Source organism: Stieleria neptunia, assembly GCF_007754155.1.
Lineage (GTDB): Bacteria > Planctomycetota > Planctomycetia > Pirellulales > Pirellulaceae > Stieleria > Stieleria neptunia.
Genome location: NZ_CP037423.1, coordinates 10,898,619 through 10,956,289, shown reverse-complemented (window position 1 = coordinate 10,956,289; position 57,671 = coordinate 10,898,619). Strand labels below are relative to the sequence as shown.

The following is a 57,671-nucleotide window of genomic DNA, read 5'->3' as shown; positions in this document are numbered from 1 at the left end:
CAGGTGCATTATTGAAGTGGAGTCACCTTCCCATGGGGCATTGGTCGCTCTACATCTTGCGTCACCCTCCCTGGCAGGGAGGGTGACTTCAAGTCTTGCAACTTCAAGAAGGCACGAGTTCCAACGCCGGGGCAGACGACCGCTCACACCCGGCGAATGAACTCTTCGGCATACGAGCGGACTTCGCGACCGTTGAGGACATGGACCATCCGCAACTGTTGGACTTGTTCGTCGCTGAAGGAACTGAGCGGGACGTGGACGAGAGTTTTTTTGTAGTGCCGGGCCAGTTTTCGCCATCCGCCACCGGGCGGCAGGGCGCTGAGCAAAGCGACTTGGCGGCCGCCGGCGTGCATGCAAGCCGCGGCGATCAAGCGTTCTTCCAGCGTGCCCGCGAAATCAAGTCGCCGATCGCCCCAGATGTCGGCAATCATCACCGGCGGGTACAAGAACATCGCCCCGCCGTAGCGGCTGAGCCCGATGCCGGGGCCGACCATTTCATCGGCAAAGCTGGTGGCATAGAACGCCAACGTGGATTCATCCTTGTGTTCGGCGAACCACGTGGTCCGCCAAGGGTAATCGCGTGGATCCGAGGGTGAATCGAACAGCATGACACAGGCGTCCAGCGTGCCGCGGCTGGGCGGGATGACTTTGACGTAGATCTGACGATCGTACCAGTGACGTAGCGTGTCGCGGATGTCGATGCCGTCTTTGACGCTGGTGGTGAATTTTTCGGTGCGTGCCAAATCGTTTCCGATGATCGCCTTGGCCCGATCAAAGACACGGGTGCGAAAGTTTTCGATCCGTTCGTCTTCGGGTGGATAACTGCACTGGGTAAACGGATTCCATTGGTACTTCCAGCGGCTCTTTTCCGGTGACGAGGGTTTACGTTTCAGTTGCAAGGTCCGCCAACAGATCGGCGGCCCCGGCAATCGATTGACCATCGAGATCAGGTCACCGTCGGGCAGACGGGCCTGATCGATCCCCAACTTGACCTCGTCCAGTTCGGTAGGCGCCGAGTCGTCTTCGGACACATTGGCATAGGAATACTGGTTGGCCAACTGCGCGACGTGCAGCGCGTATTGATCGCCCATGATCTGCTGGGCCGCGGTGACGATCGTGATCAGATCGGGCGTCATCCGCCGCGACATCAACGAAAGGTTGCGGATGTACTGCAGGCACTTGGAAAGGTGCAGCGGCGTGATGCGTCGGGCGAACTGTTTTAATTCGGCTCGGTAGCTGATCCGCGCCGCAATCAACAGTTCTTTCACGCCATCAATTTGAAGATCCTCGTCTTCTTCCAGTTCGCTGCGGGCGCGCTCATACAACCCGGTGATGTAGGGCAATTCGCCGAACAGAAACATCAAGGTCCGCGGATCGATGGCGTACCGCCGCGGTTCCTGGACGGCATCATGTTGCGGAAAATCGAATTGGTCGGACGACTCGCTCTTGTCGGCCGGCCGAGCGGCAAAGGATTCGGTGTAGGCTTCGCGAATCCACGGCCAATTCAAAATGCTGGTCACGAACAAGATTCGGTCATAGCGTTTTTCCAGCTCGGCCAGCCGATACGCCATGTGCACGATCCGCGATCGTGTCTGGCGATCCGGCGGCCGCGGCAGACTGGGTAGCACCGCGGCGGCGAATCGCTCCGCGGCGACCTGGCGGACGGCAAACGGATCGGGCATGACCGAGGAAAACGGCAGAAACGGATCCGTTTCCAGATCCACATACGCCCGCGGAATGTGTTCCCCCATCGCGGCCCGGATGGCCATGATGACGGGTTGGCAGGGATCGATCGGAACGTAGCTGGCGGGATCGGAATCGGCGTCACCGCCATCGCAGCTCTCCCCGGCATCGGGGTCGTAGGGGGCAAAGCCTGACTCGAGATCCGGACGGGTAAAACCCGCACCGGGTTTTTGGATCACGATCGAGGGCCGTGGCAAATCCAAGATCGCCGCCTCGGTGCTCTCGCGAAACGATTCCGGCAACGGCACCGCCACGCAATCAAAATCCTGTTCCAACATCCAGCGACGCACCGTCAGCGCGAATTGGCCGCTGCCATGAATGACCGGCAAGACGGCAATCGATTCCCCCAGCCGAAGGAGTGCGGGCGGACTAAATTTGGGTTCACTTTCTAAGTTCATGAAATCAGGGCTTGCGGCCCCCTACCGCGACGCATATGCTTCCATCGCTCCAGGTTGCGAGCGAATTATCACCGCAACGATGGCACGGATTCGTGCCGCGGTATCGCAACTTGGTATTTTTGGCTTGCGATTGCTTGCCAGTTTAACAGTTATTTTTGGAAACGCAGGTGTTCATTCCCACCTGCGTTTTCTTTTTGCCGGTTGCGAACAGGTACGACGTCCTTTCTAGGTCGTCGTCGGGCGTCCAACGGACGACGGTCCGGAAGGGCCATCGTACTCGGGGAAGCGGTCGCCTTGAGCTGGCGGCTTTTCCGCTCCGCCCACACTCCGATAGCGGCGTTTCGCAGTTCGACGTATTCTAACCGCTGCGCGACTGTCACGGAGCGAAGCAATTTCCCCCTCCCGTCGCGGATGGATGATTCGGTTCTCGACCGCCAAAGACCTTCTCGGGCATTCCCCGTCGGCGCACCCCAACGCCGGCCGCTCGGCCCTTTCGGCGGAACGAGAAAGGCGGCCGAACGCATCGATCCGACGACCGCTGCTGCCTTGCGTTTCAGTCACCCGACAAGTCCTTTTCTCAACGAGGTGATAGCTGTGAGTAGGTGGAGACTTTGGTTTGCGATCTCGATCCTGGGATCGCTTTTTCTGCTCGGCCCGATGGGTGCCGCGCCGGCCCAGGAGGCGACGGAAACAACCGCGTCGCCGGCGGGCCTGACCGACGGACAAATCGAAGACGGGCCGCTGGCCGCCCACAATGCGTGGATGCTGATCTGCTGCGCGCTGGTTCTGTTCATGACCGCGCCGGGCCTGGCCATGTTCTACGGCGGCCTGGTCCGCCGCAAGAACGTGTTGAGCGTGATGATGCAGTGCATCTTCCTGATGGGACTGATGACGGTGATCTGGTCGATCTATGGCTATTCGCTCGCCTTCGGCGGCTCCGGCGGCTGGATCGGCAACACCGATTACCTGTTCATGAACGGGGTGCAACGGGAATGGAGTGAAGCCCTCGGCAAGCCGGTCACACCGATGGAAGGCAGCATTCCGCGGCTGACGCACATGCTGTTTCAAGGCATGTTCTTCATCATCACCCCCGCCCTGATCTGCGGGGCATTCGCCGAACGGATCAAATTCAGCGCGATGGTGATCTACTCGATCCTGTGGGGCACGCTGATCTATTGCCCACTTTGCCATTGGGTCTGGGACGGCGGACCGCTGGCCTATGGCGAAGGCAGCATCATGGGCGGCGCGCTCGATTTCGCCGGCGGCACCGTCGTTCATATCTCCAGCGGCGTGTCCGCGTTGGTCGCCGCGATCCTGATCGGACCGCGGATGGGATTCCCCAACGAACCCTTCCAGCCACACAACCTGACCTACACCGCGCTCGGTGCGGCGATGCTGTGGGTCGGCTGGTTCGGATTCAACGCCGGCAGCGAATTGCTGAGCGATGGGGTCACCAGCAGCGCGTTCGCGGTCACCCACTTTTCGGCCGCCGCCGGCGCATTCGCCTGGGCCATGACCGAGTGGATCGTGCTCGGCAAACCCACCGTCCTGGGCGCCAGCAGTGGTGCCGTTGCGGGATTGGTGTGCATCACACCGGCTGCAGGATTTGTCCAACCCATGCCGGCCCTGGTGATGGGGCTGGCCGCTGGGATCCTCTGCTATCTGGCGTGCAGCAAGCTGAAGCACACGCTGAAGTACGACGATGCACTCGATGCCTTTGGCGTCCACGGCGTCGGCGGAACACTCGGCGCCGTTTTGACGGGCGTGTTCGCCAGTCGCGCGTGCGTGGATGTTAGCGGAAACGGCACCAAGGTCGGGCTGCTCGAATCCGGCAGCCCCGCACTGCTGATCGGCCAGATCGTTGCGGTCCTGATCACGTTCGCCTTCGCAGCGATCGGAAGCCTGATCTTGCTCAAGCTGATCGACATCGTCATCGGGCTTCGCGTTCCGGCCGAGAGCGAGCAACGCGGACTGGACATCACCGATCACGGTGAAGAGGGCTATATGTTCGCGTAGGACCGACGACACGAAACAGCATGCCGATCGCGGCGGTGACCAACAGGGTCGCCGCCGCGATTTTTTGCGCCGTGCCCACGCCATCGCCGACTCCTGCAGCGACACCGTCGTGCGTCCCACCGACACCGAGTGACTCGGCCACGCTGCCCCACAAAAACGAACCGGTGGACATCGACAGTGCCAGCGCCGTCAAGTAACAACTCATCCCCCGCGCCCGCATCCGACTGGGCAACGTGATTTGTGCGGCCGTGTTCAGGGTCGTCAGTGTGACCATCCAGCCGCACCCCATCACCAACGTCGCGATCACCACCACCCAGCGCTGGGTCGAAGACGCTATCACCGCCAGTCCGCCAGCGAACACCAACATCGCCAGGGCGATGGTTGCGTCGCCGCCGAAACGCCGCTGCAACACGGGCAAGAAACGCGCCGCGATCAACGCCCCGCCACCGACACAGGTGACCAACACCCCAAACCCGTCGGCCCCCCAATCCAATCGCTGACGCGCCACCAACGGCAACAGCCCCCACAGCGCGCTGGCCGGTACGACAAACAAGCAGAGCCGAACCAAGACGTGTCGCATTTGGTGATTGCGGTAAACGTAACGCAGCCCCTGGTACAAGGATTTTCGATACGACAATCCACGCGACGATTCGCGGCCCTGACGCCGCCACATCAACAACACCACGATCACGCCGGCAAACGAGATCGCATTGAAGGAGAACGCGATCCAGGATCCCGCGATGGCGACCAACGCACCCGCGATCGCCGGACCGGCTGACCGAGCCAAATTAAAATTGATGCTGCCCAAGGCGATCGCGCGCGACAACTGCGGCCGTGGCACCAACTCGGGAATCGACGCCTGCCAGGTGGGGACGTGCAACGTCAGCCCCAACCCGATCAAGAACGTCAGTCCCAGCAACAGCCAGCTGGTCATCACGCCGGCCGCGGTCAACGCCGCCAAGCTCGCCGCGGTCAACAGCATCAGCACCTGGGTGGCCAACAACAATCGTCGTCGATCGACCCGATCAGCCAGCGCGCCGGCGGGAATCGCCAGCAACACGATCGGCGTCGCCATCGCCGTCCGCACGGCTGAGACCATTTGCGGCGAAGCGTCCAAGTCGGTCATCAACCAGCCCGCGCCGATTTCGTGCATCCACGTGCCGACGTTGGAAACGAACGACGCGATCCAAAACGAGCGATAGATAGGATTGCGCAGCGGCAACCAGGGCGAGCCGTTGTCATCACCGCCCCCGCCAAGACTCTGTCGCGCCCCACCCACGGTCGATCCGGAGTGCCGATCGCCCGGTCGGACAGCTTCAACCACCGGCGTCTGCGCCGACACCCCCGTCGCCTGATTGACGACCTGAGGATAGGGTTCGGAGAACTCGTTCGTTTCGTTTCGCACGTCTTCCATCACTACACCATCGCACCAGATCAAATTTCCGAACAGGGGCCCAAACAGGGGCCCGCCAACCGATAACCCCGCCGACCACTCCGATGACTGCTTACGACTGGATCCTTTTCGATTCCACCGGCACCCTGATGACCCCGGAACCCGAGCCGGCACGGGCGTATCACACCGCCGCCACCGCTCTGGGCGCCGCCACTGCTCTGGGCAGTGAACATGCGCTCGAAGAGGTGCGCCAGAATCTGAAAGCCGCCATGAAACGCCATTTTTTTGGCGACACCGTCGACCAACCGACCGACGAGACGGCCGAGCGACGGCGGTGGCAGCGGATCGTCACCGACACGCTTGGCAATCTGCCCGAGAGACATGCCAAACGCGTGTTCGATTCCCTCTGGAACCACTTCGCCTCGGCCGACACGTGGCGCTTGTACGAGGATGTCCTGGCCGTCCTCGAGCGTCTGAAATCCAAAGGCTACGCGATTGCGGTCGCCTCTAATTTCGACCTTCGCTTGCAGACCATCTTGGAAGGGATGGGAATCACGCATCATTTCGACGCCGTCTTGATCAGCAGCCAGCTCGGTTGGTCGAAACCCAGCACGCGGTTCTACGACGCAGCCGTCGGTCGCATCGGGATCACCGATCGGTCCAGGTTGCTGATGATCGGCGACACCAAACAAGGCGACGTGGACGCCGCCCGACAAGCCGGTCTGGATGCCCGGTTGCTGGTACGGGACCGCCCCGACGCGTTAGCGGAATTGACGAACGATTTGTAGGCCGTTGTCGATTGGCGCCCTGATGCATATCACGAAAGTGAAGTCGGCCTCCCGCGCAGAGGCCGTGCGGTTTTGAAGTCACCCTCCTGGCAGGAGGGTCGAGCGAAGCGAGGGGAGGTCGATCTTGAGGTTTAAGCGGCAGGGCGCGAGCCCTCCGGTTGCGCTTCAAAAACACCGGAGAGGCTCTCGCCCAATGCCATCTACTTTGGCTCGAAAGGTGTTAGCGGAACGGTGCAAGCGGGCTGTTGATTTAGTCGGGTTCTGCTGAGTTAATGGTGAGCCGCCGGCCGTAAGGCCTCGGGCAACGTCGCAGTGCCCGGCCGCTTACGCGTCGCGGCTCACAAATCCGACAGCCCGCGAGCCCTCCGGTGGCAGCTTGAAAACACCTTCAAACACCGGAGGGCTCGCGCCCTGCCGCTAACAAATGCTTACCACGCGCTCACTCCGTCGCTTCCTTGCGTGCCTTGGCCTCGTCCAGCCAAGACTTCAGCGCCGCCGTGTCGCCGCCGGCCAACAATGCTCGCAGCGATCCCAGCGCCTCGGAAAAGTGATCCAGTTGGTTCAGGATGGCTTCGCGATTGTGCACGCAGATGGCCGTCCACATCGTCGGGTCACCGGCCGCCACACGCGTCATGTCTCTCCATCCGCTGCCGACCAGCGGCAAGCACGCGTCGTCGACCAGGCTGGCCAATAGTGATGAAACCAGATGCGGAACATGACTGACCGCCGCCAATCGTTGGTCGTGTTGTTCGGGGGACATCGAGAGGATTTCGCCACCGGTCTGCAACCAAAACGCGGCAGCCCGATCCACCGCTGCGGCCGGCGTCTGATCGGCGGGCGTCATGATCACCAGCTTGCCTTCGAGTAACGTCGCAGTGGCGTTTTCGACGCCGGTCTTTTCCGAGCCCGCGATCGGATGGGCGGCCACAAATTTTCGGGCCAGCGACGGTGACTGCGCCGCGATCTCGGCAACGATCTGGGCCTTCGTGCTGCCGACGTCGGTGATCAACGCGTCGTCATCCAACACGTGATCGGCGGCAACGGCCAGTTCGACGATCTTGTCGACCGGCGACGCAACGACAACGACATCACTGCCGCGACATGCCGTCGCGATCTCCGTGAACCCCTCGTCGACCGCACCGGCCTCGATCGCCGCGCGACAACTGGATTCGCGTCGACTGTAGCCGACCACGTGAATCCCACGCCGCCGCAACGCCATGCCGACGCTGCCGCCGAGCAGCCCGACGCCGAGGATCGAAACGCGACGGAGCCACGCCGGTTTTTCAGGAAGCGTTTGCATCTCAGCCCAAATCCGGCAATTGATGGCCCATCTTGGATCGTTTCGTTTCCAGGTAATTCTTGTTGTGCTTGTTCACCGGCGTCACGATCGGCACTTGATCGACCAGTTTCAAATCGTAGCCGCGCAGATTGAACGCTTGCTGTTTCTTGGGGTTGTTGGTCAACAACCGAACTTCGCTGATGCCCAGGTCCTTCAAGATCTGCAATCCGACCCCGTAGTCACGCATATCGGCTTTGAACCCCAACGCGTGATTCGCTTCGACGGTGTCCATCCCTTGGTCTTGGAGCGCGTAGGCGCGGATTTTTTGGGCCAGCCCGATCCCACGGCCTTCTTGCGGCAGATAAACGAGTGCGCCGCGACCTTCGGCGGCAATCATTTCAAGGGCCATGTGTAATTGGTCGCCACAATCACAGCGCAGCGATGCGATCAGATCACCGGTGAAGCAACTGCTATGCATTCGAACCAGCGGCGGCGTTTGACCTTCGGCCTGCTGGGACAGATCCCCCAGCGTCAGCGCGATCGGTTCTTGGTCTTCGAAGTCGACCGAATAGACGATGATCTGAAACTCGCCGTACTTGGTCGGCAGCACCGCCTCGGCGGCGCGGTTGACCAGTTTTTCGCTGACGCGGCGATGGGCGATCAGTTGCTCGATGCTGATGATCTTGAGCGAGTTGGCTTTGGCGATCGCAATCAATTCATCACGTGTGGCGCGATCACCGGATTGGTTCAGGATTTCGCACAGCACCCCGGCGGGCTGCAATCCGGCCATCCGCGCCAGATCAACCGCCGCTTCGGTGTGCCCGGCGCGACGCAACACGCCTCCCTTTTTTGCGATCAACGGATACACATGCCCGGGGCGAACGAAGTCCTCGACCTTGCAATCCGGGGACGCGATCCGCAGAATCGTCTCGCTGCGTTCGGCGGCCGTGATCCCGGTCCGCGCGGTGGCGATGTCGATCGGGGTGACAAAGGCCGTGCGGAGCGGGGCGTTGTTGTCCGAAACGACCGGAGACAATTCCAATCGCTTGCCGACTTCGGGCAAGATCGAAACGCACAATTGGCCGCGACCGCCGAGCATGAAATTGATCGTCTCGGGTGTCGCCTTTTCGGCCGCACAAATGAAGTCGCCTTCATTTTCGCGATCTTCCGCATCGACGACGATCACGACTTCGCCTCGACGCACTGCCTCGACTGCCGCAGGGATGGAATCCAGGGAAAGGTCTTCGCCGGAAAGCGAATCGTTGAAGGGCATCGTGTGGCTTTTGGAGTTCGGTGGGACGGGTGGAGAAGCATGGGCCACCACCCCCTCGGGGAAATCGTGCGGGTTTCATCTTCACCCTCCGTTTCCAGGAGGGTCGAGCGCCGACGAGGGGAGGTTCCTGCGGTGGTCGCCCCGCTATTATACGCGGGAAGGCCAATTGCCCAATGTGCGGAACCCCACGATGAGACGACAGCGGATCGGAATGAGATCAATTTACGTTCTGGCAGGCGTTTGCTGTGTTTTTGCGGGCATTTGCGGCAGCCCGCTGCCGGCCTCTGGCGATGAACCGGCGAGCCGGCGATCGTTGTCGGTCGCTGCCGATGCGGCCCCGGAGCCTCCGGACGAGTCTGCGTTTGATGTCAAAAAGATCGCCAATCTGCGTTTTTGCGGCGAGGACGGTGACGAGGTGGGCAGCGCGGGCCGCTGTGACGTCTATCTGCCGCAAGCCAAAACGCCCTCCGAGACGGCATCGCAGCCGGCGGGCGATCGGCGCTGGCCGGTGGTGCTGGTCGTCCACGGGGGCGGCTGGGCGACCGGCGATAAATGGACGATGGAGCGTCATGCCCGGGATTTGGCGGGAAACGGTTTTGCCGCCGTCGCGATCAATTACCGGCACGCGCCGAGTTCAAAATTTCCCGATCAAGTCGACGATGTGCGGTCCGCACTGGTCTGGATCACCGAAAACGCCCCGACCTACGCTTGGGACACCGAACGTGTCGGTCTGTATGGCTATTCCGCCGGCGGCCACCTGGTTTCGCTGGTCGCCACGCTCGCCGATGAACCCTGGCAATCGGTTCGCCAGACCACGTCGTGGCCGCAGCAGGACGAACGTTGGAAAAAGTTGCCGTCGATCGGCGCCGTCTGCATCGGCGGCCCGCCGACCGACTTTCGAGACCTGCCGCCGGATAACACCTCGCTCGCATTTTTCTTAGGCGGTTCGCGACGCGAGCTGCCGAACGTGTACGCCGCCGCGTCGCCGATCTGTTTTACGTCGCCGAAAGACCCGCCGTTTCAAATCATCCACGGCGAAGCGGATTGGATCGTCCCGATCAACAACGCCAAAAATTTTCACCGAGCACTCGTCGATGCCGACGTCGAATCCTCGCTGCAAACCCTGCCCGGCAACGGCCATCTGTTCGCCTTCCTCAGCCCCAAGCTGACCGATTGGATGCTCGATTTTTTCAAGCAGCAATTGTCGAAGTAATGCATGCTGTGCATGCCGGTGTGGCTCCTGCCACACGCGGTCCGCGGCCGGGAGGCGGGAGCCTCCGAAGCAATGTGTCCCCAGGCGGAGCCTGGGAACAAGTGGAAGTGGGGTAAGCATCCTGCTTGCCACCCCCGCCGGCTCCGCCGGCGACCGTGTGAGGCGGAGCCCGGGAACGAGGAAAGGCCGGTCGCTTACGCGTCCCGCTGGGAGGCCGCGTCGATCGCGCGGGCGAGATCCTGGCGCAGGTCTTCAAACGATTCCAAGCCCACCGACAAACGGATCAGTCCGTCGGTGATGCCGAATCGGGCGCGATCGGCGGCGTCGTAGCTGGCGTGGGACATCGTCGCCGGTTGCTCGATCAACGATTCCACCGCACCCAGACTGACCGCCAAGTGAAACAGCTCGGTCGACTCGCAAACCGCCGCGGTTTCTTCAATGCCCGCATCCAACTCGAACGTCACCATCGCGCCGAATCCGCCGAGGAGTGTCTCGGCCGCCAATCCGTGTTGCGGGTGACTTTCCAAGCCCGGATACAGCACCAGGCGAACCTTCGGATGTTGCTCCAGCCACTGTGCTAACGCAAGCGCCGTTCTGGACTGTTCCCGAATCCGCAGATCCAACGTCTTCAGCCCGCGGCTGACCAGGAAACAGCTCAGCGGATCCAGCACCGCGCCGGTCGCGTTTTGAATGAAGTAGAGCCGATCCAACAGCTCTTGATCGGCCACCGCCAGCGTCCCGCCCAAACAGTCGCTGTGACCGCCCAGGTACTTGGTGGCCGAGTGCATGACGATGTCGATGCCGTGTTCCAGTGGTCGCACCAGCGCCGGCGTTCCGAAGGTGTTGTCGACGCCGATGATCACACCGCGCTGTTTCGCGATTGCCGCCAACGCCGGCAGGTCGGGGATCGTCAGCCGCGGGTTGCCGATCGTTTCCGCCCAAATCAATTTGGTCCGATCGTTCACCGCCGCCGCGACGGCGTCGGCGTCGGTCATGTCGACCAGCGTGACATCGATCCCGCTGCGGTTGCAGATCTTGTGCAGCAATCGGTACGCACCGCCGTACAGGTCACAGCCGGCGACGACGTGGTCGCCGGTTTCCAGCAACATCGTGACGCAGTGAATCGCAGCCATGCCACTGGAAAACGCCAACGCACCGACGCCCGATTCCAGCGACGCCAGTGTGCTTTGCAAATTGCTCCGCGTCGGGTTGCCGCTTCGCGAGTAATCGAACTGGCCCCACTCGCCCGCGCCGGGCTGGCGAAACGTGCTGGCCAAATGGATCGGCGGGACGACGGCACCGGTGGCCGGATCGATCTCATTGCCGACGTGAATCGCGCGGGTGCGAAAGGAGGTTTCGCCCGCCGACTTCTGGTGTCCGTCCTGATCGCTCATACCGACAGAGCCTGCTCCAGGTCGGCGATCAAGTCATCACCGTTTTCGATCCCGCAAGACATGCGGATCATGTTGTCATCGATCCCGAATCGCACGCGGTCTTCGGGCGTGCAATGAAAATAGCTCATCACCAACGGTTGTTCGATCAGCGATTCCACGCCGCCCAGACTCGGGGCGATCCGCGGGATCCGAGCCGCATCGACGATGTTGGCCGTCTGTTTCCAATCGGCGTCGCGAATCGTGAACGTGATCAACCCGCCAAAGCCACGCATCTGTGCCGCAGCGATCGCGTGCGTCGGATGGCTTTTCAGTCCCGGGTAATAAACACGCTCGACGCGCGGGTGCGATTCCAGGAACTCGGCGATGCGGAGCCCGTTTTCGTTTTGACGCCGCATCCGCAATTCAAACGTCTTCAACCCGCGTTCGAGCAGGTACAGATTGTGGGGCGAACTGATGTTGCCCAAGATGCCGCGCATGCTGCGAACGGCTTCCAATTGCTCGCTGCGTCCGCACAGCACGCCGGCCAGCAGATCGTTGTGCCCGCCCAGGTACTTGGTTGCCGAGTGCAATACGTAATCGACACCGTACTCGGTGGGATTCAAGTTGTAGGGCGTCGCCAGCGTCGCATCGATCAACGTTTCGACTTCGTTGGCTTTCCCGACGGCGGCAAATTTTTCCAGGTCGATGACCGACAGGTGTGGATTGGTCGGCGATTCGCTGACCAGCATTTTGGTGTTGCGGTTGATCGCCGCTTCCATCGCGTCGTAGTCACCGGTCGTCACCTGACGGGTGACCACGCCGAATCGCGACAGATGCTTGGCACAGAATTCGCGACTGCGGTGATAACACTGGTCGAAGAAAACAATTTCGTCGCCGGCGGACAGTTTGGTCATCAGCAACCCGACGATCGCCGACATGCCGCTGCCATAGACGATCGCTTCCTCGCACTTTTCCAGCGCGGCAATCTTGGCTTCGACGCTGCGTTCGTTGGGATTCCCGTAACGCCCGTATTCCTCACGCTGGTCTTCGCCGTTGACGAACCGAAGCAGATCATCGGTCGATTCAAACGTAAACGTGGCGGCGGTGTAGATCGGCGTCGCGATGCTGCCAGAATCTTTCTGGCGTTGTTCGCCCGCGTGAACGCATTGCGTCGACAGTCCGGCACGTCGTGTGGGCATCGTTCCCGGTTCCACCCTGGAATTCGCGGCGGGATCGTTCGCCGAAAGAGAAGCGTTGGCTTGGTCAGAAGGCGTGGTCGACGAAGGTGACGTGGCGTCACCGTTGGTGTGCTTTGTTTGCATGGCTCTTTAGCAGTAAGGCTGCAAGTGGCCGTAAATCCCATGAATTACGATTCGGTCGAAACATTCGACCGAAATGTCACTCCCCACAGACTAGCTGCACGGGATAGAATCGACAAGCGAAAACGTGTTGACGCGACGGCAGCTCGCCTCCTTGGGACCCATTTAGCGGCATGATCGGTTCATTTTCTCAGCCCTGGCCAAATCGCCACCGCAGCCCGGTGTACGGCTTCTTGGCGCCCAGAACGTTGGCGTTCAGAACGTTGGCGCACAGAACGCCGGCGTACCGAACACTGGTGTGGTGGGCGATGGTTGCCGCAGCTCACCAGTGGGGGGGCGGCGGTCTGGGAACCGGCGCGATCGGCCAGGAACCGGTTCCCCCGGCGGAAATCCGCAGCACCGCCGAGACGCCCGTCGCCGGCGATCCGGTCGGTGACGACTTGGCCGAACGCGTCGGCCGACTCGTCGATGGGCTCCGCAGCGACCAATTCGCCGTCCGCGAACTCGCCTCCGAACAACTGTTTCGCCTCGGCCCGGCCTGCTTGCCGATCCTCCGCGTGACCCGCCGCCAAAGCAACGACACCGAACAATCCGACCGCTTGGACCGGATCATCGATTCGCTAGCCAAACAGAGCCTGGAATCCCGCATCCGCTCGTTCCTGCAAGGCGGACCGTCGGAACTGGAGAATTGGCCCGAGCTGGAAAAGTGGTTCGGTGATTCCCCGCGCATCCGCGAGCTGTTTGTCGACCTGTATCGCGAACACCCCTACCTGGTCGATGCGCTCGGCGGCACCCCGCAACAATTGTCGATGGGACTCTCACGCGTCCGCCGGCGACTGATCGAACGCGGCGTCGGCCCCCGCGAAACCCCTCAGCGCGTCGACTTGATCGCGCTGCTGCTGCCGCTGACGGACCCCGATTTCACGGGCGGCGCACAATACGATCTGATCGTCGCGTCGTTGTTACAACTCTACCCCGCCAACGACTTCCGAAAGGATGCCATCTTCGGCGAACCCTTCATGCGAATGGTCGCCAAATGGATGTCACGCAGCGACATCAGTATCCGCGAACAGGTCCTCCGGCTGGCGCTGCAGTGGAAGATGGACATCGGTTTGACGCTGGCCTTGGAAACCCTGAAACAGAACCCGGACCCCATTTTGTTGTGCCGTTGCATGCAAACGATTTCGCGACAGGGGACCCGTGAGCATGCGGTCTTGCTGGCCGCCTACATCAACGACCCGACCGTCGTGTTCCAAAAACGCTACCTCGGCGTCCATGGCGGCGAAGTCCAGGTGGGCGATGTCGCGGCCGCCTCGATCGCACGGCTCAACTCCGTCCCGGTCACCGAGATCGGTTTCGCCGAACCCGCCGAACATCCGATTTTTGGAATCATCTACGAAGAGCTCGTGGTGCCGATGAAGCGGCCGGCGAAGTCCACCGACAGTGACGAGGAGACGGACCAAGGCGATGACGAAGACGGGGAGTCGGCGGACGACGAAACCCTGGACGAAAACGACCTGACACCGCTGCAGCCGGGCAACCTGACGCCCAGGGAGATCGCTCGTTTGATCGATCACGCCAAGCGACGGGAAGCCGCCCGAGTCGAAATCCGCCTCAAGGCGCTGGAGCTCGTCCCGGCCGCTCCGGCGGAAACGCCCCAAAAGAGCTGACGGCTGGGCCGATAACTGGGCCGGCGACGCTGCCGCTCTCCGATGGCGGAGGTTGTGCAGTTTTCTCAAAAGTCACCCTCCTGGAGGACGTCGATTCTGATTTGGCGACCGACTTCGTTTCTCTCCCTCTGGGGGTTCTTCCGCGAATTTAGTGGCTGCTCTCGGATGCTCGGGGAAGGTTTTTTGAGGGATGACTGCGATGTCCGATGGTTCTGTTCGGTCTGATGGCGAAGCCAGCTGTAGCGGAGACGGGCTCTGCGGAGGAGCAACCCGCCTAGGAATCACCTGGTCTGCGATGCGGCGAAGGTGCTTCGTGCCCTCCACCGGCCCGCGTCGCCGGAGGGGCGTTTGAACCGAGCGGTTGTCGTCCAACACCCATTCGGACATCGCAGCAATGCCTCAAAAAACCTGGGTCCTGAGTGATTAGCCATTAAAATCCACGAAGAACCCCCTCTGGGAAAGACGGCGTTTGCGCAGCAAGCAAACGCCAGAGAGGGCCGGCGGCTCGCGAAAGTTTTGACGGGTTGACGTTTTTGTGAGCCGCGCGCCGCGTCAGCGGCCGGGCACTGCGACGCTGCCCGAGGCCTTACGGCCAGCGGCTCACCATTGACTCAGCAGATCCCGACTAAATCGGCAGCCCGTTGACGACTTCCGCTACGATCAACTCCGACACTTCTACAATCGACGTCCCGTAGAAGGGTCGAGCGAATCGAGGGGAGGTCGAACGGTGAACCGCGGCGTCCACTCAACGACGTAGAAACTGCACCAGCTCGGCGGGGGCAGCACCTTGATGGACCGCTGCCTTGCCGTTATCACTCCGAAGCTGGAAGCTTCCGCCACTTTCCCGGACCTTTTTGTCGTGTCGATCCAGCAGACCATCACTTCGCTCCTCGGCCGCGACACCGACCCGGTCGCCGCCGGTTACCAGCTCCGCGAACTGGCCACCGGCGATGCCGCCTCCGCCGTCGCCATCCTGTCCCATCTCGCCGGCGCCCCGGACCGCCTGGCCGAATCGGACCCCGCCATCATCGGCGCCTTGTTGCGGGTCGTGCACACGCTGCTCGTGCAAGATCGATCCGAGGCGTCGCTGGAGATCATCGGCTCGCTGACGCCGGAGGTGATGGAGCAAATCGATCGATCGTTGCCGCCGGAAACCTCCAATCGCCACCTGCTGTTGCACCTGTTGACGATGGCCCGCTCGCGGGAGTCGCTGCAGGTGTTCGTCGAGATCTTGAAACAGCGACCGCCGGGCGATTGGATGGACGCGGCGCAGATGCTCAGCCCGCTGATGCAACACCACGATTGGCCGGTCGACGCCGTGTTCCCCGCCGCACTGCAATGCCTTTCCGAACCCGCGCTCGCCGCCTCGCTGCTGGATCTGGCCAACTACCTGACCCGTCACGGTCGTGTCACCGAGCACCCCGCCGCGGGTATGGTCGACACGCTGACCGCGCTGCTGGGACAGGTCTCCAGCCGACTCGGGTTCTTTGAAGACAACCCGCGGGCCTTCGGTGACGACGTCCCGACGGTTCAGAAGCGATTGGCCGAAGCGGTGGCGTTGGCGGTCGCGCTGTGCGATTCGCTGGCGCTGATCGGCGACGAATCGGCGACCGGAAAACTGAACCAAACCGTCTTGCTGCGACACCGACGGGTGCAGTGCGAAGCCGCCGGGGCGCTGGCCAAGCTGGGCGATGAAGAAGGCCGCAAGCGATTGATCGAACTCGCCGCTGACCCCGCCGCACGACTGCGGGCGATCGCCTACGCCGACGAACTGGACTTCGGAAACGAGATCGACGACGGCTACCGCACGCCCGACGCGACGGCGGAGGCGGAGATGGCGCTGTGGCTCAGCCAACCGCATCAGATGGGCGTGCCGCCGACCCATGTCGAAGTCGCGGCGTCGCGGCGGTTGCTGTGGCCCAGCTTCGATGACCCGGTCGACGTGACGTTGGTCCGATTCGAATACAACATGGGCGAACGGGGCTACAGCAACATCGGCATGACCGGTCCGGCGGTCTTCACCATGGCCTGCGACCTGGCGGACATGCCGATCGACGACATCTTTGCGATCTATGCCGGCTGGCACGCCGACCACGAAGACATCTTCTCGGTCCAGGCCGAAGCGATGAACGACGCCCAGCGGCGGGCGATGGAGACGTTCCAACAGCACCTGCAACACCTCGGCTATGAGGAACTCAAACCCGTGTTGCTGGGGTTATTCCTGGACGAGCGGGCCGGCGTGTTCACCGCCACCCGCGAAGGCACCGCGTGCGTCGTCATCACCGACGGATTAGAAACGATCGACCAAGCCACCGCCGGACGCACCCGCCCGTTGGGCGCCGAAGACCTGTTCAACCTCTACAAGGGCCGCAAGATGCTGCGGACGTTCAACCCGTAGGGCGACGCCAAGCGAAGCGTTCTTGTTAGCGGCAGGGCGCGAGCCCTCCGGTCTTTCACCGCTAAACAATGCTTCCCAGCGTTGCCAAATAGGGGTGGCAGGACTCGAACCCGCGACCAAGGAATTATGAGTTCCCTGCTCTAACCGACTGAGCTACACCCCCGGTGTCGGCCGCCGATTCTAGCCCAAATCCGAGCCCGTTCGAAGCCGTCGAGCCCCTTAATGGGCGGGGAATCCCTGACCAACAAATTTTTTGACCAGCGTCTTCTCCTCAGCAAACCCCATCGGGGACAGAGCACGCGTGCGACCAGTGAAATGTGTTCCGGAAGCGTGGAGCGGACGAGACAACCCACCGATGGCAGCGCGAACCCACGGATCATCTTATCGGCGGTCGTTGGCAACGGCATTCCGGCTCTTCCCAATCATTCTGCGCCGGATGATTCTGCCATCCATCGATCGGCACCGCAAAACAGTCGCCAGTGCTAATGCGTTGAGAGCTGACACTGACAGAGATCCCCCGCGGGCCTTTTCTTGAGAACGGGTTTGAGCAACTACTCTCGCCGGGATGGAGACACAACGGGCACTTGCGGCACGAGGGATTGCACCAGTTCGCCAATCCTTTCCCAATCGTCGTCTAGAAAATCCTGGATCGGGATTTCGAACATCGAGTGATCATGGGAAACAACCGCGACGGTTGTTTCGCCGATCCGAAGCTGCTTCACATCGCTCCATTGAACCACTTTTTCATGATCCCCGTGGCAAACATGCAGGCCAGTCGGGTGCATCCAGCCCCATTGGAATTCCTGTGGTTCCGGAGTCCCCGGCAGGACCTCACGGCGTACGGCCAACGCTTTCTCTAAGGCGACCCAGCAGAGCGCTCCGGCTATCGAGGCGGCGATCATCATCTCGCTCAGAAGCAGGATGAACGCGAGCGAACCGGCGATGAACGCCATCGCCCCCGGCCAGTAGAAGCTGAATGCCCCAGAATTCATCGCTGGATTCGAATTCCGATTGGGAATTGGAATCTCAAATCGCAATGCGTCGCTTGGCGCTTTGCTCCAATCAAGAATGCAGCGAAAAACCGGCTCGCTCTCATCGACCGCGCGAAACCGATTGATCTGCTCTCGCGCCGACTGAAAGTCATAACCATCAATGCACCGTGCGGGGATACCGATCAAGCCGGTCCTTGGATAACCTAGGTCGAATCGAATGCCGTTGCGATTGACGGTCACGCCGGAAAAGCTCGACCAGGTGTATTGGACTTTGGTGACATGCTTGTTGAATAGAAACAGCCCATTCGAATTGATTTCACCGCTCAAACCTCCAACCAGATTTGGCTGCATTCGGACCAGCCGTCTCGCGATCCGTGAGCGCGTCGTCGCCCAGAATGCCGCACCGCAAATCATGGCCAACATAGAAACGAACGCGAGTGCGGCGGCGGTAAAACGAATCGAGTTTTGGGCGGAAAGTCCAGCGAAAGCGAGCACGGCGAGAAATGGGGCGATGACCAGCACGCACAAGCCAAGCAGAACGAGGTTGATCCACGACACCGAAAGAAGTCGTGCAATGTCGTCCTCGGTGACTTCGCCGCTAAACTCGTATTGATCGGATACGGCGGATTCGAAATCGGAAGACGGTGGTCGGTATGGATTTTCGAGCATTATCGCCGCCCAAACGCCTTCGCTGGCCCACAAAATCAAGGTTGAGTCGCGATTGTATCAGCTGAAAGGTCCGACAGGTTTGTCAGCGTCGGCAAGATCGCGAACGCTGATTTGCTTTGGGTTTCACCCGCCGAACATTGAACGGCGACTATCCGTTCTCCTGGCGTTCGTCTGCAAGTTCGGATCTGATGAACTCTTCGATCGGTTCATAGTATTCCTCGACCGACCGGATGTAGGTCTCCAGTCGCATTTGTGCAGGGCGTGCGGTGACGTAATTCGCCGGCTCGATCCAGACCCAGACGTTCAACCAGAGCAGCATCAAGACGCTCACTGCGATCAGCAATTGACCGACACTCTGTGCGAAATTGAAGCTCCAAACCAACCGGATTGCAAACCATCTGGAAGAGCATTCGACAGACACGGAATTCGACAGAGAGTTGGCGGCCCTCCGCCTTCAACCAGCGCAAGGGGGCACCCTGATCGTATGATTCAGGTTGTGCGGGCAATCGACTCGGCAACTGGTCGGCCAAGCCCGGGACCTTCGTTGCAATAAACCGCTACGCAACTAGTCTTCCGGATCTAGTATTCGACTTCGAAGTCAAACCAAGTAGGACACCATGGCGATTTGCGAACACTGTCACGCCGGAGTTGAGATTCCTGAAGGGAGAGCGTGGATCGACTGCGGATCGTGTGGTCGGGTGGCATTTGGATTCAGTGAGCGAGAGTATTCGGCGGAGCGACGGGTACGAGAGGCCAAGGGTCCAAAGAGTCTTGAGGGGCGTGCCTTGACTGCTGCGAAAGACCTTCGCAAATGGTTGAGAGCCACGACACCTCCGGGCTTCAGTTGGGTGCGGATGTGGGGGACGTGCAGCAGCGCTGTCGGCTTCAAGTTCGAAGATGATGGCAGTGTCTTGCTTTACAATCCCAACAACCCCAACCTCGGCCGTCCATCACTTACTCGTCGAGAAGTCACCATTGGTGCAACCGTGATGAGGCGACGCAAAGCTCGAGAGCTTCGTTTCACCGAAAGCGTGCTCGGGCAGCCTCAGGGATTAATTCAATTTAAGGACTACACCTTGGAGGGCTAATCAACTGAGCAACCCTCCCGGTTGTTGGCGACCGCCTTGGGACGTCGCGTCTTTTACTGCAGGATTTGGCAACCCATTTCGTTTCTCTCCCTCTGGGAGAGACGGCGTTTGCGCAGCAAGCAAACGCCAGAGAGGGCCGGCGTTGCAAATGACTTGGGACCTTGCGCTGCAATCAAATCCGTCACTGAGACAATGGACGTCCCCTGGCGAACCGAGCCGAGTGATCCTTGTTGCACAACGCATGAACGAGCGGGCATTCTGCGCCGCGCCGTCGCCGCCTGCCGGCAATCTGTCCATGCTGAACGCAACGCTCCAGGCAACCCTCTAACTTCCCGCGATGTCCCCGGCTATAGGTCAGCGAAACACGCGCAGCACGATACGTTGAGTTGGCCCCGGTGTCTTGCCCATCGTTCGTTGTCCAGTCGAGCAACAAAGACTGACAACTGAGGTCGCGGAGGTTGCATCGCCCGAAGCGAATTTGAAACGCAGCTAATTGGCGGAGGTCGTGAACTTCTCCGCAGGTTACACTCACCACCGAGATCCGCTTCCGGTGCCCGATTTCCACTCGGTGGCCGGCCTACCTCTATACTGGCTCCCTTCTCCCCCTTCGATGAAAGCGAGCACCACTCGCTCTCGCCGCGGGGGAGAAGGGAGCCAGAATGAAGGAGTGCGATCGCACCGAACAGAGAAAACGCGATTTCTTCGCGCAGTCGGTTACATCGACCGAAGTTGTGACGCGGCGGATCGAACTCGCTTCAGTGTCCGAGTAATTCAGGCACCGAAGCGTCGAAATGACCTTAACCAGCATGCTCCGGTGGCCGACTTCGGAGCGTCGTTTGAATCGCACACGCTGATGTTGGATTCATCGCCTCGCCCACAGCGAGTTCGTCTCAATTCTTTCCGCCGGCCTACGCTTTGATCGCTTCGATTTGCTTGGTGGCGATGCCGACGGGGCGGTCGATCGGAATACCGGCGCAGGAGAGCAGCGTGGTGAGCAAGTCGCCTTGATTGCCTTTCACGTCAGGCAGATAACGCCCCGTCTTTAACGAGCCGCCTCCGCCGCCCGCGACGATGAAGGGCAGGTTTTCCCGGCTGTGTTTGTCGCCGTCTTCCAGGCCTGAACCCCACATCATGATGCAATTGTCGAGCAGCGTTCCATCGGCTTCTTTTAGAGAATGCATCTTTTTCACCATGTGTGCGAACTGTTCGATGTTGAACGCGACAATCTTCGCGACCTTGTCCATCTTCGTCTTGTCGCCGCGGTGGTGCGTCTGCGAATGGTGCTGGTCGCTAAACCCGAGCTCTGGATAATTCGCGCCGTTGGGCCGCGAACCGACGTAAGTCGAGACGCGAGTCATGTCGGTTTGGAAGGCCAAGACGTTCAGGTCGCACATGACTTGCATGTACTCGCTGCGTTTGTCGCCGTCGGGAATCTTGATCTCGATGGGCGGTGAATCAGCGCCCCTGTGATCGCGACGCAGGCCGGCCTTTTCCATCGCGGCCTGCTTTTGCCGTTGCTCGATCGCAGCGATGCGACGCTCGACCGACCGGACACTATCCAGGTACTCGTCCAATTTGCGTTGGTCGGACGAAGGCAATTTGCGACGCAGATCTCGAGCGCCACCGAGGACCAGATCCAACATGTTGCGGTCCAGCGGGCTGGCCGCGCCGGAAACGGCAGCACTGCCTGAACCTTTCTGATTGAACAAGCGGGCGAGCACGTTTCGCGGGTTCGTTTCTGCGGGCACGACTTGGGTCGGCGAACGGTAGCTGCAGTGCGAGTAATAGCCTTCGTTCAGCCCCGCTTGATTCTCTTTCCAGTTTTGCGGCATGGTCGCCAGTTCCAGCGACGGCAATGGCGTCATCGCTCCGACGTAATTCGCTGCGATTTGATCTGCTGAAATCGCGATATTGATTTCGCTACGTTTCGCCGGATCCGGCAGTGTCGCGGTGAGCCACGTCGAAAGCTCCAGCGCGTGCGGTGCTCCGTTGAAAGGGGCCGTGGGCACGCCAGAGATTCCCTTCATCATCAAGCACTGGTCCAGCACTGGCTTGAGCGATTCGACCGCCGGAGGCGGTGAATCAAGAAAACTCTCCGCATCGGTCGGCCAGAATTCGTCCATGATCACGCCGTGCGGCATGTACATGAACCCCAGTCGGACGGGAGGCTTGTACGTTTGGGCAGCCTTGGCTTCTTGCCAACCCATGACATCGAGCAGCGGCAGTGCGAGCGCCGCGCCCAGACCGCGCAAGCAGGTTCTGCGATCAATCATTCCAGATCTGATCATCGTTCTATCTCTCATCTTCGATTCGGCGATGGGTGAAGGGATAACTTGTCACAACTTCGCTGATCAGCGTTTGCATTCGGTAGTCGTCGTCGGCGACGCGCTGAGTCATTTCGTCCACAACGATTTCGTCGTAGCCTTCGAGGGAGCGACACAGGGCATAGGCCAACATTTTTTCGGCCAGGTTCCGAGCGAAGTCGTCGAGCCGCCCGCTGACCATGGCTTTCAATTCCGCGGGCGTCGAAAACCGACTGCCGTCCGGCAGCACGCCGGAAGCGTCGATCGTGGCGCCGTTGTCGTCGGAGTCTCGCCAGCGTCCGATCGCATCGAAATTTTCGAGTCCGAATCCGATCGGATCGAGCAAACGATGGCAATTGGCACAGACAGGATCGCTCCGGTGCAATTCGGTAAGCTCTCGCATGGTCAAGCTCTCGGCCGCTGTCTCGTCCTGCTCTTTCAAGGCAGGCACATCCGGTGGAGCGGGCGGAACGTGCTCACCAAGAACTTGTTCCAGCACCCAGACGCCGCGATTGACCGGACTGGTTCGGTTGGGAAATGACGTCGCCGCAAGCACGGCCGGCATGGCTAGGATTCCGCCGCGGTTTTGATTCGTCAGAGTGATTTTCTGCATCTCTTGGCCGGTGATGTCGTCCATCGAATACACTTCAGCCAATGGCTGGTTCACGAAGGTGAAGTCGCAATCAATGAAGGCCGCCACGCTTAAGTTTCCCCGCGTGACATCCTCGAACAGCAAGCGTGCTTCGTCGTACATCGCACTGCGCAGGGCCTCGTTCATCTGCGGGAACTTGTCCTGATCAAACGTGCGGTCGCGCCAATCATCCAAGCCCAACCATTGGGCACCGAAACCATCGAACAGCGCGCGTGATTTTGGCGATGCGAGCAGACGGGTGACCTGTCCCCGCAAGACACCATGCTCTTGCAACTTGCCCTCCGAAGCCAAACGCATCAGTTCGGCGTCCGGCATTGTTGCCCAAAGGAAATACGACAGTCGCGATGCGAGTTGGTAGTCGTCCACCCGCACGATTTTGGCGTCACGGTCAGGTTGCTCAGCCGGGGTGATAAACAGGAATTGCGGCGATACCAAAGTTGCTTTGACCATCAAGCGGAGAGCGTCTTCAACGCCTAACTTGTTCGTCCGCCCCAGCTCATACACACTGTTCAACGTGGCAATCTCCTGCTCGGACGCGGGACGTCGATACATGGTCCGTGCCAGCGATTCAGCGATCTTGGCTGTCGCGAGAGCCTTGCGGTTGCTGGGGTCAATCTTCTGGCCGATCAACCGATAAAGCACCTCGCTGGAAGGCATTTCACCGACGGGCCAAACCTGATCCAGCACTTTGTCGGCGATCGCTAGGTACTGTTCCAGTTGCAGCGGCGAAAGCGAATTCAAGTAGCCTTCACCGCTCACCTCGTCAGGCAACGCCGCCGCGATCTCGGGATCCACCCCAAACAAGTCTTGCAGCGTGTTGCCATATTCTGACTTGGTCAGCCGTCGAATGATAAACGGGCCTGGGTCTTTGGGGCTCAAGAATTTGATCTTCTTTTGCCACTGGACGAACATTTGCCGCTGTTCGTCAGAGGGTTGGTCCAATCCTTCCGGCGGCATGTCATGCGCTTTCACACGCGCCGCCGCTCGTTTCCATTGCTCGGTGAACGCAGGGTGAGCCGGAGTGTTTAAGGCTGGGGAAAAGTTTACCCCCGCTTCGGTAGGCCGACTGTTCTGGTGGCAATCGATGCAGTAAGTCTTGATAAAGCGCGTGACATCTTTTCGAAACAGCTTTTCAACTTCAGCCTTCCGAGACGCATGTTCGTCATCGAGCGTGTCTTGCGCAGGCGTGCTGTTTGTTGGGCAGGCTGAAAGCAGCACCGCCAGGAAACCCTGCAACCAGAAAGCTGCAAAGCGGGATTGGTTGTAATCGGTCGTCATCATGGCTTGGGCAGGGGGGAGAGCCGTGGAGGGACGTTCATGATACACGGTCGGCGATTGCTCCGGGGGAAATCGAGAAGGATTTCAAAGCCAGTGATCCGGTCACGCCAGCCCCGCCCGATCGGTCTCTTGGATCACATCCCATGCCAGACCGGGTGGGGTCCGGGGAAGTTCCCGGACATCGAACCGATTCGAAAATCTTTTTAATAAAATGTGCGTCCCCTTACTGTCGTGCCCTAGGAAAGGATCTTTGGACGACGTCCTTTTACGCAACGCCGCACAGAGTCGCGCGGGCGACGGCCCGGAAGGGCCATCGTACATTGATCTGGCTCCGCCGAATGCTGCGACACTAGGATTGCGGCGACGTCTGGCTTGCGAATTCAAACCTGCGTTTGCGAGCCCTTTGCCCCTGAGTTTCACGCCATCTCCGCATCGTTTCATGAAGATCTCCCTGGCATTTTCCGGCGGTGGCGTCCGTGCGACGGTGTTTCACCTCGGTGTCCTGGCTCGACTGGCGCGACAGGATTTGCTGGGCAACGTGGAAATCGTCTCCAGCGTTTCCGGGGGCAGTTTGGCTGCCGGGCTGGTGATCGCATCGGCCGGCTACCGTTGGCCGACCAGCGAAGAATACCTGCATGAGGTCGTGCCGCGATGCCTTGCGCTGCTGACGACGCAAAACGTGCAACGGATGTACGTCCTGAACTCGCTGCTGTTTCCGTGGCGACTGGCGACCGGTCGAGCGTCGGTGCTGGGCGACGCGTTGGAAAGCAAATGGGGCATCAAGGGATCGCTTGCCGATTTGCCCGTCTCGCCACGCTGGCTCATCAATGCGACCTGCTATCAGACCGGCAAGAACTGGCGTTTCCAACGTGACTTGATGGGCGACTATCAAACCAAGTACGTCACGGATCCCGATTTCCGTCTTTCGCACGCGCTGGCCGCTTCGGCCGCCGTCCCCGGCTTGATCGGCCCGCTGCGTCTGCCATCGCGTCGACACCGGTGGAGCGAGTTTCGTGATGGCGATTGGCACAGAATCTCGCCAAAGTACCAACACCTCCACCTTTGGGACGGCGGCGTGTACGACAACTTGGGCGTCGAGTCGCTGTTCAAACCCGGCGAAGGCCTGTGCGAGGGCACCGATTTCCTGATCGTGTGCGACGCTTCTCGCCCACTTGCAAGTGAGACTCGACAATCACGCTGGCGGCCCGGCTACTTGAAGGCATCGATGCGGCTGGTCGACATCGCGACCGACCAGGTTCGCAGTCTGCGGACCAGAATGTTGATGGAGTACTTTATCCAGAACCCGGGAAAGGGCACCTATCTGCGTCTGGGGTTGGCGACGAAGAAGGTGTACGCACGCCATCCCGGCGCAGGCAAACCCGCCTTGACGGACGACGAAGTCAGCCGGGTCGCGCAGATCGAAACCACACTCCGTCGGCTCACCCACAGCGAGTTCAGCCTGCTGTTCCGCCACGGCTATGAAGTCGCCGATGCAACGCTGTCCACCTACGGCAGCGAAGCCCTCGGCCGAGTCCCCAGCAATCAGGTGCTCTTCAGAGCCGCGTGAACTTCGCACTGCCGTCGAACGATCGAACTTTCAAAGATCGAGCGATCACGTGAAACAGATTCTTTTGTTACAGTTGTTTCAGGAAACGTAATCCGAATTGCCCGTAATCTTGGCCGTCCACGTCACCATCGCCGTCGTGATCGAAAGATGCATTGAATGACGAGTCCCCGATCTGCTGTAAAAACGTTAATCCAAATCGCCCGTAGTCTTGGCTGTCCACGTCCCTGTCGCTGTCACTGTCTCCAAACATCCTGAAGAATTCGTCGATTGCGTCTCCGCCACCCGAGCCATCGCTGTCACCGTCCAGCGAATTACTGGCAAGGTCACGGACATGACTGTCTTTGACCGTCAGGACATAAATCCCATCCAGGAGTGATCCGCTAGCATCGGTAAGCGGCCCGCTAAATGTCAACTCTGCGGTTGTCATTCCGGACAGTGGCGAGATCGATGCAGAGACAGCGACGGGCGTTCCTGATTCAGAACGTACTTCGAAAGCATCGGCATCGATTTCCACTTCAGAGTCAAACGTGACCACAATGTTGCGCACGACGCTCGATTGTCCTTGTCCGACTTGAATTGATTCCAGCTGAGGCGCGTCATGATCCACCGTGTAGACCTCGTTGACGATGGGGTCGGTCGCAAGCAAGGGGTGTGCAGAGGCGTCCTCAATGTCCTGACCGACAGCCAAGTTGATTCCGACCTCACCGTTGAAGGTTTCCAGGTCACCACCCGCGACGATCGCTTCAAAGACGATCTCTCCCGTTCCTTGAACGGCTAGCACCTGCGTGATTCCGGCCGTACTTCCACCCGCAACCACAAAATCAGTTGGATCAACTTGGAGAACCTGCTCGCTGAAGATCATTCTGAAACGCAGTTCATCCGCATTGGTCAACTGCGTCGTCGGCTGGTGCCGCGTCACGGATTCGAATACCAACTCGGGACCACCGGTGATTTTTAACACTTCCGCCGCGATCCCTTCCGCTTGGTTTCCGACGTTATCCGTTGACTCGATCTGAATCGTGATGACTCCATTTTGAAGTTCGGTTCCTGAGAGATCGACAGTCATCGATCCATTGCTGTTCACATTGGTGGTGACGAAATGGCTTCCGTCTCCAAACGTCACGACGGCTGTCGCGTCTTGGTCAAGTCCTGATACCAGGATTGGAAATACCTTGATATTTGCCGAGTTGAGATACGCCTCGGAGGCGATGACTTGGAGATCATCTAGTTGGTCTGCGTCAGCATCATAGGTGATGACAACGTCATTGTTTGCGGTCCCACCAACGTAATCGAGATCAAATTGCGTTCCCGCAATGGACCGATGACCGCTTGATGGATGAACCAACGTGGTTGTGAACTCTCCAACGACGGGGTCGGTGCCATCATTGTCAAGAATCACAAACGAGTCCCCATGAGAAGGATTGAGACCCGTGGTGTCGAGGGTAAGTGAGCCGTCGAGTGAGATCGTTCCATTGACAACGATCTGATCAGCGTTTTCCACACTGGGAATTCGCAGTGTGACTGCCGCAGTGGGTTCCATCACGACCGAGGGAACCGTGAAATGCATCTTTCCGACGAGGGCATCGGAGAGTCTGAGCGTATCTCCGTCACCGGCAACGACGGTCAGTGCTTCCGTCGGAGCGGTGAAGTCGACCGATTCACTTTCTTGCGAATCAATTCGATGCGTCCTTCCCGATATCAAACTGCCCCCAAGTTCGATCACTTCTGAGCTTGGGTGGGTGAAGTCAAAGATCCGTGTTTCGGCAAGAGCCGAGTCGGAGATCGGCTCCAGTCCGGAATAGGTGATCGATGCTCCGGACTCGATCATGATCGAACCGTCGGACGAGTTGACAAAGGTATGGCTGATGAGACTGTGAAGCGTTGCGGCACCGTCATCAATCTCCAGCGAGTCATTTCCACCGACGCCGCCTTCGAATTGAATCTGAAATCCGCTGGGCAGATTGGCTAAATCGACGCGCAACGTATCGTCGGCGTGGTCACGTCCGGTGAATTCGAGCGGTGTGATGAATCCCTGCGGATCGCGAGGGAGCGTGATCTCGTTCGTGGTCCCGGAGACGAACACGTGTAGCAGGCCATCGCTGCCGACCTGCAACGTGATTTCTCCGTCAGTGATTCCAAAGTCATCTGGTTCCAGGAGCAACGTAGACGGACCGACTTGGAGAGAGCCAAACGCTTGATCTAGAAAACCGTACATTTTGTTGCCCGAGCTTGCAACAAAACTTGCGCCAAACGGGAGGGTCTGGTACGACTGTGGTCGAAAAGTGTTGCCGATCCATCTCAGGGAGTTGGTCTGACCATCGCTGGCGTTGAAAAAGATCTTGTCTTCTGTTGTATGGAGCGTCGTGCCTGCGTGGATCGAATTTTCCGTCCCTGGATTGATGTCGATTATGTTGATCGAGGCTGCCGGGTCGCGCGCATCGATCCAGCCCAATTCATCACCATACGGTTCTGTCGACGTTTTGAAATAGAGCCGGTTCCCTAAGACCGCGACAGACTCAGGGCCTACGAACGATGCAACCGATCCACCGTTTCCATCGGAAACCACACCGGTGGATCCATCCCAAGGGTCAATGACATGGGGAACTGGATCTGAAAGGCGAGTGTCTATCCAGTGCAATCCACTCGCAGTCGGCCAATCCCCAGACGACGAGTAGGCCGCAGCATTGAAAAAAAGTTTTTCGTCAATCGTTTCGTAGCCGAAATACAACCCTGCATCCGAGCCGACGGAGCCTTCGTACAGGTCAAGTGTGTGGAAATCCGTCTCATCCGATGTGGTATCCACCCACCTCAGTTCCACTCCGTCTTTCTCGCTCTTTGCGGTGAAGTAGAGTTTCTCACCAACGGCAATGATTCGTCTTTCATTCAGCCAACTGTAGTTTGAAGATTCTCCAGGATTTGATCCTCGTACACCGGGGTTCACGTCATACGTGTGGACGGTGGGATCAAGTAGCGATGTGTCGATCCAACGCAGTTCGTCTCCATAGACAGGATCGGTGGCGTTGAAGAATAGCTTGTCGTCGATCTGCAGCCATCCTGTCCACTTTGCAGGAGCAGAAGAACCCGACCCCGGGTTGAGATCGAGAATCTGTAATGTCGGCGTACTGAGCGCGGTGTCGATCCAGCCTAGCTCCACTCCAAGCGAGGGAGAATAGACTTGGAAAAAGAGTTTGCTGTCAACTTGTTTATACGTTGCCTCTCCATTCAGGTACAGTTGTGCGTCAGTATCAAGTGTTTGAACTGTGAACTCGTCAAGTGACGTGTCGATCCAATGCAATTTTAAGGGCCCCGACTCGTCACGGGCGGAGAAGTAAAGCTTCGTTCCGACGGCAACCATTTCGGCGTTGGTCGTCCCTTCCATCCCTGGCATCATGTCAATGATGTGCACGTCGGGATTTTCCTCGGTGGTGTCTAGCCACCGCAACTCATCGCCGTGACGCGAGTCGTATGCAAAAAAGAAAAGCTTTTCCTCGATCCGGGTGACACCCCGAATACTGCTGGAATGATGGGAACTAAACCCATCAAGTGTTTGAAGCGTAGGAGATTCAAGTGACGCATCAATCCAACGCAATTCCATGCCGTGTACCGGATCGAAGGCAGCAAAAAACAGCTTGTCTCCGTTCTGGTCTTCAACGCCCCACAGCTCGAGTGAAGGATAACTGGTTGAGTAGATCGAGCCCTGAGCGATATCGAGCGTGTGCACGCTTGGCGTGGCAACGGAGAAATCGATCCAGGACAGTTCAGTAATTGTACGATTGACGCCCTGGCTGGCAGGGAAAAACAGTTTGTCGTTGATTAGCGTTGAGAGCGCCGTGTGCCAGTTCGGATTGAGATCTAGCGTATGAAGAACAGGCGTCTCCAAGGAACTGTAGATCCAATGTAGCGATTTAGGTGTCTGTAGGTCCGTTTGAGCGACGAAAACCAGTTTTCCATCAACATGCCTGAAGTCGTGGGGAAAGGAGCTATCGGAACCAACGTTGACATCAATTGCGTGGACAACCGGAGTCTCCAGTGCTGTGTCGATCCAAAACACTTCGTGCCCGAGTAGTGGGTCCGACGCATTGAAGTAGAGCTTACTTCCGATCGAGATGAATCCGGCTTCTCCCGCTGAACCGTTAATCGGGGCGAGATCGCCGGTGACGGTATTGACGACTGGATCCGGCGAAGTGGTGTCAATCCATCTCAAGGCATCACTGACAGCGTTGGGGTGAGATGAGTCGCCTATAAAATAGAGTTTGTCTCCAATGAGCTGAAGATCTCCGATTCTGGAGGACGAGGACCCTTGATAGAGATCGATGGAGTGGACCGTTGGTGAGTCGGATGCCAGGTCAACCCAGCGCAATTCGACTCCTTGATCGAAGCCTCCTGAGGTAAAGTACACTCGGTCTCCAGAACGAACGAATCCCGTTTGTGCTCCTGGGGCGTCGGTTGTGCTGATACCGGGGCCAAACTCAACAACGCTTACCTGCGGTGAGATGGATGTTGTGTCAAACCAATGAAGGAAGTGTCCGTTTTCGTCTGTTGTAACAAAGAAGAGCTCATTACCGACGACTTCTAAACCGACTAGCACATTGATGATGGAACTCGCTGCTCCGGGAACGAGATCCAGTGTTGAAACGGCTAGCGTCGGGTCCGTCAAGTCGAACCAGCGGATCTCCGTGCCGGCGATGTGGTCGTCCGCAATGAAATAAATATTCGTGCCGACTGCGGTCAAATTTCTCGGGTTCGAACCGAGGGGTCCGGGGACAACATCCACTACGGTGTTTTCAAAAGTGCCTGTGTCCAAGACCTGCAGCTCATGTCCGCTCGCATCGCTGATCGCATCAACGATCAGCTTGCCACCAACAGCAACATGGCTGCCGGGAGTAAAATCTCGGTACACGGGATAGGTCTCCATCTGACCGATTCCATTGGAGCCGTTGACGGTCGGTTGGTAGCCGTCCTCCAATCGCCCCACTGCTGATCCCGTCCCATTCGCAATCGATGTCGCACCCGTGAAGTCTTTCCCGATGGAGTTTCCTGCGATGGTGTTCGCGGAGGCTTCGGACGGTGAGAGCCAGATGCCGTTCCGCCCATTGCCCGCGATCACGTTGCGTTCGGCTTCGTCGGCGATGCCGTCGCCGTCTGTCCCGATCAAATTCTCAGCAGCACCGAGCCAAAGTCGAATCCCTTCAAAAGCATTGGGAATCGGCTGCAATCCAGCAGCGTTGGTTCCAATCAGATTTCCTGCAACCACGTTGTTCTCGACGGTCAAGCCACCGCCTTGAATGGATACCCCGGTAAAGGCGTTTCCAGAGATGACATTTCGCTCCAGCGCATCGGAGATCCCATCACCATCGGTGCCGATGTGGTTGTCGTGCGTTCCGTAGACAAGCAGTATCCCTCCCCCCTGATTTCCCAAAGCCGCATTGCCTGTCGCATCCGTGCCGATCCGATTGCCGGCAACAAAGTTGTATGCCGTGTTGGGACCCGACAATTGAATTCCGTCGATCGCGTTTCCTGAAATCAGGTTTCCTTCAACACCATCACCAATGCCATCGCCATTGGTGCCAATGAAGTTCAGGGTCGCACCATAGGCGACTTGTACGCCCGAGTCTCCATTGGGAATCGCTGCGTCGCCTGCGAGATTCGTCCCGATGTAATTTCCTGCGATGACAACACCCGCTGATCCACCAAGACGCACCCCATGGAGCAGGTTTCCGGAAATCAAGTTCTTCTCACTAAGGTCACCGACTCCATCGCCGTCGGTGCCGATGCGGTTGTGATCGGAACCATCACCCACAAAAATTCCGAACATTGTATTTCCGACTGCGCTGCCGCCGGTCGCGTCGGTGCCAATGTGGTTGCCGGCAATGGTGTTGCCAATGGAATTGCTGACGATGGAGATTCCCGATGCACCATTTCCGGAAATCACGTTCGTACTGTGAAGACCATTTCCACCGATGATGTTGTTCGAGGTGCTGTCAGACAACAACACACCTGACAAGGAGTTCGGAAGCGCGATCGTGCCGGACGGTGAGACGCCAATCAAGTTGCCGGCGATCAAATTGCCTTGCGTTCCCGAATCGCCAACAGCGATTCCCTGCTCACCATTGCCTGAAATGACATTGCCTTCGCTTTGGTCATTCGTACCATCATCGTTCGTTCCGATGATGTTCTCTGAGGCGCCCTCGCGGATCGAAATCCCGTCAAGTCTGTTTGGAATCGCATTGGTTCCGGAAGCATTCGTACCGATGAAGTTTCCGACAATCGTATTGAACGAGGTGCCCTCTCTGCTGATCGTGATGCCTCGCATGTTGTTTCCCGAGATAACATTGCGGTCTGCGGCAGTCACCCCTCCAATCAGATTGTCTTTCGCAGTGTTGTTAAGGCGGATACCGTCGCCGCCATTGGGCATGGCGAATCGGCCCGTTGCGTCGGTTCCGATATAGTTCCCCGCAAACCGATTGGAATGGCCTGCACCGACAGCGATCCCATTGCTCGAGAAACTATGGATATTTAGCCCGACGATTTCGTTTCCATGAGATCTTACAATCAGGAACCCCGGTCCAGACCCAGATGAGGAGCCATCAATGACAACCTCCGGCCCAAACGGATTCGAATCGCCTCCGAAAACGGATTGGCTGCGACCATCAATTTTGACAGAAGCATTGGCGTTGTTCAGCGTGGGAAGCGGGCTGAGAGGAGTGATGACGAACGCGTCGGGCTGGGCATCACCACCAGCCAAATGTGAATCCACATCGACGTAGTTTGCGTCGGAGGTTGGGATTTCAAATTGGATCGTGACCGGGGCGGTGGCGACGTTCGCTTGTTCGATCGCGGCGCGTAGCGAGCCCGGGCCACTATCGGCTGTATTGACGACTGACAATGCTGACAGTAAATCGCGCCGCTCAAGGGTTTCAACGAGGGGGCGGCGAACTCGCTGTTTTGCGGGTCTTCGGGGCTTTTTCATCGGTGCGACAGGTCGGGTACGCGGAACAAATGCGATCTCGTACCAATCACTGCGAGTGCCGCATCGGTTTGCGACGCACCAAATCAATCTTTTTTGCGACTTCTGCCGAGGCCGACACGCCCCCTAATTTGAGGTGGATGTTTCAGGTCTCCAGCAGCGAAACGTTCCGTCAAGCGAGACGGAATACAGCGAGTCACCATCGGCAGAAAACTGCAAATCGGTCACCCGTTCGTCGTGCCCAGTGAGGCTCGCCTGGAACTCGCCTGTGACGGCATCACAGAGCAGAATGTCACAGCCGTCTCCTCCCACCGCCAGTGTTTGTCCGTCGGACGAAACCGCAACGGCATGGAGGCGATCGACACCAAGATGCACTGCGCTTCGCGGCGCGAACGCTGAAATGTCAAAGATGCCCAACGAGCAATCGCGGGAGACGCTAAAAAGTCGTTTTCCATCGGCGGAAAATGCGAGGTCGGTGACTCTCCCTTGATGCGGCTGCCAGCGTCCCAGCAAGTGATGGTCCTTGTCCCAAAGAGCGGCTTCACCGTTTTCAGCTCCGCTGGCAATCATCCCTGAATCGACATGGACCGCGAGGGCTGTGACGGTTGCATCGTGAGCTCGAAATGTGTGCCGAAGCTTTCCAGCGCGCGAGTCCAAAACGGCAATCTCTCCTTTTCCCAGCCCGGCGACTGCTCTGTCACGAGCCCTGTCGCATGCCAGGCACTGAATCGAATGCTTTGAATTGAGGATGGAAACCCAATCAGACTGCCCTGGGCTTGATCGGAGCAATTGGCGACGTTTTCCCGTTGCGATATCAAGTGTGCCATCGGGGTGCCAGCAGATGCCCAGGCAGGGCCCGTCGATCCCATAAAATCTGCGAACGATGGCACCAGTTGCCGTGTCGATTTCAAGTTGAAAGTCGCCTGCAACGATTGCCCGATTGTTCTGTTCGTTGACACTGACGTGCAAGGGGCGAGGAAGGTCGCTTGCGATCACTGTTCCCAGTGGCTCTGAGCTCATTCTGCAATGCTGCACGAAACCATCTTCAAAGCCGAGAGCGTAGGCGTCCTGGGAATGGGCGCATTGAAGGCAACTTGCATTATGATCAACAAATCGCGTCCACTTCGTGCTCCAATCGGAAGCCGCATGTCGACCAAGAACCCGCCGTCGGCTAACGCAAATCAGCCACTGACGATCAGCCGAAAAACCAATTCGATCAAACCGTTCTCCATTTTCTTCATCTACCAAAACAGCTTGCTGTGAGTTGAGATCAAAGATTCGAAATTCACCACGTGGCCCACCCAATGCAAGACGGCTAAGATCTGCGGAGATGGAACCATCGTTAAAGGTTCGTGACTGAGGTTTCAGTAAGCTTTGGTAGTTGTCATCGCCCAGATTCCAGGCAACGGCCTCTCCGTTTTGACTCACAGCGATCATCCTGTTTGCGTCTGCGTCGATTGCTGCAAGCAACACTCTCTTAAACGGCGCAACATACAGCCCTTGGTGGTCGTTTAACCCAGAATCCCAAACCGAGATCCGGTTGCCGTCGCCCCTGGCATAAACCAGCGTTCCATTTGGCGAGAACGATGCGTCAACGGTGTCTCTGAACCCTGTGCTTTGCTCCGCAAGCGTTTGCCCGCTCGCGAGATCAAGGAGGCTCAACCCACCGGAGGTTGTAACCAGCAGCACTTCGCCATCCGGACTTGTCGAACATCCTCGCACGTTTTGCGGACCAAATCTTCGTTGCCAAATCCGATTCCCCGATTCAAGATCCCACCCATGCACGATTCCCGAAACATCGGCAGTGACGAGTTTGCTGTTGTCAGCTGAGTAAGCAAGTTCCCTGACTGCATTGGCATGGGCCTTGAACTCATTGACCACACGCTTGGTTCGGTGTGTTTGCACCCTTGCTGCAAAGCCCGAAAACGGCAGCTCCTGTGCTGTTGCGGCGTCATCCAGCCAGCCACGTACAAGGTCGGGTGATGCCTGCCAGTTTCGGTCGGCGTTGGCAAGAACTTGATTGAACGCGGACCGACGCCTCAACGCCAATTCGTCACTCAATAAGCGACGTGCCTGCTCCGATCGCTTCCAAAATACAAATGCGGTGAGTCCTCCAAGAGAAAATGCCAGAAACACGGCGCAGGCAAGCGTGGTCGAGATCCAATATTTACGAGCAAACCTCCACGACGACTCCAACGCAGACTGCGACCTCGCGCCTACCGCGTCACCGTTTTTAAATCGCCCCAAATCAGCTAAAAGCATCTCAACACTTTGGTAACGATGCCTGGGATCTTTCCGAAGGCACTTGTGGACGATGGAGGCCAAGTCACGTGGGCAATTCGGCGCCCTTTTTCTTAGATCAACCAACTCTCCGTTTAGCACCGCATTGGCAGCGTCAGCAATCGACTCCATTGGTCGCGTGTAGGGAAGCATCCCTGAGATCAACTCATAGAGCACAACGCCCAGGCTATAAATGTCACTACGAGTGTCCTGTGCGACATCGTTTTCAAGCTGTTCAGGGCTCACGTAGCCCGGTGTTCCGATTCCATAGAGCGAATGGACTGTGTCGGTGGCCTTGACGAGTTTCGCAATCCCAAAATCCAAAATCCTTGGTCGGCCATCCTCGGTTGTCAGAATATTAGAAGGCTTTAGGTCTCGGTGGATGACTCCGGCTTGATGGGCGCTGCCAAGCGCCTCGCACACTTCGACAAACAGGTCCACACGGTCAGCGATTGAAAAACCCTGTTTCGTTGCGTAGTCGATTAGACTTGGCCCCGGAAGGTATTCCATCACAAAGTAGGGCAAAGACCGCCCGGCGTCGGATGTGCGACCGGCAAAATACAGCTTTGCAACACCCGGATGATTGAGCCTGGCAAGGACCTCAATCTCTTGCCGAAATGCGTTCTCGGCAGATCCCGGATTTCCACTACGGTGCAGAACCTTAACCGCTACATCACGAGACGTACCGTGCTGCCTGCCACGAAACACATCGCACAAAATCCCACGAGAAATCACTTCTGTGATTCGAACGGGACCGATATTTTCAGGACGTGACTCTTCATTGGTGATATCTGTGTCAATGAAAATTGAAACCCGTTCGAGCTCACCGATACGCTGTTCAATAAAGGGGGTCAGCTTGGGATCGTCACAGAGTTCAAAGACTGAGAGCTTGGACTTGTCCGTTCCGCCTGCCTCCCACGCATCGAGAGCATCCTCAACCGCTTCTCGCTCATCAGCTGAAAGAGCGTCCCAATCCAAACTTGCCCCATGATGGGTCATTGCAGCATGCCGGCTACGTCGGCCTGGCCACGGTAGGCCTTTGCCACTTCAATTCTCGCCTTTCGCCACCTTCGCTGTACCGAACGAACAGAGATTCCCAGCATTGTAGCAACCGCTTCCACCGAAAGTCCTGAGTACCACAAAAGATCAAACATGTCGCGGTCTTCGCCCTTGAGTTCACCGACGAGCAAATGGAACTCGCCCCAGTCCTCTAGCGTGATTTCACCTGCAGTACCTGCATCATGTACGGCAAGGTTTTCGTACAAGCTCTTGTTTCCATAGTGGGTTTCGTGATTGCGGTTCAATCCATGGGGGCCGGAAAATGAACGGGCCAAGTCAATCAGCATCCTGCGAACTTGCAAACCTGCCAGTCGTCGGAAATGTAGCTCTGACTCAAGCGGTGTTGACTCAAGTGAGCGAATCAGTCGCACAAGTGAAAGTTGCACAACATCATCGGTCTCCTCCCACCGTTTGATTGACGGATAACGCCGAAGCATTTGGCTTGCGTTTTTGCGAAGCGACGCGTAGTACTGCTCGATAAGCTCTTCTAAAGGTGGCACAGCAAAGTAGCTTCAAGAATACAAATCGAAAATCAGGTGCCACACAGAGTTTTGTTCGTTCCTGTGGCTCACATGTCCACCAGTATACTTCAGCTTTTCGGCAAACCAAGCAGCTGAAGGCATTGCAAAATGCGGTGATTTGCTTAGCGATACCAGAGCTCTCAACCCTGCACCTACAACGGTTCTGGTGTACGGTTACAGTTGATCGTCGGGATTTCGGTTTGCGGAAAGGCAACAGGATGCGGTCCGATTGGTGGATCAGCCGGTGACGGAGTTCGGAGTGGGGCGAGTTGTTTCAACAGGGTGCGCAGATCGCGCGCGTGCTGGTCGGTGAATCGGACGTTCACGCGTTCATCACCGAGTTCGAGTGGGATTTGATTCTCTGTCGTTTTCAGAATCCTCGCACAAAATACTTCCATCGCCTTTGCATCCGCCTTGACGAATTCCTTGTACTTCGCGGCTGCGACCGGAGAGAGGGCCAGATAGGCGGCGCGATGTTCTTTGCCCAAACCACTAAACATTTCGACGGCTTCAAAATAGTGGTCACCGTTCCGTTTTCGGAACGGCATGACCTGTTGAGTGATCTGGCAATACATCTGTTCCGAATCGTCGGTGTATTGGCGTCTCAGCCAAGTGCGCATTTCCATGCCGCTCTTGGAAACACGGACCGTCCTGGTTTTGGATTCGAACTGTTTTTCTGGGGCAGCGGCAACCTCCTCCATCACCCTTTCCTCGCGTCGTTGCGGGTTCGATGAAGGGCGATCTGGAAAGTGTTCGCGGGACCTTGATCGCTGCTGCGATTCTCTCCAATGCTGAAACCCATCCGGATCCTGTTGAATCAATTTCAGGTCATCGGCGGTCACACCAAACGGTCTTAGCAACTCTGCCGCACGCTCGCTCGCGTCGTGCTCCGACTGGCGGAACCCGAGCAGGTCGATCAGTTTTTTGTGTGGCGTAAAGCCAGACGGCAGGTCGTCAAACGCGACTTCCGTGGGACGCCGTAACGTCCCCTCGGAGGTCGGCAGCCAGGCGCTTTCTTGGAGCGTTTTCACCAAACGGGAGTTGAAATACCGAACCTGTTCGGTGCGGTAGTACCACCGATGCTCTCCTTCCCATCCGCGGCCGTTTCCGTCCGCATACAAACGCTCGAGCAGATTCCAAAGCGAGAGGGATCGTGCCAAGGCCAGCTGGGGACCCGCGTTCTGAATTTGCATCAGAGCGTGTTGCAGCCCATCGAGATCAAAATCGACGAGCGTTTCTTCCCGAGTCGACTTTTGACCGCCCCTGAGTTCGGCAAGCTGTTCATCGGATAAGTCTGGAGTCAATGGACGGATCCGGGGAAGCGAAGCGATACGCAGCTTCGCTAGCCCCGGCTCGACGCGCGGGGCGACGTCCGACGTTAGGAAGCGTGCCTGATCATTCCCCGCAAAATAGGCCAGCAATTCGGGCGATCGCTGATAAATCGCGGCCGGTCGCTCCAGGCCGGTCCTTCCATGCACGTCTTCAGCGAGCAGAAACGGGGTCTCTTGAAGTCGCCTCTGGAGACGGTTCCATTTTTCCACCGACATGGAATCGGTGTGTTGGAGCGATGCAACAATCTGCGACACGTCTTCCCAGTATGAATCGATGTCAACCGGATTCGTGTCGACGGCATCGTCGTATTTGGGCAGGATGCCAAAGAGGACTTCATCCGTCAAATCCGGTTCGGTGAGCCCTAACCGCTGGAGGAACTCGGTCGCGAACGGGTCACTGGCGATCGACCGTTTCACCACTGGAAACGTATTGCATCGTTCGCTCGGAAGGTATGCCAGGGGTGACAGGTGTTCGTCAAACGGCGCCACATGACGGCCACAGTCCAATCGAATCAACCGCCTGTTTCTCAATTCACCGGGACGTCCACCGCCGCGCTGCGACCAGAGTGATTCGCGGTGCAGCAGAAACTGATACAGCCGAATCATCCATGCATCTTCTTGGGCCTGAAGAAATTCGTCGGTCAGCAGTTCCCCAATACGATTGGCCCGAAACTCCTCGACGCCAAGCTCTTCAACCAGGAATCGCCTCAACACGGGCGTTTTGTTTGCGGTGATGTCTCCGCTGAGCCATTTGGCCGAACGTGAATCGACGGCAAGCCGCGAATCGGCGGTAAGCTCCGAAAGCTGTGACGCATCGATCAGGTCACGAACGTCATCGGAGCCGGCGAGGCGCGCTACGGCGCCTTCGATGAATGAACCGTCGTCCGCCGGCAACAGCGGTTGAGTGCCGAGAACCAGCTTTGTGGCGTCAAAGAGGGGCGCAAACAGAGATCCTTCGGGAAAAGCAGACTGCTGGATCGGCAAGGATTGCAACAGTTCCGCTGTCAGCAGCTCGAGGGCGCGAAGTTCCGGCAGAGTATCGGCGAGCAGTTGTGACGTTTCGTCGGCAAGGTGACGGTTCCATTGGTCTGCCTCTTGGACGTTGTCGCGCGCCGGGTTGGTGCGGAATGGCCCCTGAATGATGCAGCCGACTTGCAAACGTCGTTCGGTGGGAAACGAAACATACAACGGCGGCGAGGAAAGCGGCTCGACGCGTGGACGACCGCCGTCGGTATCACGTTCAAGCTTGAATGCGATTTGCACGCGGTTTTGACCGTCCGCGTCGGAACGCACGACGGGCCGCTGAAAGACCAACCAATGTTCTTGCGAACTCGAGTCCTCAGACGCACGAGAGACCGACACCCAGGCGTGAGTCCCCCTGTCGTCGATCGTACGAAAGAGTGAAACCGATGGCCGATTCGCGATCCGGAATTCAACACGGTGAAGATGATTGAGGAACAACAAATTTCGAGGGATCAGCGATATCAGTTCCTCGCCGATTTCCTGTTGCGCCGTCGCCGCGTCGATCTCGGCGTCAAACGGTAGGACAAAGCTCGTCGGGCAACCAGGCAGATGAGGCTCGGGAGCGATCGGGCGGGGACGAACATAGTGCTCAATTCGAAAGTGCTCTTCACCGGAATGCACTTGGGGCGTCCGAGTGTAGTTGTAGACCGACTTGAACCCGATGCCGAACTTGCCGATCTTGCTGAGATTCGAGACTTTCGTGCTGTTGCAAACGGCGCTGATTCCGATGACATCCTGTTCGGCAAACAGGCGACCGTCGTGCCGGCAGATGAAGGCGCCGGAATCGACTTCGAACAGAACTTGCTTCGCTTCCGCATCGTCCGCGTTTTGAAGTAGCTCGTAGATGAAGTGTGTCCGTTTGTTGTACAGCGCGCGGAGGATCTCCAGATGCGCCGTTTCCTCACCGAACTTCCGGAGATTCTCTCGACAAATTCGATCGTAATCGACTGGCATCATTGGCCCCCGTTGACGATCACGGTGCCGCGGGCGACCAGTCGTGTCACGATATCGGCACGCCCAGCCATTTGTTCGAGTTCCGCGGATCGACGCTGGTAGGCGGCCTCGGCATTTTCCAACTGTTTGCGTCGCATCCGCCGAATTTTTTCATCCTTGGCCATCTTCAGTTGTGCGAGACACACTTCGGAGGCGGCTTGGTGGCTTGCATCGAGGCTTTCTTTTTGGAAGGAAACGATGCGTGCCATTTGGTCGCAATGCTCTTTCCTGGATTCGGCCCACAAGCGGTAATGGCGATCTTCAAGCTCGCGAAGCTCACCATCATCCAGAATCGTTTCGGCCGAACGACTTGCGTCGGACGCCGTCTCGAGCCAGCGAAGGAGTTCCGCCGTGACGTCGTCATCCTTGGCGATCGGAATCAGACGAAGGTCCTGGTGCAATCCGTCGTACTTCCACTCGTAGATGACAAACGGATAGGAGCCGGGCGGGATCTCGGTACTGGCGACTTCGCAGACGACCACCGGCTCGCGCAGCACATCGTTGATGTAGGCAGAAGCTTGTCGCACCAGCGGATGCTGCGGGGTGATCAGCGTGGCATCAGGTGCCTCTGCGGCGCACTCCGATCGAAACGCGATTGCCAGACGCTGGTCACTGTCCTTGAGCCAATGTTTCCATCGTCGAAAACTCTCGGCCCGGTCGGCGGGCAGACGAAAAAAGTCTTCGAGCAACAGTTGCCGCGCCTCACGTGACAGCCTCAACGTCTTGAGATCGGTTCCTCCTGAAATGAACTCGTGACTTCCTCCCACGCGATCTTCCAAGTATTCCGTGACCAGGTTTTGAAGCGCCGCGGGCTCCAGCCAGAAACTGGTGGCGTCGTCCACATCGGTGTTGGAAACCTGTAGCCCGAGGAGATCGAACTGTTTTTCTTCCAGTTCTTGTTTCTCTTGAAGCAGGCGGATCTCATTGTCGGCCAATTGTTGCAACTGTTCTCTCCGCTCCTCTTCGGTCAACTGCTGGTTCTCGGCAATGTCGTGAAGCGTTCGCGTGATCTTGCCGAGTATTTCTTCTCCGGCACCGATTTCACGTTCGAAGACACCGATGCGTTTGAGACAACGCTGGTAGATTTCGGCGTCGACGGTCCCCGGCGTAATGAGGTTGTAGATCGAGACACATTCGCTTTGCTGTCCGCGTCGATCGATTCGACCGATACGCTGCTCGATTCGCATCGGGTTCCACGGCAGGTCATAATTGACGATGCAATCGCAGAATTGATAGTCCAGGCCCTCGCATCCCACCTCGGAGAACAAGAGCACGTCGAGCGCTTCGCTTGCTTCACAGGGCAACTTGAATCGCTGCCGCATTTGCACTCGATCTTCGTCCGGTGTTCCGCCGTGGACGACGCCCACGCGAAGTCCTTGGCGACTGAGTTGTTCGTGTAAATACGTGAGCGTGTGACGGAACGCGCTGAACACCATGACGCGGTAATTGGGCAACTGCTTTCGTTCCAGTAAGATCTCTAGCAGACTGTGAAGTTTCGCATCGGTGTGATCCAGATTGCTCGCGTCCTGGATGACCTGCCGAACCTGATCTTCGATCTGCTCGATTGCACGGTGGTCGATCGACTCGATGTCTTCGTCCAATCCGTCTTGCCGCAATTCCTCGAATCGCCGCTTGAGAATATCTTCGAGCAATGGAACGAGTCCGAACAGGGAGCTTGCCGCCTGTCGACGAATCGTCGTCATCATGAACTTGACGCTGGTATTGCCGTGCAAGCTTTGCAGAATCTTTGACTGGAGGTCGAGAACCCTGTCGTGAAGACGACGCTGAGATTCGGTAAACTCCGCTTCGATCGTTTCCGGGCGACGGATCGTGAACGTCCCGATGTCGCGGCGGCGCGTCCTGTTGATGATTCCTGAAAAGGAATGCAACCCTTCGAGTTGTTTGATGGACCGAACACGGTCTTCGTCACTCGCATCACATCGGTTGAGCGTTGCCTTGACGGCCGAAAAAATCGGATTGCGAGCCAGCATGCTGCGGCCCCAAGGCGTTTCTCCCGCCTCGGCGATCGCGTCGAGTGCATCCGATCGCCAATTTTCACAGCAGCCGCGCAGGGCTCCGATGGCGCGATTGAGATGTGCATTCGGCGCCGCCATGTGTTCAAAACTGGGGCGATCGACAATCAGGTCGGGCCTCAGCAGGTGCAGCAATTCGTAAAGGTCGCCGGATTCCATTTCCAGGGGTGTTGCGGTGAGAAACACCACTGCGTCGGCTTGATCGCAAAAGTACTTGACGGCCTGATGCTTCAACGTGGAAGGGTTCCGGACATGATGAGCTTCATCGACGATCACCAGGTCGAAACGCGGCGGAGGGTCCAACTGTTCCAATCCGGGCCGGCCGAGTCGTTGGCCTTTGGCGGTCCCGGAAAGCAGGGCTTCGTCCAACAACGAATAAGGCAGAATCGTCTTGGAGTGTTGCGAGGGCCACTCACCTTCGCGTGCGAATTCGTCGATACAGTGACGCAGTTCCTTCCCGTCAAGCTGGGTAAAGCGCTCGTCGAATCGCTGCATTTCCGCTTGCCATTTCTTTTCCACAATCAGCGGCTTGGGACAAATGATCAAGACCGAATTGAGGTCTCGTCGGGACTGCATCTCCTTGAGAATCAACCCGGCTTCGATCGTCTTTCCGACTCCGACACCGTCGGCGATCAAGAGTCGCGGACGATCCGACCGAATGAATTTTAGGACCGGTCGGAATTGATAGGGAATGCTCTCGATTTTCGCCGAGTGGAGGGAATACAGTGTCGACGCACTGGGATGCTCAATCTGAAGGGAACTGAGGTAGGCGTTAAAGCGTTCGACCGGGATCCGTTGCGAAACCGGCTTGGAATCCACCGCACGCTGCAGTTGCGATTCGTAGTACGTTTTCGGAGCCCCCTCCATGAAGACGACATATTGCGCCTCAGCAGCCCCCGTCATTGCATTCATGACGACCCCCGTGATGTCGGGCTGAGACTTGGCGGTGACGGCGTCGCCGAGCTGAAATCCGGTGGTGAAAGCGGAAGATGTATCTGACACTCAAGGTTCCCCTGATTCGTTGGCTCCCATTCAAAACAGGGTGCCGCACGACTCGGGTGGCGGACTCCCCCGCCCAACACTAGGTGTCCGGTTCAGGCAGTCCAATTCGAGTGAAGTTGAAACCGGACTCAACGCCTCTCGCTGGAAGGGTTGCAGCGATTGGAACGCCAGAGCCTGGTCTTCTGGAAAGGAAGGCAGAAAAAGGGTGCGACAAAAACGAGACCCGATCGTTGCCCACCGGTCTCAAATTCCAGCGACCGACTTTTTCCTACCTTTCATTTGGTTTTTTGGATGAACCGGGCCAGTTCTTTCATGTCGATGGCCGCGTCGCCGTCTTGATCGACCAGGCTGAGCTTTTGGGGCGAAAGCGGGCTGTCGCGGTTGGCGCCGCTGGCGACCAGTTCCGCCTTGGAAAGCTTGCGGTCGCCGTTGGAATCGTTTCTGGCGATCAAGATCGATGCACGCTTGGCGGCTTCGTCGTCAAACCCAAGGCGTTGGCGTTGTTTGGCCAAGTAGGTTTCCATCTCCAACAGGGACAGATTTCCGTCACCGTTCTCGTCGGGGCTGCCGAGGTCCAAATCGCTGTCAGCTTGACGAAACCGATCCGCTGACACCAAGCCGTCGCCGTCCTGATCGGCCCTGCGAATCACGTTGCGGGCGAGCAGTTGATCCGAGGGTGTCATGCCCATCCGCATGCGGCGATCGGCCAAGTATTCGGCCAGCTCCGAGACCGACAACGATTCGCTGTCGTTTCGATCGAACTTCATCGTTGCCGCATCCAACCCCACCGTTTCAAGTTCGTCGCCGCCCAGCTGACGATCCCCGTTGGCATCGCCCTGGTTGATCAGCGACATCGCGCCGCCTTGGTCACAACCCTTGACGCCCAGTTCGTCGCGAAACTTGCGCTCGAACGCCAATCCGCGAATCAGTTCCTCCGGAGAAAGTTCGTCGTCGGAATTTCGGTCGTAGCTGTCGATCTGGTCCGAAAACGTGTTGTCCTCTAATTCCCGCAGCTGCAATTTGCCGTCTCGGTTGCTGTCGTAACGCTTGGTGTAACGGTCGGCCAGGATCGAATCCATCTGAACGATGCCTGCGTTTTCACGTTCGGTTGCCAGCTTGAGCGTGACTTCGACATGCTGCAGGTCGCCGCTGCGATTGAGATCAAACGGACGGATCTCTTCGCTGGTCCACTTGAGCCGCTCGCACTCGGACTTGCTGAGCGCCCCGTCGTCATCCAAATCATGTCGGGCGAACAGTTTGGCAGTCGCGGTCAAGTCCATTTCCAATAGTTTGATGGACAGCGGATCGGCCGGCTCGGATCGCGTGCCGTCGTCTTGTGCAACGAGCGACGGCGTGGCATCCAACCCGGCAACGCAGGCAAGAAGAACGAGCAGCCATGCCGAAGAACGATTGGATCGGCAGCAGTGGGAGAGGATCAGGGTCGGCATGTCAGAACGGCTCCGCGTGGTCGACTGAAGAATTCTGGAAAGAACGAAGCAACGAACGGAAAATGAGTGGGATAGGCTTCCAGCCTGTCGATGCTGTCATGACAGGCTGGAAGCCCAGGGCTGTAAGGGTATCCTGCTAGGTCAATCCTAGCAGTTTCGCGGTCGAAACATGAGACGAGGCTACATTCCTTGATCGGTGCGGCTTTTTCTTCTTCGGGCCGCGGACCGATTTTCTGTACTCCTTTAGGTCGATCGTCCGAGCGATCTTCTTCAGCATCGCGACGAGGCCTTTGATTGTCGTCGGAATCAATTCTGCCCACTCGTCCTCGGTGATCGCAATCAACATCCCTTCGGTTTTATCGGAGACATTTTTTGAGACGTGAAAGTGGCTGATCGCTTCCACCTCTGATTCGTCATGGGTCGCAAACAAAGCCGCAAAGATGGTTTGTCGAAGATTGAACGCGAGCAGCGACATACAAAACAGGAACGTTGCTGCTTTGGGATGACCGACACCTGATTTCTCGCAAGTGAGCGTCATCTGTAAAATATTGAACGCGGTTTCTTCTTCCCAGCGATGCCGGTAAACCTCTGCCACGTCCTTAGCCGAAACTGTGGCGGGAAGATTCGTCAACACGTGAATCTCTTCGTCGCCATCTCGCGTTGGCGAGTCCAATATGACAGTGATTCGGCGAACCACCATGGCATCTTCGGCAGCAGATAGTTTCAACGCTTGTTCGTAGACTACGCCTGTGCTGCTGCGGCCAATGCGTTTGCGTTTTCCCAGTAAAACGCCTTTCAAACGCCCGTGCTGGCGGATCACGAAGAAGCTTTTGGATTGAGCGAGTTTGTTGAGGAATGGGACGATGCAATAATGCCGGTCCGCAATTACGACATCATTCGGCTGGATATCATCCACGATCCGATCGCAACACGTCGACTCTTGCGCGTGGCCGTCAAGCAGCACGTACGCGCGGTCAAACACCTGTCGCTGTAGGTCAAACCTCGCGACTAGTTTACCCGGCAACGGTGCACCCTTGACGTCTCGAAGGTCTTTCAATCTTTTGTCAGACTTCGCCAAGACATTCCCATCAATACTCAAGCAACGATAACCTGGAAGCAATTCCCAGGGTGTGAACCCCATCGCGTCTTGCATTTGGATAGTCCGCTTTGCCGCGTGCGAAACGAGCGACTCACTTACCGCTGGTTCTATGCCTCTGGTTTTGGCATAGAATGACTGTCGAGAAACGTCGAGATTCTCTTTGTGCTCCTTGTAGGCTTGATTGAAATTCTCGCTGAAATTCAAGGCCACGTCAGCGACCGTCATCGCCACTGCCTGGAATGTGGCGAGGTACTCATACTGCTTTTCTCGATTGTTATCGAAAACCAGTTGCAAATCGCTCCCGATAAAGTCCTGCGTGAGCGCCCTGGTCATGACAGCAAATGGTGCCTTGGTTACAAACCGATCAAAAACTTTCGATGACATCGCGAACCTCCGTGTAGCGTAAAACACGGGAATACACAAAAATCGCGGTCACGCGATACCCTTACAGCCCTGGGCTGGAAGCCTATCCCACTTGAAGAGATCGGATACTTCGATTCCGCCCGTTGCCAAGTATAACCGCCATGGCGGATCAAACGTTGGCTTAACGACACTCGCCAGTGCGTGGTAAACACTGGGGATCCATCTTCTGGAGGTCATGCACAACTTTCGCATTTGACCGAGCATTTGTTTATGGCCGTTGGCCAATCCCTCTCGTTTACGTTTGCGGACCTTGGGCGATGCCCAAGGCTACGGCTGTAAACGGCCGTTGGCCGAAAGCACCCACTCCCGCCAGATCTGACACGCAAAAGTTGTGGAGACACCAATGCCCCCTTTGAGAGTCCAGTGAAGCGAGGAGCAGGTTTGCTTTGCTGCTTGGGACACGCCCAACAATCGCAACATGAACGCCGCGATTGAGCGTTCGACCTCCCCTCGCTGCGCTCGACCCTCCTGCCAGGAGGGTGACATTAAAAACTGCAGAATTATCTCGCGAAGGCAACTAGGTTTGATCGGTCACACGCCTTCGATTGACGCTCCATCGATGGTCCATTAGTGTGAATTCTGAGCAGCTGCTTGCAACCGACCGCCACGCCGGTGCAGCTGCACGGTCAGATACAAAAATGGCAGATCCAAAAATGGAACTCAACTTATGAACACACGTATAACATTCGTCGCTGCCTTGTTGCTGCTGCCCCTGGGGATCGCTGCCCAGGAACCCGACTCTGAAACCGGCACCGCCAACCGGGTGATCGTCGTCAGCGGCACGGGGGAAGTCAACGGCGTGCCCGATGTCGCCGCGATCAACGTCGGCGTCGTGGTCGAGTCGGAAAGCGCGAAAGCGGCATTGGCTGCAAACAACGAACAGATGGAGCGGCTGCTGGAGAAACTCAAGCAGCTTGGCATCGCGGAAAAAGACATCCAGACCAGCAGCTTCAACGTCTCGCCCCGCTACCAACGCATGCGCAATCCCGGCGGGGAACCGCCCAAGATCGACGGTTATCAAGTGTCCAACCAGGTCCACATCCGGGTGCGAAAGATTGAATCGTTGGGCGGCGTGCTCGATCAAGTCGTCACGGCCGGCGCGAACCAAATCAACGGAATCAGCTTCTCGATCGCCGAGTCGGAAACCTTAATGGACGAAGCCCGCAACAAAGCCATCCGTGACGCCAAGCGAAAGGCCGGCTTGATGGCCAAGGAAGCGGGCGTCACGCTCGGTCGGTTGGTTGCAATCCGCGACCACTCCGGCGGCGGTCAGCCCGCGCCGATGCGTTTCATGGCGATGGCCGAAGCGCGTTCGTCGGTGCCCGTTCAAACCGGCGAACAAACGCTCTCGGCACAGGTTCAACTGACGTTCAAGTTTGAATGAACGACTCCAACCCCTACCGACCGACACCAATCGTCAACCCGGACGACTTGCGTGATTTGCAAACGCCGTTTCTGAAACGTCCGGCCAGGTTTGCGTCGGCACGAGCCAGATTCCTGACATCCCTTGGGCTCCTTGTCGCCGGATTGATGATTCAGGTTGTCACCGGTCCCTACGGGTTTTGGATGTGGTGGTGTTGCTACCTCGCATGCATGATCTGCTTGATCTGGGCGATGTTTGCGACGGTTGCGGACTGAATCTCAACGCAGCCTCAACGGAATACTAGCTTGCCATGAGGGAGACGAGAGCGATGACCGAAAAGGTTGCCATTGTGACGGGAGCAAGTCGGGGGATTGGTGCCGCGACAGCAACACTTCTCGGCCGGAACGGGTATCGCGTTGCGGTCAATTACCGCCAGCGATCGGATGCGGCCGATTCCGTCGTGGCGCAGATCGTTGCCGGCGGAGGCGATGCGTTCGCAGTCCAGGCGGACGTTTCCGACGAGAATCAGATCAAACGACTTTTTGCTTCGGTCGACGATCGCTGGGGACGACTCGATGCGCTCGTCAACAACGCTGGAATACTGCAGCCTCAAACACCGGTGCAATCGATCACGGCAGAACGATTGAATCGAATTCTTGCCGTCAATGTGTTCGGCCCCTTTCTCTGCTGTCGCGAAGCGCTCCAGCGAATGAAAACCGGCGGCAACATTGTCAACGTGTCCTCGATCGCCTCGCGCACGGGATCACCCCACGAATATGTCGACTACGCCGCTTCCAAAGGGGCGATCGATTCGCTGACGATCGGCTTGGCCAAGGAGGTCGCCGGTCGAGGGATCCGGGTCAACGCGGTCCGGCCGGGGATCATCGAGACGGAGATCCATGCCGACGGTGGAGAACCGGGGCGAGCCCAACGCATCGGTGCCACGCTTCCGCTGGGGCGCGCCGGTCGATCGGAAGACGTGGCTGAAGCGATCCTCTGGCTCCTGTCGGATCGCTCCAGTTTCACCACCGGCCAGTTCATCGACGTGGCCGGCGGGATTGCACCAAGTTAAGAAGTCACCCTCCCGTGTGGAGGTCGTGCGGTTTACAAAGCAACCCTCCTGGCAGGAGGGTCGAGCGAAGCGAGGGGAGGTCGAACGGTGAATCGCGAATTTACCTCACCTGCAAGAGTCGCGCCCCAAGCAGCACAGAGAACCCTCTCCTCGCTACGCTCGACTCTCCCAGAGGGGGTTCTTCGCGGATTTTTGGTGGGAGCTCTCGAATACTCGGGGAAGGTTTTTTGAGGGATGACTGCGATGTCCGATGGTTCTGTTCGGTAGGATGGCGAAGCCAGGTGAAGCGGAGGCGGGCTCTGCTCTCAAGGAACTTCCTACCCAGCTAGTTCATTGGGGACCACTCGCAGGTTGAGTGCAGCTGCCCGTTTCGCCAGGTTTTGCATTGCTCGCTTCTTGTATTGCTGTTCGTAATAGTCGTTGCCGACATCGACATATTCCCTCCCGTACTTCAGCATCCCATAAACTATTTTCGCGAGCTTGTGGGCCGTCGCCGTGATCGCTTTGGGTGAACCAAGACGGGAACGGATCCTGCGAAAGAACGCTCCTAAGGCGCAGTTTGATCGTGCCAGGGACGCGGCGGCTGTTCGAAGTGCGGCGGCGGCTCGGTTCGCACTTGTACGTGTTTTACCACTGAGCAATTTCCCACCTGTCTTCTTACTGCCCGGACATAGGCAAAGCCAAGAAGTGAAATGCTTCTCTGTTGCCCACCTACTCATGTCGGTACCGATTTCAGAAATCAGTGTGATTGCGGATTGACCGCTAATCCCATCAATGGTCGTCATGTCGACGCCCAGCACCCGGTAGAGCTGATTGCGCATATCGAACCGGGGGCTATTGCTTCCAGCTTTAGGAGCCTTCAGCTTCGGCAGAATCTCACCGTCACTTCGGTCGGAAAATGTACCCAAATGTTCTTCAAGCTTGGAATCGACTTCCGACAGTTTGGAACCGTAAAAACGGTACAGTTCCAGAGCCTGCTTTAACGCAAATACATGTTCTTCACGCCAATTGCCTTCCAGAGCTTTCGCGATCGTCGACTCGTCATTTTTGCACCTTGGATCGCGAAGTTTTGCGAGTAGGTGAGGGTCTCGACTGCCCGCAACAATGGCATCCAAAATGGCAAGGCCAGTGGTGCCAGTGGTGCCGGTGATGTCCGAAATGACGTGATGGAGCTGGACATTCATTTCCATCATCGCCTTCTGCATCCGTTGGATATGCTCGCTCGCGTTGGCGACGAGCATGGCTCGTTGCCGCATGTAAGAACGCAGAACACAAATTGCCGCACTCTTCCAACCAATCTGCGAGCGACGCCAGATCGGATGTAAAGGTGCCGAAGCAGCGAACGTGTGATGAGTCGCGATCGGAGGGCACGGCAACATAGTGCTGGGTCGAACCAATATCGATGCCGGCAGCGTTCAAGTTGATTGTGTCAAGTGATTGTGGAACGGGTGCGTTGTCAATCGGAAACCCACCACGTGATCGACGCTTAGGTTTCCCAGAGGATTTCTTCTTGGCCATGGCGGAACTCCGAAAGGTGACTTCAACGGAAAAACGCGGCAGGCGCGGGAGTAGGGCTCTGTTATTCTCTCAAACGGGGTCAACGCCGTGAGGCGAGCCACCAATGTCATTTTCAAGCAAACTCCCGGGACCAGGCTGAGAAGCGGGCACGAAGCACCACGTAGAGAACGGCCTCCACGACCCGCCGCGTATCCGACATGATAATCCTCACACCCAGTTCCTCGGAATCATTTGGTCACTTGTGGCCTGCGGCGGCTGAGGGGCAACCCGCCAAGGAATCACCTGGTCTGCGATGCACCGAAGGTGCTTCGTGCCCTCCGCCGGCCCCCGTGTCGGCGGAGGGGCATTTGAACCGAGCGTTTGTCCTCGCTCTCCCCATTCGGACATCGCAGCAATGCCTCGAAAAACCTGGGTCCTGAGCGATTAGCCACCAAAATCCACGAAGAACCCCCAGAGGGAGAGTGATGAATACCTTTTGAAATCAACGACTTAAAAAACTGCACAACCTCTGCCAGGGAGGGTGACTTCGGTTGTCGAGATTGATAGCTGGCAGAAGGATGATGGAGCGCGAACCCTGGCGGCGATCGTCTTGCTAGCAGTCACAGGGCCTTTCTCGGGGCGTTTGGGTTTCGGCGGTTGGTCTGGTGGGCTGGGAGGGGTAAATTGCGGGCATGGATGCCACAGCAAAAACATTACCGACGATTCGCCAACTGCCCCCCAATCTGATCAACCAAATCGCCGCCGGCGAGGTGATCGAGCGGCCGGCGTCGGTGGTCAAGGAATTGCTGGAAAACAGCGTCGACGCCGGGGCGACTCGGATCGAAGTGTCGATCGTCGGCGGCGGGACCGAGATGATCCGCATCAGCGACAATGGTTGCGGGATGACGGCCGATCAATTGCCGCTGGCGTTGGCCAGTCACGCGACCAGCAAGCTGCCGACCGACGAAGACTTGTTCCATGTTTCCACGCTCGGTTTCCGCGGCGAAGCGTTGGCGTCGATCGGCAGCGTGTCACAACTGACCATCCGCAGCCGCACCGACAGCGACGACGCGGGAAACGAAATCCAGGTTCGCGGAGGCGTGATCGAGCCGCCACAGCCGTGTGGTTGCCCGGTCGGAACGGTGATGGAAGTCCGCAACCTGTTCTTCAACACGCCGGTCCGGCATCGGTTTTTGAAAACCGCGCAGACCGAAAAGGGGCACATCGTCGAAGCCTTCACGCGGATCGCGCTGGCCAATTCGCACATCCACTTTGTGCTCAACAACAACGACAAACCGCTCTACGACTTGCCGGTGACGGAGCGATGGAGCGAGCGGATTGCGGCGTTCTTCGGCGGCGAAATCGCCGACTCGTTGATCCCGATCAACAGCGACGACTCCCAGATCCATGTCCAAGGTTATGTCTGCGATCCGTCGGTCAGCCGCGGCAATTCGCGGATGCAGTACCTGTTTCTCAACAGCCGACACATTCGCGACCGTTCGCTGCAGCACGCCCTGGGCGAGGCCTATCGTGGGCTGTTGATGGTCGGGCGACACCCGGTTTGTTTCCTGCGGATGTCGATGCCGCCGGAATTGATCGACGTCAACGTGCACCCGACGAAATTGGAAGTCCGGTTCACCGACGGCGGCCGAGTGTACAGCCGATTGCTCCAGACGCTACGGCACCACTTCCTGACCACCGATATGACGCAGCGGGTCGGCCCCGCGCCGGTTGCCGACGACGCGGATCTGACGCCGGCACCGCGCAGTGAACTGGGGATGCCGGTGCGGGCCGAACAGGCGCATCGTCAATCGGTGATCGAATGGGCGCGGACCGGAAACAGCCCCTCCGACGTGTTCGTCTCGCCGGCCCGCGGGGACGATTCCGGCGGCGGCTCGGCGGCCGCGACGGCACCCGCCCCGGGCGTCGCGACGCGTACGATTCCCTCGTTCGGTTCGGTCCCCAGCTTTCAACCGTTCCCCGGCGGCGGATCGCCACCGATGCCCCACGACACCGCTGCGACGCCGACGACCGATTCGGTGAGCGACGAAAACGTGGCCCCCTGGGACGGCCCGCAATCCGCATCGCCGGACGATTCCGGCATCGATCACCCCGCCGTTTGCCATCTCGGATTTCAAGTCCACAACCGTTACCTGGTCACGCAAGACGAAAAGGGCATGGTCGTGATCGACCAGCACGCCCTGCACGAACGCGTGTTGTACGAGCGGGTCAAAAGCAAGGTACTCGAGAGCGGTCAAACACTCGAGTCGCAAGGGTTGCTGGTCCCCGAACCGGTCTCGATGACGCCGGCCGAACGCACCGCCGTGCTGGACCACCAGGAAACCCTGGCGCAGATCGGGATGGAAATCGAAGAATTCGGCGGCGATACGATTGTGATTCGATCGTACCCGGCGATGCTCAAGAACAAGCCGCCGGCGGACATGCTACGAACCCTGATGGAATCGGTGCTCGGCGGCGGCGAAAAACCCGAGCCGATCGAATTGCTGAATCATCTGCTCTCGACGATAGCTTGCAAGGCGGCCGTCAAAGCGGGCGATCCGCTGCGGCCCGAAGAAATCCAAGCCCTGCTGGAACAGCGTGACTTGTACAACGACACCCATCACTGTCCACACGGCCGGCCGACGGCGTTGTTTTTCAGCCGTGACGAGCTGGACCGCATGTTCGGGCGACTCGGACCGCGGGCCCGGACGTCGAAGTGACGGGGGGCTCGGGAGACGGCAAATCGGCCGCATTTCTGCTGGGCTAACCGAGTCCCTGCGGGTGCGCTAGAATGATGGCGTCCATTATCTTCATTGGCGAGCGTGATGCAGAACGAACCGACCATCATCCTGTCCGGAACCGACCCCGATCTTCCACGCAAATTGCCCTCCGGAATACGCCGTTATTCCGGGCTCCGCGAAATCGCCCGGGGGGGCAACGGCGTTCTCAGTGCGGCCTTCGACCCCGTCACCGGACGGACCGTGGCGATCAAGATGCTGCACAGCGACCACCGGAATATCCCCAACGAGAAACGGCGGCTGCTCCGCGAGGCTCGCGTCACCGCCCAGCTGCAGCACCCCAACACGGTCCCGGTCTACGAAATCGGCAACGACTTGGTGCACGGCATCTATTTCACCATGAAATTGATTTCGGGGATCAATCTGTTTGAGATCCTCAAGCAAATTGCCCGCGGCGATGAACAAATCGCCAAACGTTATCCCCAGGTTCGCCGGATCTCGGCACTCTCGGACGCCTGCCTGGCCTTGGCTTATGCCCACGCACGCGGCGTGATTCATCGCGACGTCAAACCCGAAAATATCTGGCTGGGCAATTTCGGCGAAGTCTATCTGTTGGATTGGGGGACCGCCAAGGTTTGGGGGTCGATGGATGACCAAACGGTCACCCGCTACGACGCGTCCAAGCTGCAAAAGGAAGAAGACGAACAGCAGTTGCTGACGCTGACCGGCGGCGGGCAACGACCCGGCACACCGCTGTACATGTCGCCGGAACAAATCCAGGGCACTCGGACGATCGACGAACGCAGCGACATCTTTAATGCCGGTGTCTGCATGTACGAATTGCTGGCGATCCGTGAACCGTTTCGGGGCGCCAACATCGACCAGACGTTTCGCAACATCATCTCCGGCGAGGTGCCACCACCGAGCGAGAAGTCACCGGAACGAAAGATCCCCAAGGCGGCAGACGAAATCGTCATGCGGGCGATTCAAAAGAAGCCGCAGCAACGATTCCAAACCATGCGCGAGATGGTCGATGCCATTGAAGCAGTGCTTCCCCAGCTGGACCAAGGCTGATCTGACTCAATGTGTGGAATCACCGGAGCGGTATGGCAAAGCGAGTCTCTTCGCGTCGATCCGTCGCTGCTGAAGCAGATGACCGACGCGATCGCCCATCGCGGCCCCGACGATGACGGCGCTTGGATCGACAACGATCAACGCGACGGCCAAGGACGACACTACGGCGTCGCACTCGGATTTCGCCGGCTGTCGATTATCGATGTCGAGGGGGCCGCACAGCCGATGTCCAACGAGGACGGCGGCGTGCGAATGGTTTTCAACGGCGAGATCTACAACTTCAAAGCACTCCGCCATCGGCTCGAAGGCAGCGGCCATCAGTTCGCCACCGATGGCGACGGCGAATCGGTGTTGCACCTGTATGAAGACATCGGTACGGATTGTTTCGCCGAACTCAACGGCATGTTCGCGATCGCGATTTGGGACACACGCCGCAGCCGACTCGTACTGGCGCGAGATCGGATCGGACAAAAGCCACTGTACTATGCCCTGGTCGGCGATCGACTGGTCTTCGGCAGCGAACTGAAATGCTTGGCAGCCGTCCCCGGCGTCTGCAACGAAATCGATCCCGCGGCGATCGATGAGTTTTTGACGTATCAGTATGTCCCGCACCCTGGAACGATCTGGAAAGGCGTTCGAAAACTGCCGCCGGGCCATGTGGCGATTTTTGAAAAAGGCAAACTGGTCGTTCAACCGTACTGGGATTTCGATCCCACGGTGGAAGTGCCGCGATCCAAGGGCGAAGCGGTTGAGCGGCTGCGCGAGTTGCTGGCCGATTCGGTCCGACTGCGGTTGCAAAGCGACGTGCCGCTGGGATCGTTCTTGTCCGGCGGGATCGATTCGTCCTTGATCACCGCGCTCGCACAGCGTCAACAAGGCGAGATGCCGATCCGCACCTTCAGCATCGGATTCCCGATCGCCGACTTTGACGAAACCGGCTACGCGGCCCAAGTCGCCGAGCACCTGGGGACCAACCACCAGCGATTCGAAGTCCAGCCCAACGGCGTGGACATCATCGACAAATTGGTTTGGCACTATGACGAACCCTTCGGCGACTCGTCCGCCGTGCCGACTTGGTACCTGTCCGAACTGACACGCCGCGAAGTCACGGTGGCGTTATCCGGTGACGGGGGCGACGAACTGTTCGCCGGCTACGATCGCTACCGGGCGCTGTGGTTGAGCGTGCGATTGCGGAGGATGTTTCCGATTCATAAAACACCCGGCATCGGGCTGATTCAACGATTCCCCGACAACAATAAACAGTATTCGATCACCCGCCGCGCCAAGCGTTTTTTGGAAGCGATCGGCCAGCCCGAAGCACGACGTTATTTGAATTGGCTGCAGATCTTTCCCGAACGCATGCGGGCCGAGTTGTACACCGACGAGTTTGTCGAGCGGTTGCCGGGCGAAGACCCGTTCGAGTTCCTCGACGCGATCTGGAACCGCAGCGAGGGGCGCGACGTCGTGACCCGGGCGTCGACGACCGACATGCTGTCCTATCTGCCCTGCGACCTGTGCACCAAAGTCGACATCGCGTCGATGGCCCATTCATTGGAGGTGCGACAGCCGATGCTGGACCATCGCGTCGTCGAATTCGCCGCGTCGCTGCCGGTGCATCTAAAATTCCGCGGGCGGCGCGGCAAACTGCTGCTCCAAGACGCGTTCGGATCGATGATCCCGAAGTCGATCTTTACCCGCAAGAAGATGGGGTTTGGGATCCCGATCGGTGCCTGGTTCCGAAAGGAACTCAAGCCGATGGTCCACGACACCCTGCTGGCCGACGACGCGCGGATCGCACCGTACTTCCGCCGCGAGGTCGTCGAACGACTGGTCGGACAACACGAACGCATGGAAAACAACCACGGCTACCGGTTGTGGAACCTGTTGATCCTGGAAAAATGGCTGCGGCAATGGGCGGGTTAGTCCGCAGACGACCGACCTGATTTTCGCTGCGTGTCTATTGAAGCCGCACGGGTTGCTGGTTACAAACCCCTGACCACAACAATGATGGGGGCATGAACCGCAAGGCTGGCAGTTGATGAACGATAAACTTACGACGCGGGACATCAACACAAGAGCATCACCTGAGAGTCACGACAAACCGCTGGACGCCCCGCCCCCATGGGATTCGTCCCCCTGGGACTTTCGCCTGCTGTTCGATCATTCGCCGGCCGGAGTGTACGTGGTCCAGAAGGGACAGATCTGTTACGCCAATCCTGCGATGGGCGAATTGCTCGGCTGCAGTCCTGCGTTGATCATCGACCAGCCACTGCTCAGTTTCGTCCACCCCGATGATCGCCCGGCGGTCGAGTCGCAGCGCCGATGGCGATCCGAAGACACGAAGACCGCCCCCTTTCTGACCCGCATCGTCCAAGCCAATGGAACCATCACAGCCGTCGAGGTGATGGAGTCGCTTCTGAACGATCCATCACCCTTGAACCCTCCGGACGATTGCGTGCGTGTCGGCGTGATGATCGATGTCACCGCGCGCCGCACGGTCGACGTGGAGATTCAGGAGCGACTGCATTTTGAACAGCTACTGGCTGATCTTTCTGCCGGATTTGTCAATCTTCCGTGCGATCAAATTGATAGCCGGATCGACACGAGCCTACGGTCGCTGGTGGAATTCCTGGGTAACGATCGCAGTACATTTGTCGAGTTTGGTGACGATGAGGATCATGTGGTGATCTCCCATTCGTACGCCGTGCCGGATTGCCAGCCGTTTCCGATCGGGCCATTCGCCGTCTCGCATTTGCCTTGGTTTATCAACGAGTTCCGCAGTGGCAAGAACGTCTTTCTCCGTTCGATCCCGCAGGATCTTCCTGCCGCAGCGGCCAAGGAGCGGGCGCATTGCCTGGAGGAGGGAATCCAATCGAATGTTGCGATCCCGATCAAGGCGGGCGGCGAACGACTGGGCGGACTGACATTCGCATTCGTCCGCAAGCGGTGCGAGTGGCCTCGCGACATCCTCTCGCGACTGGGCTTGATCGGAGAAGTGTTCGCCAACGCATTGTTGCGACGTCGCAACGAGCAATTGCTGCAGAAAACGATGTCGGAGAACACACGGCTTCGGCGGCAATTGGAGCAGGAGAACCTCTACCTTCGCGAACAAGCCGTCGTGAAGCACCACCATGGAAAAATCATCGGCCACAGTGACGCGATCACACGGGTGCTGGCGGATGTCGAACGCGTGGCGACGACCGACGCGCCGGTCCTGTTGACCGGAGAGACCGGGACAGGAAAGGAGTTGCTCGCGCAAACGATCCACGAGTTGAGCGATCGCAAGGGCCGCCCGATGGTGGTCGTGAATTGTGCGTCGCTGCCGGCCACGTTGATCGAAAGTGAATTGTTCGGCCGCGCCGCAGGTGCGTACACCGGCGCCGCGTCGGCGGAGATCGGTCGCTTTGAGCTGGCCGACGGATCGACACTGTTTCTCGATGAGATCGGCGAATTCCCGCTGGAATTGCAGGCGAAACTGCTGCGCGTGTTGCAAGATGGCCGGTTTGAGCGTCTGGGGACCGCCAAGACAATCTCGGTCGACGTGCGGATCATTGCGGCAACCAACCGCGACCTGGAAGCGGCCACGCGTAAGAATCTGTTTTACCGGTTGAACGTCTTTCCCATCCGCGTGCCGCCGCTACGCGATCGGCGCGAGGACATCCCGCCGCTGACCTGGGCGTTCGTCGAATCCTTTGGACGGCGGATGGGAAAGTCCATCAAAACGATTCCGCGTAAGACGATGAAGCAGCTGCAGGACCACGACTGGCCCGGCAACATCCGCGAGTTGAGCAATGCCGTGGAACGCGCGATGATCCTGGCCGACAGCGACACGCTGCATGTCGACATGCCGGCAACGTCACGCGATGGCACGCAGCCGCACAAGACGCTCAAGGAAGTCGAACGGGACCAGATTCAGCTCGTGCTTGAACGAACAGGCTGGCGGATTCGTGGCAGCGGTGGCGCGGCTGAACAACTGGACATCAAACCAACGACGCTCGAAGCTCGGATGGCCAAGCTGGGCATCACACGGCCGAACCGATAAGCCAACGATGAAGATCCCGCGTGGATCTCCATTATTCTGGAGAATCCCCATTGTTTCGGGCAGTCTCTCGATCCGGGTTCGATCTTTCCCCTGCTCGTAACCCGTTGGCGTTTTGACGCTTGCAGTCTTTTTTCTGACGGATCGCCGAGCCGGTATGCGGTTTGCCTTCCAGCGGATTCGGCTCAATCGATATTGGGCCTGTCGATCCGAAGTATTCTAGTGCTTTGTCAGCTTTCAATTTTCGAGCCTGCGTTTGTCGAGCGGAAAAGGGGTCAGGTACCAAAAACCAAATGG

31 protein-coding genes, 1 tRNA gene and 1 pseudogene (1 of these 33 only partly in view) are annotated in these 57,671 nt (G+C 58.2%); 14 read left to right on the top strand and 19 right to left on the bottom strand.

All coding sequences use genetic code 11. The features are described 5' to 3' along the window. A protein-coding gene (locus Enr13x_RS37490) for a hypothetical protein (protein ID WP_145392011.1) crosses the window boundary here: on the top strand, positions 1–15 show its 3' portion. 333 nt of this gene lie to the left of the window's left edge; the window shows 15 of its 348 coding nt (coding positions 334–348); its start codon lies off the left edge, out of view; the stop codon is at positions 13–15. 128 nt (positions 16–143) lie between these two features. Here Enr13x_RS37490 and Enr13x_RS37485 read toward each other — a convergent pair whose 3' ends face one another. Further along, positions 144–2,141, bottom strand: coding sequence for a hypothetical protein (locus tag Enr13x_RS37485; RefSeq protein ID WP_145392010.1), 1,998 nt, complete (start codon positions 2,139–2,141; stop codon positions 144–146). 657 nt (positions 2,142–2,798) lie between these two features. On the opposite strand from Enr13x_RS37485, the gene Enr13x_RS37480 reads away from it, so the two are divergent. Continuing rightward, complete coding sequence (locus tag Enr13x_RS37480; protein ID WP_145392900.1) at positions 2,799–4,157, top strand: ammonium transporter; 1,359 nt, start codon at positions 2,799–2,801, stop codon at positions 4,155–4,157. On the opposite strand, the gene Enr13x_RS37475 is transcribed toward Enr13x_RS37480, so the two are convergent. Further along, positions 4,120–5,571: an MFS transporter gene (locus Enr13x_RS37475; protein WP_145392009.1), complete on the bottom strand. Its 1,452-nt coding sequence runs from the start codon at positions 5,569–5,571 to the stop codon at positions 4,120–4,122. The two genes, Enr13x_RS37480 and Enr13x_RS37475, sit on opposite strands and share 38 nt — an antisense overlap. A gap of 83 nt (positions 5,572–5,654) precedes the next feature. On the opposite strand from Enr13x_RS37475, the gene Enr13x_RS37470 reads away from it, so the two are divergent. Beyond that, a complete protein-coding gene (locus tag Enr13x_RS37470) occupies positions 5,655–6,338 on the top strand; it encodes an HAD-IA family hydrolase (RefSeq protein ID WP_145392008.1) in 684 nt (227 codons plus the stop codon). A 439-nt stretch (positions 6,339–6,777) separates the two neighbouring features. Here Enr13x_RS37470 and Enr13x_RS37465 read toward each other — a convergent pair whose 3' ends face one another. Both Enr13x_RS37465 and ribA read right to left on the bottom strand, forming a co-directional pair. Then, positions 6,778–7,638, bottom strand: a complete 861-nt coding sequence (locus Enr13x_RS37465) for a prephenate dehydrogenase (RefSeq protein ID WP_145392007.1) — start codon at positions 7,636–7,638, stop codon at positions 6,778–6,780. A 1-nt stretch (position 7,639) separates the two neighbouring features. Further along, positions 7,640–8,890 (bottom strand): GTP cyclohydrolase II, encoded by a 1,251-nt coding sequence (gene ribA, locus Enr13x_RS37460; RefSeq protein WP_145392006.1) that lies wholly within the window; start codon positions 8,888–8,890, stop codon positions 7,640–7,642. Between the two features lie 211 nt (positions 8,891–9,101). Here ribA and Enr13x_RS37455 point away from each other — a divergent pair, with 211 nt between their 5' ends. Then, a complete protein-coding gene (locus Enr13x_RS37455; RefSeq protein ID WP_197455664.1) occupies positions 9,102–10,103 on the top strand; it encodes an alpha/beta hydrolase in 1,002 nt (333 codons plus the stop codon). Positions 10,104–10,297: 194 nt separating this feature from the next. Here Enr13x_RS37455 and Enr13x_RS37450 read toward each other — a convergent pair whose 3' ends face one another. Together Enr13x_RS37450 and Enr13x_RS37445 are read right to left on the bottom strand one after the other, a co-directional pair. Then, positions 10,298–11,497 carry a trans-sulfuration enzyme family protein gene (locus tag Enr13x_RS37450; RefSeq protein WP_145392004.1) on the bottom strand — a complete coding sequence of 400 codons (1,200 nt, stop codon included), beginning with the start codon at positions 11,495–11,497 and terminating at the stop codon, positions 10,298–10,300. Continuing rightward, positions 11,494–12,675, bottom strand: a complete 1,182-nt coding sequence (locus Enr13x_RS37445) for a trans-sulfuration enzyme family protein (RefSeq protein ID WP_145392003.1) — start codon at positions 12,673–12,675, stop codon at positions 11,494–11,496. Before Enr13x_RS37445 ends, Enr13x_RS37450 begins: the two co-directional genes overlap by 4 nt. 383 nt (positions 12,676–13,058) lie before the next feature. Here Enr13x_RS37445 and Enr13x_RS37440 point away from each other — a divergent pair, with 383 nt between their 5' ends. Both Enr13x_RS37440 and Enr13x_RS37435 read left to right on the top strand, forming a co-directional pair. Continuing rightward, positions 13,059–14,465, top strand: coding sequence for a hypothetical protein (locus Enr13x_RS37440; protein WP_145392002.1), 1,407 nt, complete (start codon positions 13,059–13,061; stop codon positions 14,463–14,465). 859 nt (positions 14,466–15,324) lie between these two features. Continuing rightward, a complete protein-coding gene (locus Enr13x_RS37435; RefSeq protein ID WP_145392001.1) occupies positions 15,325–16,863 on the top strand; it encodes a HEAT repeat domain-containing protein in 1,539 nt (512 codons plus the stop codon). 89 nt (positions 16,864–16,952) lie between these two features. Here Enr13x_RS37435 and Enr13x_RS37430 read toward each other — a convergent pair. The 5 genes from Enr13x_RS37430 to Enr13x_RS37410 form a co-directional block, all read right to left on the bottom strand. Next, positions 16,953–17,026: transfer RNA gene (locus Enr13x_RS37430), tRNA-Ile, on the bottom strand. Between the two features lie 388 nt (positions 17,027–17,414). Further along, a complete protein-coding gene (locus Enr13x_RS37425) occupies positions 17,415–18,524 on the bottom strand; it encodes a YcxB family protein (RefSeq protein ID WP_145392000.1) in 1,110 nt (369 codons plus the stop codon). 148 nt (positions 18,525–18,672) lie between these two features. Next, positions 18,673–18,945, bottom strand: coding sequence for a hypothetical protein (locus Enr13x_RS37420; RefSeq protein WP_145391999.1), 273 nt, complete (start codon positions 18,943–18,945; stop codon positions 18,673–18,675). Between the two features lie 1,575 nt (positions 18,946–20,520). After that, positions 20,521–21,900 (bottom strand): DUF1552 domain-containing protein, encoded by a 1,380-nt coding sequence (locus tag Enr13x_RS37415; protein ID WP_197455663.1) that lies wholly within the window; start codon positions 21,898–21,900, stop codon positions 20,521–20,523. 4 nt (positions 21,901–21,904) lie between these two features. Then, positions 21,905–23,848, bottom strand: a complete 1,944-nt coding sequence (locus Enr13x_RS37410) for a DUF1592 domain-containing protein (RefSeq protein WP_197455662.1) — start codon at positions 23,846–23,848, stop codon at positions 21,905–21,907. Positions 23,849–24,284: 436 nt separating this feature from the next. On the opposite strand from Enr13x_RS37410, the gene Enr13x_RS37405 reads away from it, so the two are divergent. After that, on the top strand, positions 24,285–25,412 hold the full coding sequence (locus Enr13x_RS37405; RefSeq protein WP_145391997.1) for a patatin-like phospholipase family protein: 1,128 nt from the start codon (positions 24,285–24,287) through the stop codon (positions 25,410–25,412). Positions 25,413–25,479: 67 nt separating this feature from the next. Here the strand turns inward: Enr13x_RS37405 and Enr13x_RS37400 are convergent, their stop codons facing one another. The 7 genes from Enr13x_RS37400 to Enr13x_RS37370 all read right to left on the bottom strand — a co-directional run bounded on the left by Enr13x_RS37400 (position 25,480) and on the right by Enr13x_RS37370 (position 45,501). Next, on the bottom strand, positions 25,480–32,382 hold the full coding sequence (locus tag Enr13x_RS37400) for a hypothetical protein (RefSeq protein ID WP_145391996.1): 6,903 nt from the start codon (positions 32,380–32,382) through the stop codon (positions 25,480–25,482). Positions 32,383–32,505: 123 nt separating this feature from the next. Next, positions 32,506–35,658: a serine/threonine-protein kinase gene (locus tag Enr13x_RS37395; RefSeq protein ID WP_145391995.1), complete on the bottom strand. Its 3,153-nt coding sequence runs from the start codon at positions 35,656–35,658 to the stop codon at positions 32,506–32,508. After that, positions 35,655–36,218, bottom strand: coding sequence for a sigma-70 family RNA polymerase sigma factor (locus Enr13x_RS37390; RefSeq protein WP_145391994.1), 564 nt, complete (start codon positions 36,216–36,218; stop codon positions 35,655–35,657). The genes Enr13x_RS37395 and Enr13x_RS37390 overlap by 4 nt, the downstream gene beginning before the upstream one ends. 173 nt (positions 36,219–36,391) lie before the next feature. Then, the gene (locus tag Enr13x_RS37385; RefSeq protein ID WP_145391993.1) at positions 36,392–39,550 is read right to left on the bottom strand and encodes a sacsin N-terminal ATP-binding-like domain-containing protein; all 3,159 of its coding nucleotides are present in this window, start codon (positions 39,548–39,550) and stop codon (positions 36,392–36,394) included. Then, positions 39,547–42,621, bottom strand: coding sequence for a DEAD/DEAH box helicase (locus tag Enr13x_RS37380; RefSeq protein ID WP_197455661.1), 3,075 nt, complete (start codon positions 42,619–42,621; stop codon positions 39,547–39,549). Before Enr13x_RS37380 ends, Enr13x_RS37385 begins: the two co-directional genes overlap by 4 nt. Before the next feature lie 275 nt (positions 42,622–42,896). Further along, positions 42,897–44,069, bottom strand: coding sequence for an EF-hand domain-containing protein (locus tag Enr13x_RS37375; protein WP_145391992.1), 1,173 nt, complete (start codon positions 44,067–44,069; stop codon positions 42,897–42,899). 136 nt (positions 44,070–44,205) lie between these two features. Further along, on the bottom strand, positions 44,206–45,501 hold the full coding sequence (locus Enr13x_RS37370; RefSeq protein ID WP_197455625.1) for a transposase: 1,296 nt from the start codon (positions 45,499–45,501) through the stop codon (positions 44,206–44,208). A 757-nt stretch (positions 45,502–46,258) separates the two neighbouring features. On the opposite strand from Enr13x_RS37370, the gene Enr13x_RS37365 reads away from it, so the two are divergent. From Enr13x_RS37365 to Enr13x_RS37355, 3 genes are read left to right on the top strand one after another with little or no spacing between them, the layout of a single operon-like run. Next, positions 46,259–46,975, top strand: coding sequence for an SIMPL domain-containing protein (locus tag Enr13x_RS37365; protein ID WP_145391991.1), 717 nt, complete (start codon positions 46,259–46,261; stop codon positions 46,973–46,975). Further along, the gene (locus Enr13x_RS37360; RefSeq protein WP_145391990.1) at positions 46,972–47,229 is read left to right on the top strand and encodes a DUF3684 domain-containing protein; all 258 of its coding nucleotides are present in this window, start codon (positions 46,972–46,974) and stop codon (positions 47,227–47,229) included. The genes Enr13x_RS37365 and Enr13x_RS37360 overlap by 4 nt, the downstream gene beginning before the upstream one ends. 53 nt (positions 47,230–47,282) lie before the next feature. Beyond that, entirely contained in the window at positions 47,283–48,026 is a 744-nt protein-coding gene (locus Enr13x_RS37355; RefSeq protein ID WP_145391989.1) for a glucose 1-dehydrogenase, read from the top strand. A gap of 317 nt (positions 48,027–48,343) precedes the next feature. Here Enr13x_RS37355 and Enr13x_RS37350 read toward each other — a convergent pair. After that, positions 48,344–49,487 (bottom strand): annotated as a pseudogene (locus Enr13x_RS37350) (transposase). A 728-nt stretch (positions 49,488–50,215) separates the two neighbouring features. On the opposite strand from Enr13x_RS37350, the gene mutL reads away from it, so the two are divergent. From mutL to Enr13x_RS37330, 4 genes are all read left to right on the top strand, one after another. Continuing rightward, positions 50,216–52,243 carry a DNA mismatch repair endonuclease MutL gene (mutL, locus tag Enr13x_RS37345; protein ID WP_145391988.1) on the top strand — a complete coding sequence of 676 codons (2,028 nt, stop codon included), beginning with the start codon at positions 50,216–50,218 and terminating at the stop codon, positions 52,241–52,243. Positions 52,244–52,348: 105 nt separating this feature from the next. Beyond that, positions 52,349–53,335: a serine/threonine protein kinase gene (locus tag Enr13x_RS37340; protein WP_145391987.1), complete on the top strand. Its 987-nt coding sequence runs from the start codon at positions 52,349–52,351 to the stop codon at positions 53,333–53,335. A gap of 9 nt (positions 53,336–53,344) precedes the next feature. Further along, on the top strand, positions 53,345–55,258 hold the full coding sequence (asnB, locus tag Enr13x_RS37335) for an asparagine synthase (glutamine-hydrolyzing) (protein ID WP_145391986.1): 1,914 nt from the start codon (positions 53,345–53,347) through the stop codon (positions 55,256–55,258). A gap of 115 nt (positions 55,259–55,373) precedes the next feature. Next, positions 55,374–57,377 carry a sigma 54-interacting transcriptional regulator gene (locus Enr13x_RS37330; RefSeq protein WP_145391985.1) on the top strand — a complete coding sequence of 668 codons (2,004 nt, stop codon included), beginning with the start codon at positions 55,374–55,376 and terminating at the stop codon, positions 57,375–57,377. Positions 57,378–57,671: the final 294 nt, after the last annotated feature.

Coding starts and splice junctions, on each gene's coding strand:
- Enr13x_RS37485 (WP_145392010.1), bottom strand. CDS start 2,141: ATGAACTTAGAAAGTGAACCCAAATTTAGTCCGCCCGCACTCCTTCGG.
- Enr13x_RS37480 (WP_145392900.1), top strand. CDS start 2,799: ATGGGTGCCGCGCCGGCCCAGGAGGCGACGGAAACAACCGCGTCGCCG.
- Enr13x_RS37475 (WP_145392009.1), bottom strand. CDS start 5,571: ATGGAAGACGTGCGAAACGAAACGAACGAGTTCTCCGAACCCTATCCT.
- Enr13x_RS37470 (WP_145392008.1), top strand. CDS start 5,655: ATGACTGCTTACGACTGGATCCTTTTCGATTCCACCGGCACCCTGATG.
- Enr13x_RS37465 (WP_145392007.1), bottom strand. CDS start 7,638: ATGCAAACGCTTCCTGAAAAACCGGCGTGGCTCCGTCGCGTTTCGATC.
- ribA (WP_145392006.1), bottom strand. CDS start 8,890: ATGCCCTTCAACGATTCGCTTTCCGGCGAAGACCTTTCCCTGGATTCC.
- Enr13x_RS37455 (WP_197455664.1), top strand. CDS start 9,102: ATGAGATCAATTTACGTTCTGGCAGGCGTTTGCTGTGTTTTTGCGGGC.
- Enr13x_RS37450 (WP_145392004.1), bottom strand. CDS start 11,497: ATGAGCGATCAGGACGGACACCAGAAGTCGGCGGGCGAAACCTCCTTT.
- Enr13x_RS37445 (WP_145392003.1), bottom strand. CDS start 12,675: ATGCCCACACGACGTGCCGGACTGTCGACGCAATGCGTTCACGCGGGC.
- Enr13x_RS37425 (WP_145392000.1), bottom strand. CDS start 18,524: ATGCTCGAAAATCCATACCGACCACCGTCTTCCGATTTCGAATCCGCC.
- Enr13x_RS37415 (WP_197455663.1), bottom strand. CDS start 21,900: ATGATCAGATCTGGAATGATTGATCGCAGAACCTGCTTGCGCGGTCTG.
- Enr13x_RS37410 (WP_197455662.1), bottom strand. CDS start 23,848: ATGATGACGACCGATTACAACCAATCCCGCTTTGCAGCTTTCTGGTTG.
- Enr13x_RS37405 (WP_145391997.1), top strand. CDS start 24,285: ATGAAGATCTCCCTGGCATTTTCCGGCGGTGGCGTCCGTGCGACGGTG.
- Enr13x_RS37400 (WP_145391996.1), bottom strand. CDS start 32,382: ATGAAAAAGCCCCGAAGACCCGCAAAACAGCGAGTTCGCCGCCCCCTC.
- Enr13x_RS37395 (WP_145391995.1), bottom strand. CDS start 35,658: ATGACCCATCATGGGGCAAGTTTGGATTGGGACGCTCTTTCAGCTGAT.
- Enr13x_RS37385 (WP_145391993.1), bottom strand. CDS start 39,550: ATGATGCCAGTCGATTACGATCGAATTTGTCGAGAGAATCTCCGGAAG.
- Enr13x_RS37375 (WP_145391992.1), bottom strand. CDS start 44,069: ATGCCGACCCTGATCCTCTCCCACTGCTGCCGATCCAATCGTTCTTCG.
- Enr13x_RS37370 (WP_197455625.1), bottom strand. CDS start 45,501: ATGACCAGGGCGCTCACGCAGGACTTTATCGGGAGCGATTTGCAACTG.
- Enr13x_RS37365 (WP_145391991.1), top strand. CDS start 46,259: ATGAACACACGTATAACATTCGTCGCTGCCTTGTTGCTGCTGCCCCTG.
- Enr13x_RS37360 (WP_145391990.1), top strand. CDS start 46,972: ATGAACGACTCCAACCCCTACCGACCGACACCAATCGTCAACCCGGAC.
- Enr13x_RS37355 (WP_145391989.1), top strand. CDS start 47,283: ATGACCGAAAAGGTTGCCATTGTGACGGGAGCAAGTCGGGGGATTGGT.
- mutL (WP_145391988.1), top strand. CDS start 50,216: ATGGATGCCACAGCAAAAACATTACCGACGATTCGCCAACTGCCCCCC.
- Enr13x_RS37340 (WP_145391987.1), top strand. CDS start 52,349: ATGCAGAACGAACCGACCATCATCCTGTCCGGAACCGACCCCGATCTT.
- asnB (WP_145391986.1), top strand. CDS start 53,345: ATGTGTGGAATCACCGGAGCGGTATGGCAAAGCGAGTCTCTTCGCGTC.
- Enr13x_RS37330 (WP_145391985.1), top strand. CDS start 55,374: ATGAACGATAAACTTACGACGCGGGACATCAACACAAGAGCATCACCT.